Annotated in this window: 54 protein-coding genes and 7 tRNA genes (1 of these 61 only partly in view); 13 read left to right on the forward strand and 48 right to left on the reverse strand. The window is 70.9% G+C overall.

Annotation, left to right across the window (positions count from 1 at the left end):
- Positions 1–170: 170 nt before the first annotated feature.
- The 18 genes from nusB to ACFC09_RS08595 all read right to left on the reverse strand — a co-directional run bounded on the left by nusB (position 171) and on the right by ACFC09_RS08595 (position 19,370).
- The gene (gene nusB, locus ACFC09_RS08510) at positions 171–599 is read right to left on the reverse strand and encodes a transcription antitermination factor NusB (protein WP_376525050.1); all 429 of its coding nucleotides are present in this window, start codon (positions 597–599) and stop codon (positions 171–173) included.
- Positions 600–601: 2 nt separating this feature from the next.
- Entirely contained in the window at positions 602–1,168 is a 567-nt protein-coding gene (efp, locus tag ACFC09_RS08515; protein WP_376525052.1) for an elongation factor P, read from the reverse strand.
- Positions 1,169–1,256: 88 nt separating this feature from the next.
- Complete coding sequence (locus ACFC09_RS08520) at positions 1,257–2,363, reverse strand: aminopeptidase P family protein (protein WP_376525055.1); 1,107 nt, start codon at positions 2,361–2,363, stop codon at positions 1,257–1,259.
- Between the two features lie 413 nt (positions 2,364–2,776).
- Positions 2,777–3,640 carry a Pro-rich N-terminal domain-containing protein gene (locus ACFC09_RS08525; protein WP_376525057.1) on the reverse strand — a complete coding sequence of 288 codons (864 nt, stop codon included), beginning with the start codon at positions 3,638–3,640 and terminating at the stop codon, positions 2,777–2,779.
- A gap of 185 nt (positions 3,641–3,825) precedes the next feature.
- Positions 3,826–4,917, reverse strand: coding sequence for a 3-dehydroquinate synthase (gene aroB, locus ACFC09_RS08530; protein WP_376525059.1), 1,092 nt, complete (start codon positions 4,915–4,917; stop codon positions 3,826–3,828).
- A complete protein-coding gene (locus ACFC09_RS08535) occupies positions 4,914–5,396 on the reverse strand; it encodes a shikimate kinase (RefSeq protein WP_376525060.1) in 483 nt (160 codons plus the stop codon). Before ACFC09_RS08535 ends, aroB begins: the two co-directional genes overlap by 4 nt.
- A 32-nt stretch (positions 5,397–5,428) precedes the next feature.
- Positions 5,429–6,613 carry a chorismate synthase gene (aroC, locus tag ACFC09_RS08540; RefSeq protein WP_376525062.1) on the reverse strand — a complete coding sequence of 395 codons (1,185 nt, stop codon included), beginning with the start codon at positions 6,611–6,613 and terminating at the stop codon, positions 5,429–5,431.
- A gap of 166 nt (positions 6,614–6,779) precedes the next feature.
- Positions 6,780–7,613: a shikimate dehydrogenase gene (locus ACFC09_RS08545; protein WP_376525063.1), complete on the reverse strand. Its 834-nt coding sequence runs from the start codon at positions 7,611–7,613 to the stop codon at positions 6,780–6,782.
- Positions 7,614–7,703: 90 nt separating this feature from the next.
- Entirely contained in the window at positions 7,704–9,491 is a 1,788-nt protein-coding gene (gene mltG / locus ACFC09_RS08550) for an endolytic transglycosylase MltG (protein WP_376525065.1), read from the reverse strand.
- Between the two features lie 121 nt (positions 9,492–9,612).
- Positions 9,613–10,077, reverse strand: a complete 465-nt coding sequence (ruvX, locus tag ACFC09_RS08555; RefSeq protein WP_376525066.1) for a Holliday junction resolvase RuvX — start codon at positions 10,075–10,077, stop codon at positions 9,613–9,615.
- Positions 10,078–10,094: 17 nt separating this feature from the next.
- Positions 10,095–12,767, reverse strand: coding sequence for an alanine--tRNA ligase (gene alaS, locus ACFC09_RS08560; RefSeq protein WP_376525068.1), 2,673 nt, complete (start codon positions 12,765–12,767; stop codon positions 10,095–10,097).
- Positions 12,767–13,111, reverse strand: coding sequence for a hypothetical protein (locus tag ACFC09_RS08565; protein ID WP_376525069.1), 345 nt, complete (start codon positions 13,109–13,111; stop codon positions 12,767–12,769). Before ACFC09_RS08565 ends, alaS begins: the two co-directional genes overlap by 1 nt.
- A 7-nt stretch (positions 13,112–13,118) precedes the next feature.
- Positions 13,119–13,589: a DUF948 domain-containing protein gene (locus ACFC09_RS08570; protein WP_376525070.1), complete on the reverse strand. Its 471-nt coding sequence runs from the start codon at positions 13,587–13,589 to the stop codon at positions 13,119–13,121.
- 284 nt (positions 13,590–13,873) lie between these two features.
- A complete protein-coding gene (rpsD, locus tag ACFC09_RS08575) occupies positions 13,874–14,488 on the reverse strand; it encodes a 30S ribosomal protein S4 (protein ID WP_181803162.1) in 615 nt (204 codons plus the stop codon).
- Positions 14,489–14,835: 347 nt separating this feature from the next.
- Positions 14,836–16,191, reverse strand: coding sequence for a replication-associated recombination protein A (locus ACFC09_RS08580; protein ID WP_376525072.1), 1,356 nt, complete (start codon positions 16,189–16,191; stop codon positions 14,836–14,838).
- A gap of 79 nt (positions 16,192–16,270) precedes the next feature.
- Positions 16,271–16,930: a vitamin K epoxide reductase family protein gene (locus tag ACFC09_RS08585; protein WP_376525074.1), complete on the reverse strand. Its 660-nt coding sequence runs from the start codon at positions 16,928–16,930 to the stop codon at positions 16,271–16,273.
- Positions 16,931–17,384: 454 nt separating this feature from the next.
- Positions 17,385–18,647 (reverse strand): histidine--tRNA ligase, encoded by a 1,263-nt coding sequence (gene hisS / locus ACFC09_RS08590; RefSeq protein ID WP_376525076.1) that lies wholly within the window; start codon positions 18,645–18,647, stop codon positions 17,385–17,387.
- Between the two features lie 12 nt (positions 18,648–18,659).
- Positions 18,660–19,370: an MBL fold metallo-hydrolase gene (locus ACFC09_RS08595; RefSeq protein ID WP_376525078.1), complete on the reverse strand. Its 711-nt coding sequence runs from the start codon at positions 19,368–19,370 to the stop codon at positions 18,660–18,662.
- A 169-nt stretch (positions 19,371–19,539) separates the two neighbouring features.
- Between ACFC09_RS08595 and ACFC09_RS08600 the strand changes: the two genes are divergently transcribed.
- Both ACFC09_RS08600 and ACFC09_RS08605 read left to right on the forward strand, forming a co-directional pair.
- The gene (locus ACFC09_RS08600) at positions 19,540–20,361 is read left to right on the forward strand and encodes a peptidylprolyl isomerase (RefSeq protein ID WP_376525080.1); all 822 of its coding nucleotides are present in this window, start codon (positions 19,540–19,542) and stop codon (positions 20,359–20,361) included.
- A 144-nt stretch (positions 20,362–20,505) separates the two neighbouring features.
- The gene (locus tag ACFC09_RS08605; RefSeq protein WP_376525082.1) at positions 20,506–21,735 is read left to right on the forward strand and encodes a DUF349 domain-containing protein; all 1,230 of its coding nucleotides are present in this window, start codon (positions 20,506–20,508) and stop codon (positions 21,733–21,735) included.
- 171 nt (positions 21,736–21,906) lie between these two features.
- On the opposite strand, the gene ACFC09_RS08610 is transcribed toward ACFC09_RS08605, so the two are convergent.
- The 15 genes from ACFC09_RS08610 to pgsA form a co-directional block, all read right to left on the reverse strand.
- The gene (locus ACFC09_RS08610) at positions 21,907–24,438 is read right to left on the reverse strand and encodes a RelA/SpoT family protein (RefSeq protein ID WP_376525084.1); all 2,532 of its coding nucleotides are present in this window, start codon (positions 24,436–24,438) and stop codon (positions 21,907–21,909) included.
- Positions 24,439–24,633: 195 nt separating this feature from the next.
- Positions 24,634–25,173, reverse strand: coding sequence for an adenine phosphoribosyltransferase (locus tag ACFC09_RS08615; RefSeq protein ID WP_376525086.1), 540 nt, complete (start codon positions 25,171–25,173; stop codon positions 24,634–24,636).
- A complete protein-coding gene (secF, locus tag ACFC09_RS08620) occupies positions 25,170–26,276 on the reverse strand; it encodes a protein translocase subunit SecF (protein WP_376525088.1) in 1,107 nt (368 codons plus the stop codon). The genes ACFC09_RS08615 and secF overlap by 4 nt, the downstream gene beginning before the upstream one ends.
- A 3-nt stretch (positions 26,277–26,279) precedes the next feature.
- A complete protein-coding gene (gene secD / locus ACFC09_RS08625) occupies positions 26,280–28,058 on the reverse strand; it encodes a protein translocase subunit SecD (RefSeq protein ID WP_376525089.1) in 1,779 nt (592 codons plus the stop codon).
- A 130-nt stretch (positions 28,059–28,188) separates the two neighbouring features.
- On the reverse strand, positions 28,189–28,755 hold the full coding sequence (gene yajC / locus ACFC09_RS08630) for a preprotein translocase subunit YajC (protein WP_376525091.1): 567 nt from the start codon (positions 28,753–28,755) through the stop codon (positions 28,189–28,191).
- A 166-nt stretch (positions 28,756–28,921) separates the two neighbouring features.
- Positions 28,922–30,016 (reverse strand): Holliday junction branch migration DNA helicase RuvB, encoded by a 1,095-nt coding sequence (ruvB, locus tag ACFC09_RS08635; protein WP_376525093.1) that lies wholly within the window; start codon positions 30,014–30,016, stop codon positions 28,922–28,924.
- Positions 30,017–30,046: 30 nt separating this feature from the next.
- A complete protein-coding gene (ruvA, locus tag ACFC09_RS08640; protein ID WP_376525095.1) occupies positions 30,047–30,652 on the reverse strand; it encodes a Holliday junction branch migration protein RuvA in 606 nt (201 codons plus the stop codon).
- Positions 30,649–31,200: a crossover junction endodeoxyribonuclease RuvC gene (gene ruvC, locus ACFC09_RS08645; protein WP_376525096.1), complete on the reverse strand. Its 552-nt coding sequence runs from the start codon at positions 31,198–31,200 to the stop codon at positions 30,649–30,651. The genes ruvA and ruvC overlap by 4 nt, the downstream gene beginning before the upstream one ends.
- Positions 31,201–31,356: 156 nt before the next feature.
- Positions 31,357–32,109: a YebC/PmpR family DNA-binding transcriptional regulator gene (locus ACFC09_RS08650; protein WP_376525098.1), complete on the reverse strand. Its 753-nt coding sequence runs from the start codon at positions 32,107–32,109 to the stop codon at positions 31,357–31,359.
- 49 nt (positions 32,110–32,158) lie between these two features.
- Positions 32,159–32,764 carry a pyridoxal 5'-phosphate synthase glutaminase subunit PdxT gene (pdxT, locus tag ACFC09_RS08655; RefSeq protein WP_376525100.1) on the reverse strand — a complete coding sequence of 202 codons (606 nt, stop codon included), beginning with the start codon at positions 32,762–32,764 and terminating at the stop codon, positions 32,159–32,161.
- Positions 32,765–32,768: 4 nt separating this feature from the next.
- On the reverse strand, positions 32,769–33,617 hold the full coding sequence (gene pdxS / locus ACFC09_RS08660; protein ID WP_376525365.1) for a pyridoxal 5'-phosphate synthase lyase subunit PdxS: 849 nt from the start codon (positions 33,615–33,617) through the stop codon (positions 32,769–32,771).
- Between the two features lie 421 nt (positions 33,618–34,038).
- On the reverse strand, positions 34,039–34,581 hold the full coding sequence (locus tag ACFC09_RS08665; protein ID WP_376525102.1) for a hypothetical protein: 543 nt from the start codon (positions 34,579–34,581) through the stop codon (positions 34,039–34,041).
- A gap of 245 nt (positions 34,582–34,826) precedes the next feature.
- The gene (locus tag ACFC09_RS08670; RefSeq protein ID WP_376525103.1) at positions 34,827–35,996 is read right to left on the reverse strand and encodes a glycosyltransferase family 4 protein; all 1,170 of its coding nucleotides are present in this window, start codon (positions 35,994–35,996) and stop codon (positions 34,827–34,829) included.
- On the reverse strand, positions 35,993–36,901 hold the full coding sequence (locus ACFC09_RS08675) for a phosphatidylinositol mannoside acyltransferase (protein WP_376525105.1): 909 nt from the start codon (positions 36,899–36,901) through the stop codon (positions 35,993–35,995). The genes ACFC09_RS08670 and ACFC09_RS08675 overlap by 4 nt, the downstream gene beginning before the upstream one ends.
- Positions 36,898–37,632, reverse strand: a complete 735-nt coding sequence (gene pgsA / locus ACFC09_RS08680; RefSeq protein WP_376525367.1) for a phosphatidylinositol phosphate synthase — start codon at positions 37,630–37,632, stop codon at positions 36,898–36,900. Before pgsA ends, ACFC09_RS08675 begins: the two co-directional genes overlap by 4 nt.
- Positions 37,633–37,862: 230 nt before the next feature.
- Between pgsA and ACFC09_RS08685 the strand changes: the two genes are divergently transcribed.
- Positions 37,863–40,061, forward strand: a complete 2,199-nt coding sequence (locus tag ACFC09_RS08685; RefSeq protein ID WP_376525106.1) for an elongation factor G-like protein EF-G2 — start codon at positions 37,863–37,865, stop codon at positions 40,059–40,061.
- Positions 40,062–40,222: 161 nt separating this feature from the next.
- Positions 40,223–41,875, forward strand: a complete 1,653-nt coding sequence (locus tag ACFC09_RS08690) for a hypothetical protein (protein ID WP_376525108.1) — start codon at positions 40,223–40,225, stop codon at positions 41,873–41,875.
- Here ACFC09_RS08690 and ACFC09_RS08695 read toward each other — a convergent pair.
- The 5 genes from ACFC09_RS08695 to ACFC09_RS08715 form a co-directional block, all read right to left on the reverse strand.
- Positions 41,863–42,042, reverse strand: coding sequence for a hypothetical protein (locus ACFC09_RS08695; RefSeq protein WP_376525109.1), 180 nt, complete (start codon positions 42,040–42,042; stop codon positions 41,863–41,865). The genes ACFC09_RS08690 and ACFC09_RS08695 overlap by 13 nt on opposite strands.
- 59 nt (positions 42,043–42,101) lie before the next feature.
- Positions 42,102–42,662 (reverse strand): HIT domain-containing protein, encoded by a 561-nt coding sequence (locus ACFC09_RS08700; protein ID WP_376525111.1) that lies wholly within the window; start codon positions 42,660–42,662, stop codon positions 42,102–42,104.
- 291 nt (positions 42,663–42,953) lie between these two features.
- The gene (gene thrS, locus ACFC09_RS08705; RefSeq protein ID WP_376525113.1) at positions 42,954–44,930 is read right to left on the reverse strand and encodes a threonine--tRNA ligase; all 1,977 of its coding nucleotides are present in this window, start codon (positions 44,928–44,930) and stop codon (positions 42,954–42,956) included.
- A gap of 121 nt (positions 44,931–45,051) precedes the next feature.
- Positions 45,052–46,290, reverse strand: coding sequence for a hypothetical protein (locus tag ACFC09_RS08710; RefSeq protein ID WP_376525114.1), 1,239 nt, complete (start codon positions 46,288–46,290; stop codon positions 45,052–45,054).
- Complete coding sequence (locus ACFC09_RS08715; protein WP_376525116.1) at positions 46,287–46,853, reverse strand: DUF4365 domain-containing protein; 567 nt, start codon at positions 46,851–46,853, stop codon at positions 46,287–46,289. Before ACFC09_RS08715 ends, ACFC09_RS08710 begins: the two co-directional genes overlap by 4 nt.
- Positions 46,854–47,021: 168 nt before the next feature.
- Here ACFC09_RS08715 and ACFC09_RS08720 point away from each other — a divergent pair, with 168 nt between their 5' ends.
- Positions 47,022–47,747, forward strand: a complete 726-nt coding sequence (locus tag ACFC09_RS08720; RefSeq protein WP_376525117.1) for a 3'-5' exonuclease — start codon at positions 47,022–47,024, stop codon at positions 47,745–47,747.
- 309 nt (positions 47,748–48,056) lie between these two features.
- Here the strand turns inward: ACFC09_RS08720 and ACFC09_RS08725 are convergent.
- The 4 genes from ACFC09_RS08725 to ACFC09_RS08740 form a co-directional block, all read right to left on the reverse strand.
- Positions 48,057–48,128, reverse strand: a tRNA-Val gene (locus ACFC09_RS08725).
- Positions 48,129–48,167: 39 nt separating this feature from the next.
- On the reverse strand, positions 48,168–48,614 hold the full coding sequence (locus ACFC09_RS08730; protein WP_376525119.1) for an SRPBCC family protein: 447 nt from the start codon (positions 48,612–48,614) through the stop codon (positions 48,168–48,170).
- A gap of 638 nt (positions 48,615–49,252) precedes the next feature.
- Positions 49,253–49,324: transfer RNA gene (locus tag ACFC09_RS08735), tRNA-Val, on the reverse strand.
- 90 nt (positions 49,325–49,414) lie between these two features.
- Positions 49,415–49,879 carry a TIGR02611 family protein gene (locus tag ACFC09_RS08740; protein ID WP_376525120.1) on the reverse strand — a complete coding sequence of 155 codons (465 nt, stop codon included), beginning with the start codon at positions 49,877–49,879 and terminating at the stop codon, positions 49,415–49,417.
- Between the two features lie 190 nt (positions 49,880–50,069).
- On the opposite strand from ACFC09_RS08740, the gene ACFC09_RS08745 reads away from it, so the two are divergent.
- On the forward strand, positions 50,070–50,483 hold the full coding sequence (locus tag ACFC09_RS08745) for an SsgA family sporulation/cell division regulator (RefSeq protein ID WP_004002642.1): 414 nt from the start codon (positions 50,070–50,072) through the stop codon (positions 50,481–50,483).
- 258 nt (positions 50,484–50,741) lie between these two features.
- Positions 50,742–51,302: a CGNR zinc finger domain-containing protein gene (locus ACFC09_RS08750; protein WP_376525122.1), complete on the forward strand. Its 561-nt coding sequence runs from the start codon at positions 50,742–50,744 to the stop codon at positions 51,300–51,302.
- Positions 51,303–51,367: 65 nt separating this feature from the next.
- Here ACFC09_RS08750 and ACFC09_RS08755 read toward each other — a convergent pair whose 3' ends face one another.
- Together ACFC09_RS08755 and ACFC09_RS08760 are read right to left on the reverse strand one after the other, a co-directional pair.
- A complete protein-coding gene (locus ACFC09_RS08755; RefSeq protein ID WP_167414194.1) occupies positions 51,368–51,520 on the reverse strand; it encodes a hypothetical protein in 153 nt (50 codons plus the stop codon).
- A gap of 200 nt (positions 51,521–51,720) precedes the next feature.
- Positions 51,721–52,176 (reverse strand): hypothetical protein, encoded by a 456-nt coding sequence (locus ACFC09_RS08760; protein WP_376525369.1) that lies wholly within the window; start codon positions 52,174–52,176, stop codon positions 51,721–51,723.
- 201 nt (positions 52,177–52,377) lie between these two features.
- On the opposite strand from ACFC09_RS08760, the gene ACFC09_RS08765 reads away from it, so the two are divergent.
- Positions 52,378–52,905 (forward strand): DsbA family protein, encoded by a 528-nt coding sequence (locus ACFC09_RS08765; RefSeq protein WP_376525124.1) that lies wholly within the window; start codon positions 52,378–52,380, stop codon positions 52,903–52,905.
- Between the two features lie 64 nt (positions 52,906–52,969).
- Here ACFC09_RS08765 and ACFC09_RS08770 read toward each other — a convergent pair whose 3' ends face one another.
- From ACFC09_RS08770 to ACFC09_RS08780, 3 genes are all read right to left on the reverse strand, one after another.
- Complete coding sequence (locus tag ACFC09_RS08770; RefSeq protein WP_376525125.1) at positions 52,970–53,794, reverse strand: GNAT family N-acetyltransferase; 825 nt, start codon at positions 53,792–53,794, stop codon at positions 52,970–52,972.
- 106 nt (positions 53,795–53,900) lie between these two features.
- Entirely contained in the window at positions 53,901–54,722 is an 822-nt protein-coding gene (locus tag ACFC09_RS08775) for an aminotransferase class IV (protein WP_376525127.1), read from the reverse strand.
- Position 54,723: 1 nt separating this feature from the next.
- The gene (locus ACFC09_RS08780; RefSeq protein WP_376525128.1) at positions 54,724–55,773 is read right to left on the reverse strand and encodes a chorismate-binding protein; all 1,050 of its coding nucleotides are present in this window, start codon (positions 55,771–55,773) and stop codon (positions 54,724–54,726) included.
- A gap of 177 nt (positions 55,774–55,950) precedes the next feature.
- Here ACFC09_RS08780 and ACFC09_RS08785 point away from each other — a divergent pair.
- The 5 genes from ACFC09_RS08785 to ACFC09_RS08805 all read left to right on the forward strand — a co-directional run bounded on the left by ACFC09_RS08785 (position 55,951) and on the right by ACFC09_RS08805 (position 56,405).
- Positions 55,951–56,023 (forward strand) — tRNA-Gly (locus ACFC09_RS08785).
- A gap of 36 nt (positions 56,024–56,059) precedes the next feature.
- Positions 56,060–56,133, forward strand: a tRNA-Cys gene (locus ACFC09_RS08790).
- A gap of 1 nt (position 56,134) precedes the next feature.
- Positions 56,135–56,206, forward strand: a tRNA-Val gene (locus tag ACFC09_RS08795).
- Between the two features lie 21 nt (positions 56,207–56,227).
- Positions 56,228–56,299: transfer RNA gene (locus ACFC09_RS08800), tRNA-Val, on the forward strand.
- A 34-nt stretch (positions 56,300–56,333) separates the two neighbouring features.
- A tRNA-Val gene (locus tag ACFC09_RS08805) sits at positions 56,334–56,405 on the forward strand.
- A 59-nt stretch (positions 56,406–56,464) separates the two neighbouring features.
- Here ACFC09_RS08805 and ACFC09_RS08810 read toward each other — a convergent pair.
- A protein-coding gene (locus tag ACFC09_RS08810) for a zf-TFIIB domain-containing protein (RefSeq protein WP_376525130.1) crosses the window boundary here: on the reverse strand, positions 56,465–56,481 show its end. 277 nt of this gene lie beyond the right edge of the window; only the last 17 of its 294 coding nucleotides appear in the window; its start codon lies off the right edge, out of view — the gene reads right to left on this strand; the stop codon is at positions 56,465–56,467.

Raw genomic sequence — 56,481 nt, forward strand, 5'->3', positions numbered from 1 at the left:
GAACTTCACGGTTCCGGCCACCCCGGCGGTTTTTTCCTGCCGTGCGGCCTTCTCAGGGGCGCGGAGGAGCTGTGGGCAGGCGGGGGACGTCACGAAGGGCCGCTGACGGCCCGCAGACGCCCCTCTGCCGCCTTCCCACGGCTTCCCCGCGCCCTACAGCGCCGGCGGAGCTATTCACGGCGCAGCGACGGTTTCAGCTCCTTCAGCCGGCCGAGCAGGCCGTTGACGAACGCGGGCGACTCGTCCGTGGAGAACTCCTTCGCCAGCTGCACCATCTCGTCGAGGACGACGGCGTCCGGGGTCTCGTCGGCCCAGATCAGCTCGTGCGCCCCCAGCCGCAGGATGTTGCGGTCCACGACCGGCATCCGGTCGAGCGTCCAGCCCACCGAGTACTGGGCGATCAGCTCGTCGATCCGCCGTGCGTGCTCCGCATAGCCCTCGACCAGCAGCATCGTGTACTCGCTCACCGGCGGCTGCCGGGTGTCGGCCCGCGAGAGCCGGATCCAGTCCGCGAGGACCGTCAGGACATCGGCACCGCGCTGGTCCGCCTCGAAGAGGATCTGGAAGGCACGCTTGCGGGCCGTGTTGCGGGCAGCCACGGTTAGCTGTTCACCCGGCCGAGGTAGTCGCTCGTGCGGGTGTCGACCTTGATCTTCTCGCCGGTGGTGATGAACAGCGGAACCTGGATCTGGTGGCCGGTCTCCAGGGTGGCGGGCTTGGTGCCGCCCGTGGAGCGGTCGCCCTGGACACCCGGCTCGGTCTCGGCGACGGTCAGCTCGACCGCGGCCGACAGCTCGACGAAGAGCACCTCGCCCTCGTGCTGCGCGACGGTCGCCTCGAAGCCCTCGATGAGGAAGTTGGCGGCGTCACCGACGGCCTTGCGGTCGATGTGCAGCTGGTCGTAGGTCTCCATGTCCATGAAGACGAAGTAGTCGCCGTCCATGTACGAGAACTGCATGTCGCGCTTGTCGACAGTGGCCGTCTCGACCTTGACACCGGCGTTGAAGGTCTTGTCGACGACCTTGCCGGAGAGCACGTTCTTGAGCTTGGTGCGCACGAAGGCGGGGCCCTTGCCGGGCTTGACGTGCTGGAACTCGACGACGGACCACAGCTGGCCGCCGTCGAGCTTGAGCACCAGGCCGTTCTTGAGGTCGTTCGTGGAAGCCACGGTTGCGGAATCTCCTGGACTGACGTGGACGACCCCGGGGGCACGAACCGAGCGGCGCCGGGGACGTGCCTGCACTTCCCTGCGGTCGCTACAGCGCGAGCAGCTCCTTGGTCGTGATGGTGAGTAGCTCGGGTCCGCCGTCCGCCTCGGGGCGTACGACGAGCGTGTCATCGATCCGGACACCGCCCCGTCCCGGGAGGTGGACTCCTGGTTCGACGGTGACCGGCACGCAAGCGTCCAGTTTACCCATGACAGCGGGGGCCAACTGAGGGTCCTCGTCGATTTCGAGTCCGACGCCGTGCCCGGTGAGGGGCTGCAGGCTCTCGCCGTAGCCCGCCGAATCGAGCACCTGGCGGGCCGCGCGGTCCACGTCGCGGAACGCCACGCCGGGCACGAGGGCCTCCCGGCCGGCCCGCTGGGCGGCGAAGACCAGGTCGTACAGCTCGATCTGCCAGTCGGCGGGGGACGTGCCGATGACGAAGGTGCGGCCGATCTCGCAGCGGTAGCCGCGGTAGGCGGCGCCCAGGCAGACGGAGAGGAAGTCGCCCTCCTCGACCCGGCGGTCGGTCGGGCGGTGCCCGCGGTGGCCGGAGTGCGGTCCGGTGGCGACGGAGGTCGGGAACGCGGGGCCGTCCGCGCCGTGGTCGACCAGGCGCCGCTCCAGTTCCAGGGCGAGGTGCCGCTCGGTGCGGCCCACCAGGATGGACTCCAGCAGTTCACCGAGGGCCTGGTCGGCGATCTCCGCGCCGATTCGCAGGCAGGAGATCTCCTCCTCGTCCTTGACGACCCGCAGCTGTTCGACGGCGGCGCCGAGGTCGGCGAGCCGCAGCCGGGGGGCGACGGCGTCGACGGCTCGGTAGCGGGCCATGGTGAGGTGGTGTTCCTCGACCGCGAGGGCGTCGGCGCCCTGGCCGTCGGCGAGGCGGGCGGCGGCCACGGCGGGGTCGCCGCCGGACGCGGGCAGGACGTGCACACGCAGGTTCTCGTCCGGCCGTCCCTCGGTGGGGCGGTCGTCGGGCGGGAAGGCGCACACCAGCAGGTCCTCGCTGCTGCCGAGGAGCATGACCGCGTCCTGGGGTGCGGCACCCGCCAGGTAGCGCACGTTGGCGGGGCGGGAGACGAGCGCCGCCGCGGTGCCGGTCGCGTTGCAGCACTCCCTCAGCCGGGATCGGCGGGTCGCGTACACCTCTGACATGAGTCGAGCGTAGAAGCGGTGGCCGGATTGTGCCGGTCGGGGAGGTGCCGTTCGAGGGACCGACGGGGCACGGTCGGGGGTGCGGGGACCGGGGCGGACGGGGTGCGGGCGGTCGGACGGATACGGGCCGTACGGGGTACGGCCGACCGGGCGGAACCCGGCCGCACGAGGTGCGAATGACTTGACGGGACCAGATGGGGCCGGACGAGGCCGGGAGGGACCGGACGGGACCAGGTACGGACGACCGGGCGGAGGTCGGCCGCACGGGATGCCGGGCGTCCTGGTCTTCCCGTCGGGTCCGGTGGGTCCGGTGAGTGCAGGGGGTCCGGTGGATCCGGTGGACCCGGTGGACCCGGCAGGTGCTGGTCGTCGGTGCGGGCCGCGGCGCGCGGGCGGCGGTGGCCCGTCCGCGGTCACCAGTTCGGGGGGCTCGCTATCGCCCTGGTCAGGACGTCGTTCAGGACGCGGGCCGTGCCCGGCACGTCCAGATGGGAATTGTCGATGATCGGCAGGCCGGAGCCGTACCACCCGGCCATGCGGCCGTGGATGCGGGCGACCTCCTCGTCGGTCAGTCGGCGGTTGCCGCGGCGCTCGGCGTTGCGCTCCAGGACGATGTCGAGGCCGGGCAGCAGGACGACCGGGAGCAGCCCGGGGCCGACGTGGCGTTTCCAGCCGCCCAGGCCCACCACCGGGCGGTCCGGGAACACGGCGTCGTCGAGGATGCAGGAGATGCCGTTGGCCAGGAAGTTCCGGGCGGCGAAGCCGCAGGTGCGGCGGGCCAGGCGGTACTGCGCCTCGGAGTGCTCGTTCCAGCCGGTCTGGGGGTCGGCGAAGCCGGAGCGGACCCATTCGCGTACGTCGTCGAGGCTGATGTGCGCGGTGGGGACCCGGCGGTGGTCCGCCCAGTACTTGGCGACGCTCGTCTTGCCCGCGCCCGCCGGGCCGATCAGCAGCACGGCCAGGGTAGTGGTGGTCGGGTCGGGCGCGGCGGTGGCGGCGTGCGACGGGATGGGCATGGCGACGGGCCCGCCGGGCGGCAGCGGTACCTGGCCGGTGCCGTCCGGCACGAACGGGGCGGGGGTGTGCTGCGGGGGTGCGGGCGGCACCGGGCCGGTGGGGGTTCCGGCTCCGGGGAAGCCGGGCGCCGGTGGCGGCGGGGGCATGGGTGCGGGACCCTGGTGGGCTCCCGGTCCGTTCGCGGCCGACGGCCCTCCGGCGGTCGGTCCCTGCCCCGGCTGGTGGGGCGGCGGCAGCGGAGAACCCACTGCGTGCTGCATCCGGTGCCACTCCGTCTCGTTCTTCTCGGGCTCGTCCGCCGCTGGCCTTCGGCGCCGACAGCGGAGTGCGAGCCCCGCTCGCTACCGAACGGTACCGTCCCCGGCCGTCGTTTGGTGAAACGGCCGGGGACGGTCCGAAGTGCCCGGCCCGCCAGGCGAATCGGACGGATGCCGCGCTGGCGGACCTACTGGCCCACTTCGCCGTAGGCGGCGAGCAGCACGGCCGGGTCCGGGCCCTCCAGGACGGTCGGTTTGGCGAGCCCGTCCAGGACGATGAAGCGCAGCAGGTCCCCGCGGGACTTCTTGTCGACCCTCATCGTCTCCAGCAGCCGGGGCCACTGGTCGTGGCGGTAGTGCAGCGGCAGCCCCACCGACTCCAGCACCGTGCGATGGCGGTCGGCCGTCGCGTCGTCCAACCGGCCCGCCAGACGGCCGAGTTCAGCGGCGAAGTGCATACCGACCGAGACGGCGGCGCCATGCCGCCACTTGTAGCGTTCGTTCTGTTCGATGGCGTGGCCGAGGGTGTGACCGTAGTTCAGGATCTCCCGCAGGCCCGACTCCTTCAGGTCGGCGGAGACCACCTCGGCCTTCACCCGGATCGACCGCTCGATGAGTTCCGCGGTGTGCGGGCCCGCCGGTGTGCGCGCGCCTTCGGGGTCGGACTCGATGAGGTCCAGGATCACCGGGTCGGCGATGAAGCCGGCCTTGATGACCTCGGCGAGGCCGGAGACGTAGTCGTTGACCGGGAGCGACTCCAGCGCGGCGAGGTCGCACAGGACGCCGACGGGCGGGTGGAAGGCGCCGACCAGGTTCTTGCCCTCGGCCGTGTTGAGGCCGGTCTTGCCGCCGACGGCCGCGTCCACCATGCCCAGCACCGTCGTCGGGACGGCGACCCAGCGCACTCCGCGCAGCCAGGTCGCGGCCACGAACCCGGCCAGGTCCGTGGTCGCGCCGCCGCCCACGCCGACGATGGCGTCGGTCCGGGTGAAGCCGGACTGGCCGAGCGCCTTCCAGCAGTAGGCGGCGACCTCGGCGGTCTTGGCCTCCTCGGCGTTCGGCACCTGGATGGCGACCGTCTCGTAGCCCTGTTCGGCCAGGTCGGCGCGGACCGCCTCGCCGGTCTGGTCCAGCGCCTCGGGATGGATCACCGCAACCCGGTCGGCCCGCCGCCCCAGCAGTCCGGGCAGTTCGCCCAGAAGACGGCGGCCGACCAGGACCTCGTAGGGCTCGCTGCCCGCCGTGCCACCGACCTGGATCCGCGTCAGCGTCTCACTCATGCTTCCTTCAACTCCAGTGCGTCCAGGACCGCTTGGGTGACTTCTTCGGGTGTGCGACCGTCCGTCGCCACCACCGCGACGGCAACCTCCTCGTACAGGTGCCGCCGTGCCTCCATCAACTCCCGCCACTGCCGACGCGGATTGACCGCCAGCAGCGGCCGGGCCACGTTCAGACCCGTACGCCGCACCGCCTCCTCCACGTCCATCGACAGATAGACCACGCGGTGCCCCGACAACAGTGCCCGGGTCTCCCCGTCAAGGACCGCGCCACCACCCAACGCGAGTACGCCCCCGTGCCCGGCGAGCGCGGTGCGTACCGCACGCTTCTCCATCGCGCGGAAAGCGGCCTCGCCCTCGTCGACGAAGATCTCCGCGATGGTCCGCCGCTCCCCCGCCACGATGTCCTCGTCCGTGTCCCGATAGGCGACCTTCAGCCGTTCGGCCAGCAGCCCCCCGACCGTGGACTTGCCCACACCCATCGGACCCACGAGAACAATCACCGGCACGACACTCACCGGATCACCAGAGCATCGAGGTACGACCGCACATTACGACGGGTCTCGGGCACACTGTCCCCACCGAACTTCTCCGCGACCGCGTCCGCCAGCACCAACGCCACCATCGCCTCCGCGACGATCCCGGCCGCCGGCACCGCACACACATCAGAACGCTGATGATGCGCCCGCGCCACCTCACCCGTCACCACATCGACCGTACGCAACGCCCGCGGCACCGTCGCGATCGGCTTCATCGCCGCCCGAACCCGCAGCAGCTCACCCGTCGACAACCCACCCTCCGTACCACCCGAACGACCCGACGCCCGCCGGATCCCCTCCCCCGTCGCCACGATCTCGTCATGCGCCCTCGAACCCGGCACCCGCGCCAGACCGAACCCGTCACCGAGCTCCACACCCTTGATCGCCTGGATCCCCATCAACGCCGCAGCCAGCCGAGCGTCCAGCTTCCGGTCCCAGTGCACATGCGACCCCAGCCCCACCGGCACCCCGTACGCCAGCACCTCCACCACACCACCCAGCGTGTCCCCGTCCCTGTGCGCCTGGTCGATCTCCGCGACCATCGCCTTCGACGCATCCGCGTCCAGACAGCGCACCGGATCAGCGTCCAGCCGCTCCACATCGGCCGGCGTGGGGTAGACACCGTACGGCGCCTTCACCGACGCCAGCTCCACCACATGCGAGACGACCTCGATGCCGGCGGTCTCCTTCAGGTACGACCGGGCCACCGCACCCAGCGCCACCCGCGCCGCCGTCTCCCGCGCCGACGCCCGCTCCAGCACCGGACGCGCCTCACCGAAACCGTACTTCTGCATCCCCGCCAGATCCGCATGACCCGGCCGCGGCCGCGTCAACGGCTCATTACGCGCCAACCCCGCCAACACCTCAGGATCGACAGGATCGGCCGACATCACCTGCTCCCACTTCGGCCACTCCGTGTTCCCCACCATCACCGCGACCGGCGAACCCAACGTCAGCCCGTGCCGCACCCCACCCAGAAACGTCACCTCGTCCCGCTCGAACTTCATCCGCGCACCCCGGCCATACCCCAGCCGCCGCCGCGCCAGATGATCCGCCACCATCCCCGTGGTGACCGGCACACCAGCGGGAAGCCCCTCCAGCGTCGCGACGAGTGCGGGACCATGGGACTCCCCCGCGGTAAGCCAACGCAGCCTGCTCAACGGTGCTCCTCTGAAGATCGCGCCCTGGTCCTGCCCTGCGTACGCGGGTCTTCGCGTACGGCGACGGCGCCGCCCGGTTGCGCGGCCCGGTTCGTCACTCCCGATCCTCCCACGTCCGCGGTCCGGCCCCGGCCGCCGGTCCAGCAGGCGGGACGCGCGGGGACGCTCAGCGGTCGGCCAGGGCCTTCTCGCCGGCCCGGCGCATGGCGTCCAGCGGGGCGGGCGTGCGGCCGGTCATCTGCTCGACCTGGAGCACCGCCTGGTGGACGAGGAGGTCCAGGCCGCTGACCACGGCCCCGCCGGCCATGGACCAGCGGGCCGCGAGGTCGGTCGGCCAGGGGTCGTAGAGCACGTCGAAGAGGGTGGCGGGCCGTTCCGGTACGGCCGCGGCGAGGGCGTCGGTGGTGCCCGCGGGGGTGGTGGCGATGACCAGGGAGGCGTGCAGCGCCTCGGCCGCGTCCGCCCAGTCCGCCGTACGGACCTCGACGTCGAGCCGGCGGCCCCACTGCCGCATCTCCGCGGCGCGGGCCGCGCTGCGGACGTAGGCGACGACCTCGCCGGTGCAGATCCGGGCCAGGGCGGCGAGCGCGGAGGAGGCGGTGGCGCCGGCACCGAGGACGGCGGCGGAGCCGACCTGTTCGATTCCGTGCTCGCGCAGGGCCGCCACGATGCCCGGGATGTCGGTGTTGTCGCCGAGGCGACGGCCGTCCTCGGTGAACACGACCGTGTTGACCGCGTCCACCGCGGCGGCCGTGTCGCTGACCTCGTCGAGCAGCGGGATGACCGCCCGCTTCAGCGGCATGGTCAGCGAGAGCCCCGCCCACTCGGGGCCGACCTGCTCGAAGAAACCGGGCAGCCCGGCCTCGTCGACCTCGATGCGGTCGTACGTCCAGCCACTCAGTCCGAGTTCGGCGTACGCGGCCCGGTGCAGCACCGGCGAGAGCGAGTGCGCGATGGGGGAACCGAGCACGGCGGCCCGCTTGTGCTTGACGTTCTCCATCACCGCTCCGCCGTTCCTTGCCGCCTCGACCCGCGTCGGGCCGCAACGCTACCGGAACCGCCCGCCGCCGAGCACGGCGGGCGTCCGGTGTCAGCCGATCGAATTGGCGTTGAACTTGTCCCGGAGCTGCTGGAATTCCTCGTAGGTCTTGGCGAATTCCGTGTTGCTCTTTCCGTCGGTCGCCACGAAGTAGATCCAGCCGTCGTGGGTCGGATTCAGCGCGGCCTTCAGGGCGTCGTCGCCCGGGTTGCCGATCGGACCGGGCGGCAGGCCCTTGTTGGTGTACGTGTTGTACGGGTCCTTGTTGCCGTGCACCTCGGACTCGGTGATGTGGATGTTGCTGGTGCCCTTCAGATAGTTGTACGTCGAGTCGAATTGCAGCAGCCCGTTGGTCTCGGTGTTCGTGGGCTTGAGCCGGTTGTAGATCACTTCCGCCATCTTGCGGAAGTCGTCGTGCGTCTTGCCCTCGGCCTGGATCAGGCTCGCGACCGTGACGAGCTGGAACGCGTTGTCCAGGCCGAATTCCTTGGCCTTGGCTTCGAGGCCGGAGTCGGCGTACTTCTGCTTGGCCGTGCCGATCATCTGCTTGAGGACCGTGTCGGGCTTCATGCCCTTCGCGGCGGGATAGGTGCCGGGGTAGAGGAAGCCCTCCAGCGGGTCCCGGATCTGGCTGCCGTTCTGCGCCCAGCTCGGCAACCCGAGGGTCTTGTATTCCTTGTCCGCGGTCTTCTTCGTGGTTCCGGAGGAAAGACCGAGTTGCTTGTCGATCGCCTGGTACACCTCAGCGTTGCGCTCACCCGGCTTGACGAGCACATTGCTCTGACTCTTCGGGTCGAGCATCATTTTCACGGCGCTCGCGGCGGACATCTCCTTGTGCAGCACATAGGCGCCGGCCTGGATCGTGCCGCCCTGGGAGTTCTGCGACTGCGCGGAGACGAACGCGTCGACGCTCTTGACGACGCCGGAGTCCTTGAGCCGTCGCCCGATCTCGTAGCCGCCCGCTCCCTTGGGGATTTCCACGGTCACGGTCTCGCTGGTGCCGTTGCCCGTGTAGTCCGGGGCCGCACCGAAACGGTTCTGGTAGAACTTCAGGCCGAAGTATCCGACCCCGCCGAGGCCGCCGCCGAACACCAGGACGACCACCATGCAGGCGCAGCCGCTGCGCCGCTTCTTGGCTCCCTTGCCGCCCTTGGCGTTCTTGCCCCGTCGGTCACCGCGTCCGCCGCGCCCCTTCGGGTCGTCGTCGACGTCGTCGTCGGAGTCGTCGCCCGTGAAGAACGCGTGCTCGCCCTGGTCCGGGCCGGGGTCCCAGTCGGTCTCGGGATCCGGCTCGGGCCGTCTTCGCCCCGGCGGCTGCGGGGGCGGGTAGGCGTCGGGGGTGCCGTAGCGGTCGGGTTGCTCCGCTCCGTACGCCGCGGGCTGCTGGCCGTAGGGGTCGCCCGGGTCCGCGGCGTGCGGCACGTGCCCGTGGGAGCCGCTGGCGTCCCAGCCGCCCTGCTGGTACTGGCCCTGGGGCGGCCCCTGGTACGGCGGCTGCTGACCCTGCTGCGGGTACGGCGGCTGCTGACCCTGCCGCTGGTACGGCGGCTGCTGACCCGCATAGCCCTGCGGGTCGTGGTGCTGGTCGTGCTGGTCGCCCGGCTGCGCGTAGCGCTGCTGGCCGTGCTCGTCGTAGTACGGGTACTGCTGCTGGCCGTACCCGCCCTGCTGCTGGTCCCAGTCTCCGTACTGCGGCTGCTGGGGATGGTGCTGCGGCACGCCGCCGTAGGGGGACTGCTGACCCGCCTGGGCCTGCTGTCCCCCCCATCCTCCGTCCCCGTACAACGGGTCCTCGGGATGCCATGGTTCGGAGCCCGGGCCCCGGCCATACTCAGTCATCGATCCCCTAGAGCCACGAGGCGGCGGTCCCACGGCTGCCCACCGGGTTCCTGTTCCGCCTCTTGATGTGCGGCAGCTGTTCGAAAACCGCCGCATCGCGCGGAACGTTACCGTATCGCGATCAGATGACCACTTCGACGCCCTCGCCGGGCGCCTTACCTGACACCCGTTCGGATTCCAGGGCCTGCTGGAGGATGATGACGGCGGCCGCCTGGTCGATGACGGAGCGGCCCTTCCTGGCCGTGACCCCGGACGCGCGCAGGCCCTGGCCTGCCGTCACGGTCGTCATCCGCTCGTCGACGAGACGCACGCCGACCGGTGCGATGCCCTTGGCCAGCTCCTGCGCGAAACCGCGCACCTTGACCGCGGCCGGGCCCTCGCCCCCTTTGAGGGAACGGGGCAGGCCGACGACGACCTCGATCGGCTCGTACTCCTCGACGAGCTGCCTGAGCCGGCGGTGGGCCGCCGGAACGTCCCGTCCGGGGACGGTCTCCACCGGGGTCGCGAGGATCCCGTCGGGGTCGCACGAGGCGACCCCGATACGGGCGTCCCCGACGTCGATCGCGAGCCGACGTCCTCTGCGCATGATTCCTTGACCGTTTCTTACTTGGCGGTCTCGCCGACCAGGCGCTCGACGGCGTCCACGGCGTCACCGATGGCGGCCGGGTGCTGGCCGCCGCCCTGGGCGACGTCCGGCTTGCCGCCGCCACCGCCGCCGAGGGTCTTGGCGGCGGTACGGACCAGGTCGCCGGCCTTCAGGCCGCGCTCGCGTGCGGCCTCGTTGGTGGCGATGACCGTGAGCGGCTTGCCGTTGTTCACCGTGAACAGGGCGACCACGGCGGCCCGCCCGCCCTGGATGCGTCCGCGCACGTCGAGAACCAGCTTGCGCAGGTCGTCCGGGGTGGTGTTGTCCGGGACCCGGCCGGTGACGACGGCGGTCCCGCGGACGTCCTTGGCGGACTCGGCGAGCCCGGCGGCGGCCTGGAGCACCTTCTCGGCGCGGAACTTCTCGATCTCCTTCTCGGCGTCCTTCAACCTGCCGAGCATGCCGGAGACCTTCTCGGGCAGGTCCTCCGGGCGGCCCTTGAGCAGTTCGGTCAGCTGATTGACGACGGTGTGCTCGCGGGCGAGGAAGGTGTAGGCGTCGACGCCCACCAGGGCCTCGATACGGCGCACACCGGAGCCGATGGACGACTCGCCGAGCAGTTTCACGAGCCCCAGCTGGGCGGTGTTGTGCACGTGCGTGCCGCCGCACAGCTCCTTGGAGAAGTCGCCGATGGTGACCACGCGGACCCGCTCGCCGTACTTCTCGCCGAACTCGGCGATGGCGCCCTGCTTCTTGGCCTCGTCGATGCCCATGATCTCGGCGTTGACGTCCAGGTCGCGGGCGAGCACCTCGTTGATCTTCTGCTCGACGTCGGTCATCACGGCCGTGGGAACGGCTGACGGCGAGCCGAAGTCGAAGCGGAAGCGGCCGGGCTGGTTCTCCGAACCGGCCTGGGCGGCGGTCGGGCCGAGGGCGTCGCGCAGGGCCTGGTGGGTGAGGTGGGTGGCCGAGTGGGCGCGGGCGATGGCCTTGCGGCGGCGGGCGTCGACCGTGGCGTGCGTCTTGGCGCCGAGCGTCACCTCGCCGACCTGCACGACGCCCTTGTGGACGTACACACCGGGGACGGGCTTCTGGGTGTCGCGGACCTCGATGACGGCACCGGAGTCCGCTTTGATGCGGCCGGTGTCGCCGATCTGGCCCCCGCCCTCGGCGTAGAACGGGGTGCGGTCGAGGACGATCTCGACCTCGTCGCCCTCGGTGGCGGCGGGCGAGGGGACGCCGTCGACCAGGATGCCGACGACCGTGGACTCGCCCTCGGTGTCGCCGTAGCCGATGAAGTCGGTCTCGCCGGCGGTGTCGGCGATCGCCCGGTAGGCGCCGAGGTCGGCGTGGCCGGTCTTCTTGGCCTGCGCGTCGGCCTTGGCGCGCTCCCGCTGCTCCTTCATCAGGCGGCGGAAGCCGTCCTCGTCCACGGTGAGGCCCTGCTCGGCGGCCATCTCCAGGGTGAGGTCGATCGGGAAGCCCCAGGTGTCGTGGAGCAGGAACGCCTTGTCGCCGGCGAGGACGGTGGAACCCGTGGCCTTGGTCTCGGTGACGGCGGTGTCGAGGATGTTGGTGCCGGACTTCAGGGTCTTGAGGAAGGCGTTCTCCTCGGCGAGGGCGACCTTCTCGATGCGCTCGCGGTCGGTGACCAGCTCCGGGTACTGCTGTCCCATCACACGGATGACGACGTCGATGAGGTCCGCCACGACCGGACCGGTGGCGCCGAGCAGGCGCATGTTGCGGATGGCCCGGCGCATGATGCGGCGCAGGACGTAGCCGCGGCCCTCGTTGCCGGGGGTCACGCCGTCACCGATGAGCATGGTGGCGGTGCGCATGTGGTCCGTCACCACGCGCAGGGACACGTCCGAGGCGTGGGCGTCGCCGTAGCGCACGCCGGTCAGCTCGGTGGCCTTGTCGATCACGGCCATGGAGGTGTCGATCTCGTACATGTTCTGCACGCCCTGCAGAATCATGGCGAGCCGCTCCAGGCCGAGGCCCGTGTCGATGTTCTTGCTCGGCAGGTCGCCGAGGATCTCGAAGTTGTCCTTGCCGGTGCCCTCACCGCGCTCGTACTGCATGAAGACGAGGTTCCAGATCTCCACGTACCGCTCGTCGTTGACGGCGGGGCCGCCCTCGGGGCCGAACTCGGGGCCGCGGTCGTAGTTGATCTCGGAGCAGGGGCCGCACGGGCCCGGTACGCCCATGGACCAGAAGTTGTCCTTCATGCCCAGGCGCTGGATGCGCTCCTTGGGCACGCCGACCACCTCGTGCCAGATGCGCTCGGCCTCGTCGTCGTCCTTGTAGACGGTGATCCAGAGCTTCGCCGGCTCCAGGCCGTAACCGCCCTTGTCCTGGGGAGCGGTGAGCAGTTCCCAGGCGAGCTTGATGGCGCCTTCCTTGAAGTAGTCGCCGAAGGAGAAGTTGCCGCACATCTGGAAGAACGTGCCGTGCCGGGTGGTCTTGCCGACCTCTTCGATGTCCGGCGTGCGCACGCACTTCTGCACGCTGGTGGCGCGCGGGAAGGGCGGCTTGACCTCACCCAGGAAGTAGGGCTTGAACGGCACCATGCCGGCCGGGACGAGGAGCAGAGTCGGGTCGTCCGCGATGAGCGACGCCGAAGGGACGACGGTGTGACCGCGCTCCTCGAAGAAGCTCAACCAGCGGCGACGAATCTCGGCCGACTCCATCAGTGGTCCTCATTCCGGTTGTACGAGTACGTCGTCGGATCGGCGTACTTCGGGTTGCTGCGGTTCTCGATGGCGGCGTAGCGAGGAGGGACGGGGAGTTCCGGGGTCTCGTGGATGCCGAGCGCGTCTTCGAGTTCGGCTTCCCGCTGGGCCATGTTGTCCCGCACGTCGAGCGCGAAGCCCACCGCGCGGTCCTTGACGCGCCGTCCTGTCACGAGTGCCTTGTCCGCCGCGGTGGCGGCCAGACTCTCGGGGGTCAGCTGCTTCAGCTTGCGGTTGACCTTGGCGGTGGCCCACACACCGGCGGCGACACCTGTGGTGAACCAGAACGTACGGCGGAACATCGCTCGGTCAGTCTCTCTTTTCCCGGGTGTTCCGCTTCCCCCGTCGCGCGGACGGGATGGTGCGGCCCACGATCACGGTACGCCGGGGCGCCTTGCCGGGCACGTCCTCGCGGCCGCCGTCGGCGGGCTCCGCGCGGCGGCCGGTGATCGCCCGGCGCACGCCGTAGCCGAAGGCCGCGACCTTGACGAGGGGGCCGCCGAAGGTGGACGCGACGGTCGTCGACAGCGCCGACGCGTTCGACGTGACTTCCTGGACGTCCGAGGCGATGGCATCGACCCGGTCGATCTGGGTCTGCGCCGAGCGCACGGCAGCGGAGGCGTCGGCGAGCAGCGGGACGGCCTGGTCGGTCACGTCCGCCACGAGCTTGGTGGTCGCCTTGAGCGTCTGGGCCAGCCTCGCCAGGGCGACGGCGAGGAAGGACACCAGGATCGCCCAGAAGACGGCCACCAGGATCCCGGCAACCTCTCCACCGGACACGCTGCACCGCTTCCTGTTGTCACTGGAGTGCCCTGCCCACGGGCTCTCGGCGGGCACTTGCCGACAGGCACTCTGAAAGTCGCCATCCGACCCTATCGCGCCCGTGGTGGCCAGCCGTACCGGATTTCGGCGTCCGGCGCCGCGTCGATTCTACGCAGCGCGGCCGTGCGCTCACGCATCGCGGGGCCGGGTCGGCGCGGACGACGACGCCCGCCGCTTCCCACCGGTGCGGTGGGAAGCGGCGGGCGCGGGCGCGAGGCCGGTGGTACCGCCGCCGAGGGTGATCAGCGGGCGTAGTACTCGACGACGAGCTGCTCGTCGCAGATCACCGGGACTTCCTTGCGGTTCGGCTCACGGTCCAGACGGAACGCCAGGGCCCTGAGGTTCACCTGGAGGTAGCGCGGGGTCTCGCCGTCGGGGGCGAAACCGCCCTCACGGGCGATCTGGAAGAGCGTCTTGTCCTTGCTGCGGTCGCGGACCTGGATGACGTCGTCGGGACGCACCCGGTAGGACGGCTTGTCGACCTTCTGACCGTTGACCTGGATGTGGCCGTGGACGACCATCTGACGGGCCTGGTAGATCGTGCGGGCGATGCCCGAACGCAGGACCAGCGCGTCGAGACGGCGCTCCAGCTCGACGATCAGGGCCTCACCGGTCTTGCCCTGGACCTTGGACGCACGCTCGTAGGCGCGCACCAGCTGACGCTCGGAGATGTCGTACTGAGCGCGCAGCCGCTGCTTCTCCAGCAGACGGACCTTGTAGTCCGAGTTCTGCTTGCGGCCACGTCCGTGCTCACCCGGCGGGTAGGGACGGGCCTCGAAGTACTTGACGGCCTTCGGGGTCAGCGCGATACCGAGGGCACGCGACTTCTTGACCTTGGGGCGGGACTGGTTCGCCATGGAACCGAACACCTCATGTTCTCTGTGCGAATACGGCTTCACCAGGGTTAAGGGAGGTCGCATCCGCAGCCGGGGAATCCCGCCGGGTCCGCAGGACGGACCGGGTGGGCAGCCGCTCCCCTGGTCTGGGCACATACGTGCAGCACGCGAGTGGCCCACCGACCGGTCCCGGAGCCCCGGGTGGTGGTGGGCTGCCCGCGACACCGTTCGACGGTGCGCGACGCTCCTGGATCCCCCGGCCCTCGCGGACCTGGGGTTCCGGCTGGTTGTCCCGTTCTGGTGGTGCCGGTTCCCCTTGCGGAGGCACGGACACGGGACGCAGCACTTGGCGGGAGTCTACAGGGCGCTCACGACCGCTTGCGACCCAGGTGTTTCCTGGTCCAGTCGACCGCGTCCGCGTACCGGGCCTCGGCGCCGTGCCGGGTCGGGGTGTAGTACTCGCGGTCCTGGAGGGCGTCCGGCGCGTACTGCTGGGTGGCGATGCCCTCGGGCAGGTCGTGCGGGTACACATAGCCCTGTGCGTGGCCGAGCTTGGCAGCGCCCTTGTAGTGCCCGTCGCGCAGGTGCCGCGGGACCGGGCCCGCCAGGCCCTTGCGGACGTCGTCCAGGGCGGCGCCGATCGCCGTGGTCGCGGCATTGGACTTGGGGGCGAGGGCCAGGGCGATGGTGGCGTGGCTGAGGGTGAGGGCCGCCTCCGGGAAACCGATCATGGCGACGGCCTGGGCGGCGGCCACCGCGAGCGGCAGGGCGTTCGGATCGGCGAGGCCGATGTCCTCGCTGGCGGAGATCATCAGCCGGCGGGCGATGAAGCGGGGGTCCTCGCCGGCCTCGATCATCCGCGCCAGGTAGTGCAGCGCCGCGTCCACGTCGGAGCCGCGGATGGACTTGATGAGGGCGCTGGCCACGTCGTAGTGCTGGTCGCCGTCGCGGTCGTACTTCACCGCGGCCCGGTCGACCGTCTCCTCCAGGGTGGCGAGGGCGATCTCCGACTCGCCCTTGTCGAGCGCCGCACCGGCCGCCGCCTCCAGGGCCGTCAGCGCACGGCGGGCGTCGCCGCCCGCGATCCGCAGCAGGTGCCCCTCGGTCTCCTCGGGAAGGGTGACGGCGGCGGCGAGGCCCCGCTCGTCGGCCAGGGCGCGACGGAGCAGGCCACGCAGGTCGTCGTCGGTGAGGGGTTCGAGGGTGAGCAGGAGGGAGCGGGACAGCAAGGGGGAGATCACGGAGAAGTACGGGTTCTCGGTGGTGGCCGCGATCAGGGTCACCCAGCGGTTCTCGACGGCCGGGAGCAGGGAGTCCTGCTGGGCCTTGCTGAAGCGGTGGATCTCGTCGAGGAAGAGGACGGTCTCCTTGCCGAAGCCCCCGGTGGCACGCCGGGCGCCGTCGATGACCGCCCGGACCTCCTTGACGCCCGCGGTGATCGCGGACAGTTCCACGAAGCGCTTGTCGGTGGCCTTGGAGACGACGTACGCCAAGGTCGTCTTGCCGGTGCCGGGCGGGCCCCAGAGGATCACCGAGGAGGGTCCGGCCGGGCCGCCCGCGCCCTCGCCGACCAGCCGGCGCAGCGGCGAGCCGGGCTTCAGCAGGTGCTGCTGGCCCACCACCTCGTCCAGGGTGCGCGGGCGCATCCGCACCGCCAGGGGGCTGCCTGCCGGGTCCTTCTCCTGGCGTTCTTCCGCCGCGGCGGTGAACAGGTCGGGTTCCACGGTGAAACCCTAAATCACGGTACTGACAACGCGACCGGGCCCTCTGCCGGGCCGGCCGGCGACGGGACTCGTACCGGGCTCAGGCGGTCCAGAAGTCCCACCAGCGGGTCAGGATCAGCATGCCGATGATGCCGACGTGCAGCACCGGCACCACCCAGGTGAACTCCCTGAAGAACCCCTTCAACCAGCCCGGGGCGGGCAGGAAGCCCTTGCGGACGTTGAACGACGTCACGTACCAGAACATGGTGATCGTGGCGACCCAGGCCAGGCAGCACCACAGGCACAGCGCGTTGATCCGGTACAGGGACTGGAACTGCAGCCAGGTGCAGAAGCCGACGCCGAAGAGGGTGCCGAAGTTGAAGGTCAGCCAGTACCAGCGGGGGAACCGGGCCCGGGAAAGCAGGCTCATGCCGACGCAGATGACGATGCCGTAGCAGACCAGGCCGAGCATGGGGTTCGGGAAGCCGAAGGCGGCGGCCTGCTTGCTCTCCATGACGCTGCCGCAGGAGACGACCGGGTTGAGGCTGCATCCGGGGGTGAAGGTCTTCCCCTCGACCTTCGCCTCCAGCAGTTTGAACTTGTCGATCGTGATGACCCAGGCGGCGAGCAGGCCGGCCGCGCCGGTGATCACCAGCAGCAGGGCGAAGGCGCGGCTGCCGCCCTCCGTGCGCGTGCCGGGGGCACGCCCGGAGTCGGGCTCGGGCTCCGTGGAGGCGTCCTTGACTGTCGTCTTGCTCATCCCGCCGATTCCGTCTGCTTGAGAGTGGGACCTTCTTCGGGCAGGGGCCATTGTGCCGCACCGGGGATCCGGACATCCTCCGGTGACCGTAAGTGGCCGACCCGAGGAGGTACGCACGATCGTCCCGGAGCGTTCGATCCTGGCCGACCCGCACTGCCATGACAGCACAGTCGGGCGAATTCCCGGTGGACGGACGGGGAGGGACGGACGGGTGGACGGACGGGCCGCGCGTACGGTCCGGGAATCGCCTGGCCGGACGAACCGACGCCGCCGGGTTGACGATGCGGCGGCGGCCCGCAGGGACGGTGTCAGGGGCAACGCCCGACCCGTGTCAGGGGCAACGCCGGGAGGGGGTCAGGGGCCGGCCGTTCTTCGGCGGCCCGCGTCGCGGTGGGCCGGCCGGGCGGTTCCCCGTACCTGCGGGCGCCGCCGCAGCCGCGGCGGCGCCCCACCGCTAGCCGAGGCGCGACTCCAGTTCGGCCACGATCTCGTTCACGCCGATCGAGGTCTGCTCGCCGGAGTCCATGTCCTTGAGCTGGACGACGCCGTCGGCGAGGTCCCGCTCGCCGGCCACGATCGTGTAGCGGGCGCCGCTGCGGTTGGCGTTCTTCATGGCGCCCTTCAGGCCCCGGTCCCCGTAGGAGAAGTCCGCCGCGATGCCCACCTTGCGCAACTCGGTGACCTTGGCGAACAGCACACGCCTGGCGTCCGCCCCGAGCGGGACCGCGAACACACTGACCGGCGACGGCAGGTCGAGGTCGACGCCCTCCGCCTCCAGCGCCAGCACCGTACGGTCGACGCCGAGGGCCCAGCCGACCGACGGGAGCGCCGGGCCGCCGATCATCTCCGACAGGCCGTCGTAGCGTCCGCCGCCGCCGACCGCGGACTGCGAGCCGAGGCCGTCGTGCACGAACTCGAAGGTCGTCCGCGTGTAGTAGTCCAGGCCGCGCACCAGCTTCGGGTCGTCCTCGAAGGCCACGCCCGCCGCGGTGATCAGCTCACGGACCTCCTCGTGGTACGCCTTGCAGGCGTCGCACAGGTAGTCACGCAGCAGCGGCACGCCAGTCAACTGCTTCTGCACGGACTCGCGCTTGTCGTCGAGCACCCGCAGCGGGTTGATCTCGATACGGCGGCGGGTGTCCTCGTCCAGGTCGAGGCCGCGCAGGAACTCCTGGAGCGCCGCCCGGTAGACCGGCCGGCACTCCTTGTCGCCGAGGCTGTTCAGCAGGACCCGGAAGGTGCGCAGCCCCAGCGAGCGGTACGCCTGGTCCGCCAGGATGATCAGCTCGGCGTCCAGCGCCGGGTCCTCGGCGCCGATCGCCTCGGCGCCGACCTGGGAGAAGTGGCGGTAACGCCCCTTCTGCGGACGCTCGTAGCGGTAGTACGAGCCGGAGTACCAGAGCTTGACGGGAAGGTTGCCCGTCTTGTGCAGGTTGGCCTCCAAAGCCGCGCGCAGCACGGAGGCGGTGCCCTCGGGGCGCAGGGCCAGCTTGTCGCCGCCCTTGGTCTCGAAGGCGTACATCTCCTTCGTCACGATGTCGGTGGACTCGCCGACTCCGCGCGCGAAGAGTTCCACGTTCTCGAAGCCGGGCGTCTCGACGTAGCCGTAACCGGAATTGCGCAGGGGCGCGGCGATCGCCTCACGGACGGCCAGGTACTTGGCGCTCTCCGGGGGGATCAGGTCGTACGTGCCCTTGGGGGCGTTGAAGGTGCTCACGGAAGTCTCTCGTCACAATCCTCGTCGGGGAGCGCCCTCGTCCGCTCCCAGGCCGGCGGCCACCTGCCGCAGATAGGGGTTGGTGGCGCGTTCACGGCCGATGGTCGTGTGCTCCTGGTGGCCCGGGAGCACGACGGTGGAGTCGTCGAGCGGCAGGACCACACGGGCCAGCGATTCGAGCATGTCCGCCATGGAGCCACCGGGCATGTCGGTGCGTCCGATGGAGCCGGCGAACAGCAGGTCGCCCGAGAACAGGACCGGCGGGATCTCCGCCGACTCGGGCAGACCGAACGTCACCGACCCCTTGGTATGGCCCGGCGCGTGTGTCACGGTCAGCTCCAGACCGGCCAGTTCCAGCCTGGCCCCGTCCGTCAGTTCCCTGACGTCGCCCGGCTCCCCCACCGTCAGCTCGCCCATGAGCGGCATCCCGATGGCACGGCCAAGGGCCCTCTCCGGGTCGCTCATCATGTACCGGTCCTCGGGGTGGATCCAGGCGGGCACGTCGTGCGCGCCGCACACCGGGACGACCGAGGCGACATGGTCGATGTGGCCGTGCGTCAGGACGACGGCGACGGGCTTGAGCCGATGCTTTCCGAGCGCTTCCTCGACTCCTGCGGCGGCCTGATGGCCCGGGTCGATGATCACGCACTCCTCACCGGCGGCGGGGGCGACGAGATAACAGTTCGTCCCCCAGGCCCCGGCGGGGAACCCGGCAATGAGCACGATCGTCCTTCGTTGTGTTGATTACGGGGCGGCTTCAGCTGTGGTCAGAGCCTACCGGCGCTGCCGATTCCTCAGCCAACCCATATACGGTACGGGGCTACACGCGGCGGTCGGCTCACAGAACCCACGCGTACCGGTCTGCACACGACACGCATGAGGAGAGAACCCGGTGGTCAGCCAGGAGCAGCGGCGGCGTCAGCTCGCCCGGGAGAAGTTCTTGCGGCAGCAGCAGCGGCGTACGTCCGCACGGCGCAAATCACGCATGCGCAACTCCGTGATCGCGTCGGTACTCGGCGTGATCGTCATCGGCAGCGTCGCGCTGTACACGACCGGAGTGCTGAAGAACGACGACGACAAGTCGAACGCGAGTGCCGAGGTGACGCCCAGCGCCTCGGCCACCAGCAAGGCCCACGATCCGTGCGAGAAGCCCGCCAAGGGGTCGGTGGAGAAACTCAGCTGGAAGAAGGAGCCGGCCATGACGATCGACAAGTCGGCCGACTACACCATGAAGCTGGACACGACCTGCGGGGCGATCGACATCGCGCTGAAGACGGCGGCGGCTCCGCACACCGTGAACTCGTTCGACTTCCTCGCCGGCAAGGGCTACTTCGACCACACCAAGTGCCACCGGCTCACCACGAACGGGATCTACGTCTTGCAGTGCGGCGACCCGACGGGCACCGGCAGCGGCGGTCCCGGCTACACCATCCCGGACGAGAATCTGAAGGACAAGAGCCTGAAGAACAGCGTCTATCCGGCGGGCACGGTCGCGATGGCGAACACCGGCCAGGCGCACACCGGCGGCAGCCAGTTCTTCCTCGTGTACCAGGACAGTCAGTTGCCGCCCAGCTACACACCGTTCGGAACGATCGACGAGGCAGGCATGAAGGTGCTCAAGAAGATCGCCGACGCGGGCGAGAACACGGGGGCCGGTGACGGTGCCCCGAACGCGACGGTCGTGATCAACAAGGCGACGGTCACCAAGTCCTGACGACCATGACGGCCGGGCGTGGAATTTCGGTCGCGCGGGATGCGGACAGGCAACCCGCCGGTCGCCTATGTTGGCCGTGACGAAACTGTGGACGATGCCCGGGGGTGTACGAGCCCTGCGCAGGCATCATGTGGAGGAGGCGCTGTGAGCAGCGACCCGTGGGGCCGCGTCGACGAGACGGGGACCGTGTACGTGCGTACGGCCGACGGCGAGCAGGTCGTCGGTTCCTGGCAGGCCGGCTCCCCCGAGGAGGCGCTGGCCTACTTCGAGCGCAAGTACGAGGGCCTGGTCGTCGAAATCGGCCTCCTCGAAAAGCGAGTGCAGACCACCGACCTGTCGGCGAAGGACGCCCAGGCCGCGATCGGCCACCTCCGCGAGCAGGTGGACGCGCACCACGCGGTGGGTGACCTGGAAACGCTGCGCGGTCGGCTGGACAAGCTCGTGGCGACCGTCGAGGCCCGCCGCGAGGAGCGCAAGGTGCAGCGGGCCAAGCAGTCCGACGAGGCCCGCAAGGCCAAGGAGGACCTGGTGGTCGAGGCCGAGCAACTGGCGCAGTCCGACCAGTGGCGGGCCGCCGGCGAGCGGCTGCGGGCCCTGGTGGACACCTGGAAGGGTCTGCCGCGGCTCGACCGCAAGTCGGACGACGAGCTGTGGCACCGCTTCTCGCACGCCCGGTCGGCGTTCTCCAAGCGCCGCAAGGCGCACTTCGCGCAGCTGGACGCGCAGCGCGAGGACGCCCGCAAGGCCAAGGAGCGGCTGGTCGCCGAGGCCGAGGCGCTGTCCGACTCGACGGACTGGGGTCCGACGGCGGCCCGCTACCGCGAGCTGATGACGGAGTGGAAGTCCGCGGGCCGCGCCCAGCGCGAGCACGAGGACGACCTGTGGAACCGCTTCCGCGGTGCGCAGGACGTCTTCTTCGCCGCCCGCAGTTCGGTGTTCGCCGAGCGGGACGCCGAGCAGACGGAGAACCTGAAGCTCAAGGAGGAGCTGGCCGAGGAGGCCGAGAAGCTCCTGCCGGTCAGCGACCTCAAGGCCGCCCGTGCCGCCTTCCGTTCGATCAACGAGCGCTGGGAGGCCATCGGCCATGTGCCGCGCGACGCGCGTCCCAGGGTCGAGGGCCGGATGCACACGGTCGACCGGGCGATCCAGGACGCCGAGGAGTCCGAGTGGCGCCGGACCAACCCGGAGGCACGCGCGCGTGCCGAGGGGCTGACCGGTCAGCTCCAGGCCGCCGTGGACAAGCTGCGGGGCCAGATCGAGCAGGCTCGGGCCCAGGGCAACGCGTCCAGGGCCGAGAAGCTGGAACGGGAGCTGGAGGGCCGTCAGGCACTCCTGGACCAGGCGTTGAAGGGGTTGCAGGAGTTCGGCGGCTGATTGCCGGCCGGGCCACTCCACCCGTCTCCCCCGAGAGGGCCCCGTACGCGACGTACGGGGCCCTCTCGGTGTCGCGGACCTCCTGCTTGGCGTTCTTGTGCCACCCAGGCCGCCCAGGCGCCGTACGGGCCGCTGGGCGGCTTCCCGGGTCTCACCGGCTGCGGGAGCGTGTCAGCGGCTGCGGGCCGAGGTCACCCGGTACACGTCGTACACGCCCTCCACGCCCCGAACCGCCTTCAGGACGTGTCCCAGGTGCTTCGGGTCGCCCATCTCGAAGGTGAAGCGGGAGGTGGCGACGCGGTCGCGGGAGGTCTGGACGGCCGCCGAGAGGATGTTGACGTGCTGGTCGGACAGGACGCGGGTGACGTCGGACAGGAGCCGGGAGCGGTCCAGCGCCTCGACCTGGATGGCGACGAGGAAGACCGAGGACTGGGTGGGCGCCCACTCGACCTCCAGGATCCGCTCCGGCTCCCGGGACAGGGACTCCACGTTGACGCAGTCGCTGCGGTGCACCGAGACGCCGTTACCGCGCGTGACGAAGCCGATGATCGGGTCACCGGGCACCGGCGTACAGCAGCGGGCCAGCTTGACCCACACGTCCTCGACGCCCTTGACGACCACGCCCGGGTCGGCGCTGGAGCGGCGCCCCCGGCCCCGGCCGTGCGAGGGCGGCACGCTCTCGTCGATCTCCTCGGTGGCCGCTTCCTCGCCGCCGAGTGCCTGCACCAGTTTCTGCACGACGTTCTGCGCGGAGACGTGTGCCTCGCCGATCGCTGCGTACAGCGCGGAGATGTCCGGGTAGCGCATCTCGTGCGCGAGCGTGACGAGCGAGTCGCCGGTGAGGATCCGCTGGATCGGCAGGTTCTGCTTGCGCATCGCGCGGACGATGGCGTCCTTGCCCTGCTCGATCGCCTCGTCGCGGCGCTCCTTGGAGAACCAGGCCCGGATCTTGTTGCGGGCGCGCGGTGACTTGACGAAGCCGAGCCAGTCCCGGGAGGGTCCTGCGCCGGGTGCCTTGGAGGTGAAGACCTCCACCAGGTCGCCGTTGTCCAGGGTGGATTCGAGCGGTACGAGGCGGCCGTTGACCCGCGCTCCTATGGTGCGGTGGCCGACCTCGGTGTGGACCGCGTACGCGAAGTCGACCGGGGTGGCACCGGCGGGCAGCGCGATGACATCGCCCTTGGGGGTGAAGACGAAGACCTCGTTGCGGGACAGGTCGAAGCGCAGCGACTCCAGGAACTCCCCGGGGTCCTCGGTCTCCTTCTGCCAGTCCAGCAACTGCCGCAGCCACGCCATGTCGTTGATGGCGGCGGCTTCCTTGCCGGCCTTGCCGGTCGGCTTGGGCACGTCGGTACGGACCTTGGAGGCACCGGCGACGGCCTCCTGCTTGTACTTCCAGTGCGCGGCGATGCCGTACTCGGCACGGCGGTGCATGTCGAAGGTGCGGATCTGGAGTTCGACGGGTTTGCCGTTGGGACCGATCACCGTCGTGTGCAGCGACTGGTACATGTTGAACTTGGGCATCGCGATGTAGTCCTTGAAGCGCCCCGGAACCGGGTTCCAGCGCGCGTGCACGGTGCCCAGCGCCGCATAGCAGTCGCGGACGGTGTCCACCAGGACGCGGATGCCCACCAGGTCGTAGATCTCCGCGAAGTCCCGGCCGCGGACGATCATCTTCTGGTAGACGCTGTAGTAGTGCTTCGGCCGGCCGGTGACGGTCGCCTTGATGCGCGCGGCCCGCAGGTCGGCCTGGACCTCGTCGGTCACTATGGCCAGGTACTCGTCACGTTTCGGTGCCCTCTCGGCCACCAGCCGGACGATCTCGTCGTACATCTTCGGGTAGAGGATCGCGAAGGCGAGGTCCTCCAGCTCCCACTTGATGGTGTTCATGCCCAGCCGGTGGGCGAGCGGCGCGTAGATCTCCAGGGTCTCGCGCGCCTTCTTCTCCTGCTTCTCCCGCTTGAGGTAGCGCATCGTGCGCATGTTGTGCAGGCGGTCGGCGAGCTTGATGACCAGGACGCGCGGGTCCTTGGCCATGGCGACGACCATCTTGCGCACGGTCTCCGCCTGCGCGGCCTCGCCGAACTTGACCTTGTCCAGCTTGGTGACGCCGTCGACGAGCAGCGCGACGACGTCGCCGAAGTCGCGGCGCAGGTCGTCGAGGCCGTACTCGGTGTCCTCGACGGTGTCGTGCAGCAGCCCGGCCATCAGGGTGGCCGGGTCCATGCCCAGCTCGGCGAGGATGGTGGTGACGGCGAGCGGGTGGGTGATGTACGGGTCGCCGCTCTTGCGCTTCTGGCCGCGGTGCCAGCGCTCGGCGACCTGGTAGGCGCGCTCGATCTGGCGCAGGGTGGCGTTCTCGATCTTGGGGTCGTTGCTGCGCACTATCCGCAGCAGCGGCTCCAGGACCGGGTTGTACGGGTTCGCGCGCTGCACGCCGAGGCGGGCGAGCCGGGCCCGGACGCGGTTGGAGGAGCCGGTGCGCGCGGGCTGGCCGCTGTTGGGGCGGGTCACCGGGCGCTCGGCGGGTGCCGGTTTGGGGCGCGAGGTCTCGGCCGACTTCTCGGCGGGCGCGGACTGGGCGTGCTCGACCGACCCACGGGTGTCGTTCTTCGTCTGCGACACGTTCGGCGCGGGCTTGGCCGCGGGCGCCGAGGCGGGCTCGGGCTTGGCGGCGGTCAGTGGCTGGGCCTCGTCTGGCAAGAGGGCTCCTCGTGCGCGATCCGGGTGCCCCGGTCAGGCTCCGGAGGATCCATCGTAGCGATCCTGGGCTCCGGCATCGCCTCCAGGACGGTGTGAGAGCCTTGCATCCGAGAAACGTGAGGGGCGGGCCCCGGATTCCTCCGGGGCCCGCCCCTTCGATGCGGCAAGCCACCGTGACGTGCCGTAGGAACCGGATCAGACCACGATCAGCGCTTCCAGCGGGGCACCCATCAGCGCGGGTTCGAGCCGGGCGCGACCCCGCAGGAACCCCAGCTCCATCAGGACCGCGACGCCCGCGACCTCCGCGCCCGCGCGGTGGACGAGACGGACCGACGCCTCCGCGGTGCCGCCGGTGGCGAGCACGTCGTCGACGATCAGGATCCGGTCGTCCTTGCCGAGGTCCTCGGCATGCACCTCGATCTCGGCGGAGCCGTACTCCAGCTCGTACACCTGGCTGAGGGTCGCTCCGGGGAGCTTGCCCGCCTTGCGGACCGGGATGAAGCCGAGGCCGGCCCGGAGGGCGACCGGGGCGCCCAGGATGAAGCCCCGGGCCTCCAGGCCGACGACCTTGGTGGCGCCGGTGCGCCCGGCGATCTCGGCGAGGGCGTCGGTGAGCGCGGTGAACGCGGCCGGGTCCGCCAGAAGCGGGGTGATGTCCTTGAACATCACGCCCGGCTCCGGGTAGTCCGCGATGTCCCGGATGCGGCTGAGCAGCAGCTCCTTGATATCCGTCATCGGCGCTTCCCGGACGGTCGGTTACGGCCCCGGGCGCGGGAGGCGGGCTGGTTGCGCGGACCGACGGCGGCCGGGGCGGCGTCCTTCGGTTCCTCGGAGCCGCCGAGCCGGGCCTCGGCCATCTCCTCCTCGGCTGCGGCCTGGGACCGCTTGGCGAGGACGCGCTTCTTCAGGGCCTTCATCTGCGGCTCGGCCTCCTTGAGGTCGGCGACGAGCGGCGTGGCGATGAAGATCGACGAGTAGGCACCGGCGGCGAGACCGACGAACAGCGACAGCGAGATGTCGTTGAGCGTGCCCGCGCCGAGGACACCGCCGCCGATGAACAGCAGGCCCGCGACCGGCAGCAGCGCGACGACCGTGGTGTTGATCGAACGGACCAGGGTGCCGTTGATCGACTGGTTGGCGATGTCGCTGTAGGTGAAGCGGGTCTGTTTGGTGATGTCCTTCGTCTGCTCCTTGAGGCTGTCGAAGACGACGACCGTGTCATAGAGCGAGTAACCGAGGATCGTCAGCAGACCGATGATCGTACCGGGTGTGACCTCGAAGCCGACCAGGGCGTAGATGCCGGTGGTGATGGTGATGTCGTGGATCAGCGCGACCAGGGCCGCGACCGCCATCCGCCACTCGAAGGCGATCGCCAGGTAGATCACCACCAGGACCATGAAGATCGCCAGACCCTCCCAGGCCTTGTTGGCGATCTGGTCACCCCAGCTGGGGCCGACCAGGTCGGCGGCGATGGACTCGGGGTCCATCTTCATGTCCTTGGCCAGCTCGGCCTTGGTGGCGTCGGACTTCTCGGTGTCCATGCCCGCGATCTGGATGCGCAGGCCACCCGCGCCGAGCTTCTGGACGACCGCGTCGTGCCCGGTGGCCGCCTTCGCGTAGTCCTCCGCCTGGGACACCGAGACGCTGGTCTTCGGGGTGGTGAAGACGGCACCGCCCTGGAAGTCGATGCCCATGTTCAGGCCGCGCACCGCCAGACCGACGATGGCCGTGATGGTGATCAGGATGGAGACGCCGTACCAGATCTTGCGCTTGCCGACGAAGTCGTAGCTGATCTCGCCGCGGTGGAGTCGGGCGCCGAGGTTGCCGAGTTTCGACATCGCTCACGCTTCCTTCGGGTCGACAGGGCCGGCGGCAGGTCCGGCGGGACGGCGGGTGCGGCGCAGCGGCGGTTGGGCGCCCAGACTCTTCGGGTCGAGTCCGGACCACTTGTGGCCCTGTGCGAAGAACTTCCTGCGGGCGAGGATCGTCATCAGCGGCTTGGTGAAGAAGTAGACGACGACCACGTCGAGCACGGTGGTCAGGCCGAGCGTGAACGCGAAGCCCTGGACCTTGCCGACGGTCACGATGAACAGCACGGCGGCGGCGAGGAACGACACGAAGTCGGAGACCAGGATGGTGCGTCGGGCACGCGGCCAGGCCCGCTCGACGGCCGGGCGCAGCGTGCGGCCCTCACGGATCTCGTCCCGGATGCGTTCGAAGAACACGATGAACGAGTCCGCTGTGATACCGATCGCGACGATCGCACCACAGACGGCCGGCAGGTTCAGCGCGAAACCGATGGCCGGGCCGAGCAGCGACATGATCACGTAGGTCAGGATCGCGGAGACCAGCAGCGAGGCCATCGCGACCAGCGACAGGCCCCGGTAGTAGACGACCAGGTAGATCACGACCAGGGCGAGACCGATGGCGCCGGCCAGCAGACCGGCGTGCAGCTGCTCGCCACCGAGGGCGGCGGTCACGGTGGTCATGCTCGCCACCTTGAAGGACAGCGGGAGCGCGCCGTACGACAGCATGTTGGCGAGGCTCTGGGCCTCCTCCTGGGTGAAGCTGCCCGAGATCTGCGCCTGGCCGCCGGTGATGGACTGGCTGACGTACGGGCTGGAGACGACCTCGCCGTCGAGGACGATGCCGAACTCGTTCTGCGGGGTCTGGTTCTGGGCGAGCTTGCCGGTGACGTCGGCGAACTTCTTGGAGCCGCTGGAGGTGAAGTCCATCTGGACCTGCCAGCCGGCCGCGGTCTGCGTGTCGAAGACCGCCTGCGCCTTCTTGACCTCGGTGCCGTCGACGGCGGCCGGGCCGAGCAGGTACTTGTACCAGACCTTGTTGATCTCGCCGCAGGCCACGGTCGTGTCGCCGGGCTTCGCCGTCTTGCCGGCGGTGGCCCGGTCCGCTGCCTTGGAGCAGTCCAGCTTGGCGTACTCGGCCTCCTCCTTGCTGGAGGCGGCGTCGGTACCGCTGTTCGCGGCGGAACCGGCGGAGTCCGTGGCGCTCGGGCTCGGGGAGTCCGAGGCGCCCGCCGACGAGGACGGTGTGGCGTCGGCCTTCAGGGCGTCGGTCACGGCCCGGCCCTGGGAGGTCGCGGAGGCCGTGGGCGACGAGGAGGAGGATGCCTTCTCGCCGGTCGACGCGCTGCTCGACGGCGACGGCGAGGTGCTGCCGCTGGGCGACGTGCTCGGCGACGCGCTCGGCGTGGCGGAGCTGGGCTCGCTCTGCAGGACCGGGCGGAAGTACAGCTTTGCGGTGGTGCCGACCTGCTGGCGGGCCTCTTCGGAGTTGGTGCCCTTGGGGATGTTGACGATGATGTTGCTCGTCCCCTGGGTCTGCACCTCCGCCTCGGAGACACCCAGGCCGTTGACACGGCGGTTCATGATCTCGACCGCGGTGTCCATGTTGGCCTTGTTGATCGCGGACCCCTGGTCGGCCTTCGCCTGGAGCGTGATGCTCGTACCACCGGCGAGGTCGATGCCGAGACGCGGGGTGGTGTGCCCGGAGGCGAACATTCCACCGGTGAGCGCCACGATGGCGATCAGGATGAGGACCAGCGAGCGCCCCGGCTTGCTCTGGGCGCTCGCGCTCCGGCCCTTCTTAGGTGCTGCCACCTTCTTGTACTCCCTCTCGGGCCGTCCCGCGCCGGGTCAGCGCGGCTGCGGCCATGACGTGGTTCGGGACCCCTGCGAGAAGCACACGCCGAGGGGTGCCCGAGCCGGAACCGCGCACCCCTGGACGTTACTACTTCGCGTCGGAGCCGCCGTCTGTCTTCTTCGACTCGTCGTCCGCCTTCGGGGCGTCGTCCGCCGCCGCACTGTCGGCGGGCTCCTCAGCAGCGGCCTCCTTGCCGGAGCCGACGGTCTTGTCGGCGGCGGGGGCGGCGTCGGCGGGCTCCTCGGCGGCGTCCTTCTTGCCGAGGTCGATGGCCTTGTCGGCGGCCGGGGCGGCATCGGCGGGCTCGTCGGTCTCGGTGAGGGAGGAGGCATCGTCCGGGACGATGTCGAGGTCCGACTTCAGGTCGTGCTCGATGCCGTGCACGATGCGGTTGTACTCGTCGTCGGTCAGGACGGCACCGATGGCGTTCTTCGCGAAGAGGAGGTCGACGCCCGGGCCCGCGTCAAGGAGGACGGTCTCCTCGTTGACCTCCTTGACCGTCGCGTAGATGCCCCCGATCGTGCGGACACCGGAACCGGGCTGCATCTGGTTCCGCATGTCACTGGCCTGCTGCTGCTTCTTCTTGGCCGAGCGTGTCATCAGGAACATGGCCGCGATGAGCACGATGAACGGGAGAAGGGTCAAGGTATTCACGGGTCGGGATTTCCTTCGCACGACCGCGACGGGCTGCGGCCTGGTGGCTGGGGGTGTGGACGGTGCCGCTTGTTGGGCGGCATCGGCGGAGTCTAAGCGAGTCCGCGCGCATGGAACAACGCTCAGCATGGCACCTGGGTTCCTGTCCCGGCCACCGTGCCCGCGGTCACGTCCCGAACAAGTCCTGTTGTCCGTTTCCCGCAGCCGCCGCGTGGGGCGGGGTGAGGCCGAGGTGCGCCCAGGCCGCGGGCGTCGCGATCCGTCCGCGCGGTGTACGGGCCAGCAGGCCCTCCCGGACGAGGAAGGGCTCGGCGACCTCCTCGACCGTCTCGCGCTCCTCCCCCACCGCGACAGCGAGGGTCGACAGACCGACCGGACCGCCGCCGAACAGCTTGAGCAGTGCCTGGAGGACGGCGCGGTCGAGCCGGTCGAGGCCGCGCTCGTCCACCTCGTACACGGCGAGGGCCGCACCGGCGATCTCGCGCGTGATGAGCCCGTCCGCCTTGACCTGCGCATAGTCCCGAACGCGGCGCAGCAGGCGGTTGGCGATCCGGGGGGTGCCGCGGGAGCGGCCGGCGATCTCGGCGGCGCCCTCGGGCTCGATCCCGACGTCGAGCAGATGGGCCGAACGGTGCACGACGCGCTCCAGTTCGGCGGGCTCGTAGAACTCCATGTGGGCGGTGAAGCCGAAGCGGTCGCGCAGCGGGGGCGGCAGCAGGCCCGCCCGGGTGGTGGCGCCGACCAGGGTGAACGGGGGCAGTTCGAGCGGGATGGCGGTGGCACCGGGGCCCTTGCCGACGATGACGTCGACCCGGAAGTCCTCCATGGCCATGTAGAGCATCTCCTCGGCGGGCCGGGACATCCGGTGGATCTCGTCGAGGAAGAGGACCTCGCCCTCCTGGAGCGAGGAGAGGATCGCCGCGAGGTCGCCCGCGTGCTGGATGGCGGGACCGCTGGTGATGCGGATCGGGGCGCCCATCTCGGCCGCGATGATCATCGAAAGGGTGGTCTTGCCCAGGCCGGGGGCGCCGGAGAGCAGCACGTGGTCGGCGGTGGCGCCTCGCGCGCGTGCGGCCCGCAGGACCAGGTCGAGTTGTTCGCGGACCTTCTCCTGGCCGATGAACTCGCCGAGGTCCTTGGGGCGCAGGGCGGCCTCGACGGCCTGGTCCTCACCGTCGGCGGCGGAGCCCACCAGCCGGTCCACGGAGGGGGCGACGGGCCGCTCGGGTGCGGCGCCGCCGGTCGTGTCGTCCCAGTTCACTGAGGTCTCCTAGCTGGGTGGCCCAGGTGGTCAGCGGGCACGGTTGAGGGTCTGGAGGGCGGCCTTCAGCAGCTGTCCGACCTGCGGGGCGCCGCCGGCCGCCTCGGCCTGCGGGGTCACCGCGGCGACCGCCTCGTCGGCCTCGCGGGTCGCGTACCCGAGGCCGATCAGGGCGGCGTGCAGTTGGTCGCGCCAGCCCTGGGTGACCGGCGCGCCGACGGCGGGGGCGCCGATCGGCTCGCCGAGCCGGTCCTTCAGCTCCAGCAGCAGTTTCTGGGCGCCCTTCTTGCCGATGCCGGGGACGGCGACGAGCGCCTTCTCGTCCCCCGTGGAGACCGCGCGGCGCAGCGCGTCGGGGGCGTGCACGGCCAGCATGGCCTGGGCGAGGCGCGGGCCGACGCCGCTCGCGGTCTGCAGCAGCTCGAAGACCTGGCGTTCGTCGTCGTCCACGAAGCCGTACAGGGTCAGTGAGTCCTCGCGGACCACCAGGGAGGTGGCGAGCTTCGCGGGCCGGCCCACACGGAGCGTGGAGAGCGTGTTCGGCGTGCACTGGACGGCCATGCCGACACCGCCCACCTCGACCACCGCGGTGTCGGGAGCGAGTGCGGCGACCGTGCCGCTCACGAAGGCGATCATGGCGTACGGCCTCTCGGTGCTACGGGCGGTTTTCTGGCTGCGTGCAGGGCCACGGCCTGCTGGAGGCGGTTCTGCGCGGGGGCGCGCCAGATGTGGCAGATGGCCAGGGCCAGGGCGTCGGCGGCGTCCGCGGGTTTCGGCGGCGCGTCCAGCCGCAACAGCCGGGTGACCATGGCACCGACCTGGGCCTTGTCGGCGCGGCCTGTGCCGGTGACGGCCGCCTTGACCTCGCTGGGTGTGTGCAGGGCGACCGGGATGCCCCGGCGGGCCGCACAGAGCATGGCGACGGCGCTGGCCTGGGCGGTGCCCATCACCGTGCGCACGTTGTGCTGGCTGAAGACGCGCTCCACGGCCACGTACTCGGGGCGGTGTTCGTCGAGCCAGGTCTCGATGCCCTGTTCCACGGCGACCAGCCGGTGGGCCGGCTCGGCGTCCGCGGGGGTACGGACGACACCCACGCCGAGCATCGTGAGCGGGCGCCCGGCGACGCCCTCGACCACCCCGACGCCGCAGCGGGTCAGCCCCGGGTCCACCCCCAGCACACGCACGCGCCCCATCCCTTCGCTCTCCCCCGGCTGGGCCGGGCGGTTCCCCCAGTTCGTGCAGGCTATCGGGTGCCACCGACAACGCCGGGCAAAGGGACGGGCCGACGGGTGTGTCCCGTCGGCCCGTACGCCCGTGCAGCCCCGCGGATGGTCGCGGCGTTACGCGTCGACCTTCTCCATGACCTCGTCGCTGACGTCGAAGTTGGCGAAGACGTTCTGCACGTCGTCGCTGTCCTCCAGCGCGTCGATCAGCTTGAAGATCTTCTTGGCGCCCTCCTCGTCCAGCTCGACCTGCATGGTCGGGACGAAGTTGGCCTCGGCGGAGTCGTAGTCGATCCCGGCGTCCTGGAGGGCGCTGCGGACCCCGACCAGGTCGGTGGCCTCGCTGAGCACCTCGAAGGACTCACCGAGGTCGTTGACCTCCTCGGCACCCGCGTCCAGGACGGCACCGAGGACGTCGTCCTCGGTCAGCTCGCCCTTGGGGACGAGCACGACGCCCTTGCGGTTGAAGAGGTACGACACCGAGCCCGGGTCGGCCATGGAGCCGCCGTTGCGGGTCATGGCGACACGGACGTCGGAGGCGGCGCGGTTGCGGTTGTCGGTGAGGCACTCGATGAGCACCGCGACACCGTTGGGGCCGTAGCCCTCGTACATGATCGTCTCGTAGTCGGCGCCGCCGGCCTCCAGGCCCGCGCCGCGCTTGACGGCGGAGTCGATGTTCTTGTTCGGGACCGACTGCTTCTTCGCCTTCTGGATGGCGTCGTAGAGCGTCGGATTGCCCTCCGGGTCGGCGCCGCCCATCCGCGCCGCTACCTCGATGTTCTTGATGAGCTTCGCGAAGAGCTTGCCGCGCTTGGCGTCGATCACGGCCTTCTTGTGCTTCGTCGTGGCCCATTTAGAGTGGCCGGACATCTGCCTGTCTCCTTCGCGTAACCCGTCTCTGCAGCGAACGCCAGAGATCCTACAAGGACTCCGCCGTGCGGTTCGCGCGCACCATGTCGACGAACAGGGCGTGGACCCGGTGGTCGCCGGTCAGTTCCGGGTGGAACGAGGTGGCGAGCGCGTTGCCCTGGCGGACCGCGACGATGTGGCCGTCGTGCTCGGCGAGCACCTCGGCCGCCGCTCCGACCGACTCGACCCAGGGGGCGCGGATGAAGACGCCCTCTACAGGATCGCCCGCGATCCCGGTGACGTCGACCGCCGCCTCGAAGGACTCGTTCTGCCGGCCGAAGGCGTTGCGGCGCACGATCATGTCGATCCCGCCGACGGTCTCCTGGCCGGAGCGCGGGTCGAGGATCTTGTCGGCCAGCATGATCATGCCCGCGCAGGTCCCGTACACGGGCAGGCCGTCCCGTACGCGCGCGCGGAGCGGGTCCATGAGGCCGAAGAGGACGGCCAGTTTGGAGATGGTGGTGGACTCGCCGCCGGGGATGACGAGTCCGGCCACCTCGGCGAGTTCGTCGGGGCGCCGCACCGGCCTGGCCACGGCGTCGGCCGCGGCCAGGGCGACGAGGTGCTCCCGTACGTCGCCCTGGAGGGCCAGGACGCCGATCACAGGGGTGCTCATGGGGTTACCAGCCGCGGTTGGCGTAGCGCTCGGTCTCGGGGAGGACGTCGACGTTGATGCCGACCATGGCCTCGCCGAGGTTGCGGGACGCGTCCGCGATGATCTTCGGGTCGTCGTAGAAGGTGGTGGCCTTCACGATGGCGGCGGCGCGCTTGGCCGGGTCGCCCGACTTGAAGATGCCGGAGCCGACGAAGACGCCCTCGGCACCGAGCTGGCGCATCAGGGCGGCGTCGGCGGGGGTGGCGACACCGCCGGCGGAGAACAGCACGACCGGGAGCTTGCCGAGTTCGGCGACCTCCTTGACCAGCTCGTACGGGGCGCGCAGCTCCTTGGCCGCGGCGTACAGCTCGTGGCTGTCGAAGCCGCGCAGCCGGGCGATCTCGTTCTTGATCTGGCGCAGGTGGCGTACGGCCTCGACGACGTTGCCGGTGCCGGCCTCGCCCTTGGAGCGGATCATCGCGGCGCCCTCGGCGATGCGGCGCAGGGCCTCGCCCAGATTGGTGGCGCCGCACACGAACGGGGTGGTGAAGGCCCACTTGTCGGAGTGGTTGACCTCGTCGGCCGGGGTGAGGACCTCGGACTCGTCGATGTAGTCCACGCCGAGGGACTGCAGGACCTGGGCCTCGACGAAGTGGCCGATGCGGGACTTGGCCATGACCGGGATCGACACGGCCGCGATGATGCCCTCGATCATGTCCGGGTCGGACATGCGGGCCACGCCGCCGTCCTTGCGGATGTCGGCCGGGACCCGCTCCAGGGCCATGACGGCGACGGCGCCCGCGTCCTCGGCGATCTTCGCCTGCTCCGGTGTGACGACGTCCATGATCACGCCGCCCTTGAGCTGCTCGGCCATGCCGCGCTTCACGCGCGCGGTGCCGGTCTCGGGGGCCTGGTTCTCCGGAAGCGTGCTGGACACGGGGTGACCTCACTCGGTGGAAGAGGGATTCTGCTGCACCGAGAAAACGTGATTGGGCCATTCCACAGCAAGGGCCAATGGTGAGTCGGTGGATCCTTTTGAGCGGGGACCGGGGTGGGGCGGGGGTGCCTGGGCCTTCGGGTACGGGCCCAGGGGCGTGGACCGTCAGGGCGGGCAGCGGGACCGTCAGGCCGAGGAGCAGGGGCCGCCCGGCCGGACGGCGGGGGCATCGGGGCACAGGGGCGCGGAGGTGACAGGGGGCGTGCGGAGGCGGTCTCCGTCGTGCGGAGTGCGCGGAGTGCGGGGAGTGCGGGGAGTGCGGGGAGTGCGGAGTGCGGGGAGTGCGGGGAGTGCGGTCTCAGGCGGCCCGGTCCACGAGGGCGGTGGGTGGCTCGTCGTCCATCTCGAAGGCCAGGGGGAAGGGCGCGTGGCCGGCCAGCCGGAACCAACGGACCTTCCGGTGCTCGCGCAGCCTGCGTGCCGCGCCGACCGCGTCGTTGTGGAAGCGGCGGGCCATCGGCACCCTGCGTACCGCCTCGGTCAGCTCGCGGGCCGCCGCCTCTCCGCCGGGTGCCCGGCGGACCTCCTCGACCTGCTGGACCTCCGCGAAGACGGCGCGCAGTGCCTGGCTCAGCTCGCTCTCGGCGACCTCACGCTGCTCCTCCTCGGACTGTCTGGCGGCATGCGCGGCTTCGTACAGCACCATCGAGGCGGCCGGGTCCAGCACGCCCGAGGTCGCCAGTTCCTGGGCGACGGAGGCCCTGCGCAGCAGCTGGGCGTCGAGGGCGGCGCGGGCCGCGTCGATCCGGGAGTGCAGGCGGTCGAGCCGGCCGGCCGTCCAGCTGAGGTACAGGGCGACGGCGACCAGGACGACGAGGATCCAGATGAGGGTTGCGCTCACGGCGGGAAAGGCTACCGGTGTGCTCCGCCGGGGTGGGTCGCATCGGCTGCCTCAGCCAGGATCACCGGAGGCACCGGGGTTCAGGTGGGCGCCGCGGGGGCCGCCGCCCCCGGGACGCCCGCTATGGCCTGGACGGCCTCGTCCTCAAGCGCCGGACAGGCTGTTCGGGCTGCCGGCCACCAGACCCGCGCCGCCGTCGGCCCCGAACACCGGACGGGCCCTTCCGGCCACCGCCCGACTCGGTCTCAGTCCCGGTCCCGGGCGAGGCCGAAGCGGGCGCGCAGGCCCGTGGTGCGTTCGTCCGTCGCGACCGCCGCCGTGCCCGTCGTCACCGTCTCGTAGACCGACAGGATGTCCGCGCCGACCGTGGACCAGTCGAACCGCCGTACATGGGCGCTGCCGCGTTCGCGCAGTTCGGTGCGGCGGGACGGGTCGGCGAGCAGGCGGATCGCCGCGTCGGCGAGGGCGTCGGCGTTCTCGTTGGCGAACAGTTCCCCGGCCGCGCCCTGGTCGAGGACCTGGGCGAACGCGTCGAGGTCGGAGGCGAGGACCGGGGCACCCGCCGACATCGCCTCGACCAGGACGATGCCGAAGCTCTCGCCGCCGGTGTTGGGCGCCACGTACACATCGATGCTGCGCAGGAGCCGCGCCTTGTCCGCGTCGCTGACCATGCCGAGGAACTCGACCCGGCTGCGCAGGTCGGCGGGAAGGGTCTCGACGGCCTCCTCCTCGTCGCCGCGGCCGGCCACCAGCAGCCGGGTCCCCGGACGGGCGGCGAGGATCTTCGGCAGGGCCTTCATCAGCACCGGCAGGCCCTTGCGGGGCTCGTCGATGCGGCCGATGAAGCCGATGGTGTCCCCCTGCCACTCGGGCTTCGGTTCGGCGCGCGCGAAGAAGTCGACGTCGACGCCGTTGGGGATCACCACCGCGTCCCCGCCCAGGTGCTCGACCAGCGTGCGCCGGGCGTACTCGCTCACCGCGATGCGCGCGCTGATCTTCTCCAGCGCGGCCTGGAGGATCGAGTACGCGGCGATCATCGCGCGCGAGCGGGGGTTGGAGGTGTGGAAGGTCGCCACGATCGGGCCCTGCGCCGCCCAGCAGGTCAGCAGGCCGAGCGACGGCGACGTCGGCTCGTGGATGTGGACCACGTCGAACGCGCCGTCGTGCAGCCAGCGCCGCACCCGTGCGGCGGAGAGGAAACCGAAGTTCAGGCGGGCCACCGAGCCGTTGTAGGGCACGGGCACCGCACGGCCGGCCGAGACGACGTACGGCGGCAGCGGGGTGTCGTCGTCGGCGGGCGCGAGGACGGAGACCTGGTGGCCGAGGCGGATGAAGTACTCGGCGAGGTCCCGGACGTGGAACTGGACGCCGCCCGGCACGTCCCAGGAGTACGGGCAGACGATGCCGATCCTCACGAGGTTCCCTTCGGCGGGTCCAGATCAGCGAGCCACAGCCGCTGGAGCATGTGCCAGTCCTCCGGATGGTCGGCGATCCCTGAGGCGTAGGCATCGGCCAGCGCCTGTGTCATCACAGACGTCTTTTCGGTCCGCGTACCTGTCTCGGGTACCTCGATCGGGGGATGGACCCGGCCGCGCATCACCGGGGAGTCGTCGTACCAGAGCGTGACGGGCAGCAGCAGCGCGCCCGTCTGCTGGGCGAGGAGGGCCGGGCCCGCGGGCATCCGGGCCGGCTCGCCGAAGAACGTGACCGGGACACCGCCGGCGGACAGGTCGCGGTCCGCGACCAGGCAGACCAGGCCGCCGTCGCGCAGCCGGCGGGCCAGGGTGCCGAACGCGGAGCCGCCGCTGTGCGGCAGCACCTCCATGCCCAGCCCCTGGCGATAGGCGACGAAGCGGTCGTACAAAGTCTCCGGCTTCAGGCGCTCGGCGACCGTGGTGAAGGGGGTGCGCAGCGCGGTGGTGACCCAGGCGCCCGCGAGGTCCCAGTTGGCCAGGTGCGGCAGGGCCAGGACGACGCCCCGGCCGGAGGCCAGGCCATCGGTGAGGTGGTGTATGTCCTTGGGGTCGAAACCGGTGCTGATCCGCTCGGGGCTCCAGGCGGGCAGCCGGAAGGACTCCATCCAGTAGCGCAGGTACGACCGCATGCCCGCGCGCGAGAGTTCGGCCAGCCGCTCCGGGGTGGCGTCCGGCACCACGCGCGCGTAGTTGCTCTCCAGGCGCCTGACGCCCTTGCCCCGCCGTTTCCAGGCGAGGTCGGCGACGGTACGGCCGAGCCGCACGGCGGCAGGCTCGGGAAGCGTCCTGACGGCGCTCCAGCCGACTCCGTACAAGGCATCGGTCAGGCGCTCCTTGGCGCTCACTTCGCCGCCTCGCTCCCCTGGGACGCGTTCGGATGGCCCGCCTCCGCCTCCGCCTGGGCGGACTCCCGGCGGACCGTGACGACGCGCTGGACGAGGGTGATCAGGCTGCCGACGGCGACGATCCACAGGGCGATCGGGAGCAGCCACTGGATGCCCGGCACACCGAACTTGTGGAAGCCGGCCAGTCCCGCCGCGACCAGCGAGATCACCAGTCGTTCGGCGCGCTCCACGAGGCCGTTGACGGCCACCGGCAGCCCGATCGACTCGCCGCGGGCCTTGGTGTACGACACCACCTGGCCGCTGGCCAGGCAGAAGATGGACACGGCACACAGGACATTGTTGTCCCCGTCGCCCGCGTACCACAGGGCGAAGCCGCCGAAGACGGCGCTGTCGGCCACCCGGTCCAGAGTGGAGTCCAGGAAGGCGCCCCAGCGGCTGGAGCGGCCGAGCTGGCGGGCCATGTTGCCGTCGACCAGGTCGGAGAAGACGAACAGCGTGATCACGACCGTGCCCCAGAAGAACTCGCCCCGGGGGTAGAAGACCAGCGCACCCGCGACCACACCGGCCGTGCCGATGAGCGTCACCGTGTCCGGGCTGACTCCCCTGCGGATGAGATACGCGGCGAACGGTGTGAGGACACGCGTGAAGAATGCACGCGCGTACTTGTTCAGCATGGCCTTCCCGACGGTCGGTGTCGCCGCGCGGCCCCTGCTGGCCACCGGCTGGCCCATCGTAGCCACGCGCGCGCGTACGCGACGGCGGGGCACCCGGACCGCCCCCGGAGACCGGCGGAAGGGTACGGCAACCCACTCCGGGCGGCGGGATCGCGTCGCTTGTATGGACGCGCCGTGACGGGAGTGGAAAGCTCGAATGACCGCGGGCGTCGCCTACGCCGCCACCACACGCGGCCTGCGCGCGTCCCGCGCCCACAGTGACCTCACCGTGCACGGGAGGCTAGGCCATGGGCGACAAGACGAACACACACCCTGGGGCCGCCGGCAGGGCTACGGCGGCCGACCACCCCGCGTCCGTACGGAATGTGGTGCTGGTCGGCCACTCCGGATCGGGCAAGACCACCTTGGTGGAGGCTCTCGCGCTGGCCGCGGGAGCGGTGAACCGGGCGGGCCGCGTGGAGGACGGCGGCACCGTCTCCGACTACGACGAGATCGAGCACCGGCAGCAGCGGTCCGTACAGCTCTCGCTGGTGCCCGTCGACTGGGACGGCTTCAAGATCAACCTTCTGGACACCCCCGGGTACGCCGACTTCGTCGGGGAGCTGCGGGCCGGTCTGCGCGCCGCGGACGCGGCCCTTTTCGTGGTCTCGGCCTCGGACGGGGTGGACGGCTCGACCCGGGCGGTGTGGGAGGAGTGCGCGGCCGTCGGCATGCCGCGGGCCATCGTCATCACCCATTTGGAGGCAGCCCGCGCGGATTTCGAGGAGATGACCCGGGTGTGCGCCGCGGCGTTCGGCGCGCACGACCCGGACGCCGTGCTCCCGCTCCACCTGCCGCTGCACGGCCCGCGGACCGCCGACGGGCACGCGCCCGTGACCGGGCTGATCGGCCTGCTGACGCAGCAGTTGTCCGACTACTCGGCCGGGCGGCGCGAGGAGTCCGAGCCGGGTCCCGACCTGCTCCCGCGGATCGAGGACGCCCGCAACCGCCTCATCGAGGGGATCATCTCCGAGAGCGAGGACGAGACGCTGATGGACCGCTATCTCGGCGGTGAGCCGATCGACGTCAAGACGCTGATCGAGGATCTGGAGCGGGCCGTGGCGCGCGGCGCGTTCTTCCCGGTGCTGGCCGCCGCGCCCGCCGCCGAGAACGCCCGCCAGGGGCTCGGCACGGTCGAGCTGCTGGAGCTGATCACCCGCGGCTTCCCGACCCCGGCGGAGCACACGGCGCCGGACGTCACCACGATCGACGGCAGGATGCGCGAGCTGCGGCCGTGCGATCCGGGCGGACCGCTGGTCGCCGAGGTCGTGAAGACCTCCTCGGACCCGTATGTCGGCCGGGTCTCGCTGGTCCGGGTCTTCTCCGGCACCCTGCGGTGCGACGAGACGGTGCACGTCTCCGGGCACGGGCTGGCCGACCGCGGCCACGAGGACCACGACGTCGACGAGCGGGTCGGCGCCCTGTCCACCCCGTTCGGCAAGCAGCAGCGGCCGGTGACGCACGCGGTCGCCGGCGATCTGGCGTGCGTGGCGAAGCTGGGCCGGGCGGAGACCGGGGACACCCTCTCCGCGAAGGACGACCCGCTGCTGATGGCGCCGTGGGAGATGCCCGACCCGCTGCTGCCGCTGGCCATCCAGGCGCACAGCAAGGCGGACGAGGACAAGCTCTCGCAGGGCCTCGGCAGACTGGTCGCGGAGGACCCGACGATGCGCCTGGAACAGAACCAGGACACCCACCAGGTGGTGCTGTGGTGCCTGGGCGAGGCGCACGCGGACGTCGCCCTGGAGCGGCTGCGCAGCCGGTACGGCGTCCAGGTCGACGTGGTGCCGCACCGGGTGTCCCTGCGGGAGACGTTCGCGCACCGGGCGTCGGGGCGCGGGCGGCACGTCAAGCAGTCCGGCGGGCACGGGCAGTACGCCATCTGCGAGATCGAGGTCGAGCCGCTGCCGGGCGGTTCGGGCATCGAGTTCGTGGACAAGGTGGTCGGCGGAGCCGTGCCGAGGCAGTTCATCCCGTCGGTGGAGAAGGGCGTACGGGCCCAGGCCGCCAAGGGTGTCGCCGCCGGTTATCCGCTCGTCGACGTGCGGATCACGCTGCTGGACGGCAAGGCGCACTCGGTGGACTCCTCCGACGCCGCTTTCCAGACGGCGGGCGCGCTCGCGCTGCGGGAGGCCGCGGCGGACGCGACGATCCATCTGCTGGAGCCGGTGGCCGAGGTGAGCGTCCTGGTGGGCGACGACTACGTGGGCGCCGTGATGAGCGACCTGTCGGGCCGGCGCGGGCGGGTGCTGGGCACCGAACAGGTGGGCCAGGGACGGACCCTCGTGCGGGCCGAGGTGCCCGAGTTCGAGATCGGCCGGTACGCCGTCGACCTGCGGTCCCTCTCGCACGGCACCGCGCGCTTCAGCCGTGCCTACGCCCGGCACGAGCCGATGCCGGCGCAGATCGCGGTAAGGATCCGCGAACAGGCGAAGGAGGCTTCGTAGTTGGATCTCTGACCACCGGCACGGGCGTTCGGCGGGCGGCTTCGGCCGTCCGCCGACGGTTGTCGGCGGCGGCGGATACGCTGATGACCTGATCAACAGGTGTGCGGTGGGCGGAAGTCGGGAAAGCCGCAGAAGCGGGACGGCGGGAAGTGGGGGCGGGAATGAGCTTTGAGGACTTCTTCGGGCCACAGGTGCCCAGGCCCGGCAGCGATGCGCAGGCTCCGACCTTCGCCCTGGCCTCGGCGGCCTACCGGGACACCCCGATGGAGGAGATCAAGAAGGCCGACAACGAGTGGCACCAGTCGTCGGTCAACGAGGGCCGCAAGTGGGCGAAGATCTTCCGGCCCAACTTCGGTGAGGCGTACTCGCAGGCGGTCATCGACCGGATGCTGGGCGTCGGCCGGAAGCCGCTCATCCAGTCCTTCGGCTTCGAGCCCCAGGTGGTGGTGGAGCACTGCCTCGCGGCCAACCGCGTCCGGCGGGAACGCGACAAGAAGCTGACCGCCCTCATGCTGCTGTGCGGCGTGCTGTTCCTGCCCGGCCTGGTGGTCTGGCTGCTCGTCTTCCAGCTCCGGGCCACCATGCTGAAGAACGGCAACAAGCGGGTCTCCGGGCTCGGCACCGGCCTGCTCGTGGTCGTCGGTGTCGCGGCGGTGATCCTGCTGATCCGGATGCCGTTCACCGGCCTGCTGGGGTGGTACGTGCGCGGCTGCATCGTGCTCCCCGTCGCCGGCTGGTACCTGGCCAAGCGGATCTGTGAGAACACCGCGAAGGACCTGCGGGAGAACTGGGGCGGTCTGCTCTCGGGCGGCAGCGTCGGCGCGAAGATCCCCGAGGCGGTGCCGACCAGCCCCGACCAGGCCGCGGCCGAGCAGCTGCGCCAGTCGCTGGCCCGGCTCAGCGCCGAGCAGCAGTCCAACTCGGTGTTCTACGCCGGTCCCAGGGGCATACTCGGCATGGGCACCCGCTGGGGCGCCTGGCACCTCGCCGAGGAACTGGTCCCGCTCGACCCGGTCAAGGGCATCCACGAGTTCCGCAGCTGGACGGTCGTCCGCGCGATCCACGACGAGCTGAGCGTGCTGCACCGGCAGCATCTGAAGACCGGCGGCTTCCCCGAACCGCAGGTGCGGCACTGGATCGTCACCCATGTCGGCGAGGGCGCCAAGTCGGTGTCCCGTCCCGAGGGGACCGACGTCGAGGCGTACCAGGTCAAGCCCAGGGCCGTCGAGGACATCTGCAACAACCAGCAGTTCAACAGCGGTGAGCGGCACTACCTGGGCGTGCAGTGGCCGAACCTGTGGAACGGCGATCTGGTCCTCACCATGATGATCACGGTGACGGTGCTGAAGGAGACCCTGCGCATCGAGGTCACCGGACACGCCCTCGGCCCGGTCAACGGCCTGTTCGGCGGCAAGCCCGAGGCCCCCACCAGGAAGGTCGCCAAGACCGTCCGGTTCTGGGAGACCCGGACCATCAAGCTGCCGCTGGTCACGCCCGACGAGGTGGTCCGGCTCGCCGCCCGGGCCGCCATCGGCTGGTACCCGCCGCTGCTGAAGTGGCTCGGCGGCTCGATCGGCCTGCCCGAGCCCTTCGGCCTGCGGCACGCCTGGGCCGACCAGCCCTGGAAGCACCGCTTCATGGCCGACGACGCGCTGCGCGCGGCCACGCCGATACTCCGCGCGGTGCACCGGGCCGCGCTCAGGGTGCTCAAGGAGCACGACGTCGACATCGAGAAGTTCAGCTCCCGCGCGTCGGCCCTCAGCGGATCCGTGCAGGACATCTCACCGAAGAAGGCGGACTCCTACGACGCCTGAGCGATCCGCCGGTCGGGCCGTGACCTGACGTCGTTCTCGCCCTGGTTCTCGCCCTGGTTCTCGCCCTGGTTCTCGCCCTGGTTCTCGCCCTGGTTCTCGCCGTGGTTCTCGGCCTCCCCCGGGTTCTCGGCTCCGCTGGGACCGGGGGCGCCACCGCGCCGCGACATCGTCGCGGTTCGCCCGCGCCCGTGGGGGCGCGGACGGACCGCAGCGGGCCCGACGGGACTCACGCGTTCGGCCAAGCCTCCGCGAGCATCTGCCGGGTGTCGGCCAGCAACTGCGGCAGCACCCTGGTGTGGCCCACCACCGGCATGAAGTTCGTGTCGCCGCCCCAGCGGGGCACGATGTGCTGGTGCAGGTGGGCGGCGATGCCGGCGCCCGCGACGGCACCCTGGTTCATGCCGATGTTGAAGCCGTGGGCGCCGGAGGCGGTGCGCAGCGCCGTCATCGCCTGCTTGGTCAGCTCGGCCAGCTCCGTGGTCTCCGGCCCGGTCAGCTCGGTGTAGTCGGCGACGTGCCGGTAGGGCACGGTCATCAAGTGACCGCCGTTGTACGGATACAGGTTGAGCACCGCGTACACGTGCTCACCGCGCCGGACGATCAGCCCGTCCTCGTCGGACTTGGCCGGGATCGCGCAGAAGGGACAGCCGTCGCCGGCCCCCGGACCGGTCGGCTTGTTCTCGCCCTGGATGTAGGCCATCCGATGAGGCGTCCACAGGCGCTGGAACGCATCCTGCGTCCCCACTCCGATCTGCTGTTCCGGCTCACTCGTCATGCTAGGCAGCATATGGCTTCGCCCGTTCGCGACGTGTCGTCGGGGCGGCCGCAACCGGGCCGCCGGGGGCACCGCGCGGAACCGCGACGCGGACCGCCTCGTGCGGGGCACCCCGCCGCCGTGTACGAGGTGCCGCCCGGTTTCCCGCGCGTGATGGACCGCGGCGGTCCGTCCCGCCAGGTCCACCGGGCCGTCCACCGGGCCCGTGATCCTGCCGCCGTGGCCCCGGGCGCCCTCGTCGCGTGGGACGACGAGCGGCCCCCGGGGAGCCGAGCCTCCCGGGGGCCGCCGCGTGGGCCGGGGTCAGACCTGGGCCCGCTCCTCCACGATCTTCACGATCTTCGCGATGGCGTCGTCGAACGGGATGCCGTTCTCCTGGGAGCCGTCGCGGTAGCGGAACGACACCGTGCCCGCGTTCATGTCCTCGTCGCCGACGATGACCATGAACGGGACCTTCTGCTTCTGCGCCGTCCTGATCTTCTTCTGCATCCGGTCCGAGGACGAGTCCACCTCGACGCGCAGACCCTTCTTCTTCGCCGCCACGGCGAATTTCTCCAGGTACTCGACGTGCGCGTCCCCGACCGGGATGCCGACCGCCTGCACCGGCGCCAGCCAGGCCGGGAAGGCGCCCGCGTAGTGTTCGAGGAGCACCGCGAAGAAACGCTCGATGGAGCCGAAGAGCGCGCGGTGGATCATGACCGGCCGCTGCTTGGAGCCGTCGGCGGCCGTGTACTCCAGGTCGAAGCGCTCCGGCAGGTTGAAGTCGAGCTGGATCGTCGACATCTGCCAGGTACGGCCGATCGCGTCCTTGGTCTGGACGGAGATCTTCGGACCGTAGAACGCGGCACCGCCCGGGTCGGGCACGAGCGGAAGGCCCTGCTTCTCGGCGACCTGGCGCAGCGTCTCGGTCGCCTCCTCCCATGCGTCGTCGGAGCCGACGAACTTCTCCGGGTCCTTGGTGGACAGCTCCAGGTAGAAGTCGGTCAGGCCGTAGTCGCGCAGCAGGCCCAGTACGAAGGTGAGCGTCTTGTCGAGTTCGTGCGACATCTGCTCGCGGGTGCAGTAGATGTGCGCGTCGTCCTGGGTGAAGCCGCGCGCGCGTGTGAGCCCGTGCACGACGCCCGACTTCTCGTACCGGTACACGGTCCCGAACTCGAACAGCCGCAGCGGCAGTTCACGGTAGGAACGCCCGCGCGCGTCGAAGATCAGGTTGTGCATCGGGCAGTTCATGGGCTTCAGGTAGTAGTCCACGCCCTCGTCGAGCTGCATGGGCGGGTACATGCCGTCGGCGTACCAGTCCAGGTGGCCGGACGTCTCGAAGAGTTTCCCCTTGGTCGCGTGCGGGGTGTAGACGAACTCGTAGCCCTCCTCCTCGTGGCGGCGGCGCGAGTAGTCCTCCATGACCCGGCGCACGATGCCGCCCTTGGGGTGGAAGACCGCGAGGCCGGAGCCGATCTGCTCGGGGATGGAGAACAGGTCGAGTTCGCTGCCCAGCTTGCGGTGGTCGCGCTTCTCGGCCTCGACGAGGAAGTCGAGGTACGCCTTCAGCTCGTCCTTGGACGGCCAGGCGGTGCCGTAGATGCGCTGGAGCATGGGGTTCTTCTCGCTGCCGCGCCAGTAGGCGGCCGCGTTGCGCATCAGCTTGAACGCCGGGATGTTCCGGGTGGAGGGCAGGTGGGGACCGCGGCAGAGGTCCTTCCAGCACAGTTCGCCGGTCTTGGCGTCCAGGTTGTCGTAGATCGTCAGCTCGCCGGCGCCGACCTCGACGTCCGCGCCGTCGTCGGCGGACGCCGACCCCTTGAGGCCGATCAGCTCCAGCTTGTACGGCTCGGCGGCCAGCTCCTCGCGGGCGGCCTCGTCGGTCACGGCACGGCGGGCGAACTTCTGCCCCCGCTTCTGGATCTCCTGCATCTTCTTCTCGATGGCCTTGAGATCCTCGGGGGTGAACGGCTTCTCGACGTCGAAGTCGTAGTAGAAGCCGTCCTTGACCGGCGGCCCGATGCCCAGCTTGGCGTCCGGGAACAGCTCCTGCACGGCCTGCGCCATCACGTGCGCGGTGGAGTGGCGCAGGATGTTCAGGCCGTCCTCGGAGGAGATCTCGACGCCCTCGACGGTCTCGCCGTCCTCGACCTCGTAGGCGAGGTCCTTCAGCTCACCGGCCACCCGGGCGGCGATGACGGAGCGCTCGCCGGCGAAGATCTCGGCGGCCGTAGTGCCCGTCGTCACCGTGCGCTCTTCCCGCCCGGAATCGCGTTGGATGATCACACGGACGTCTGACACCGGTCTCTCCTGACTGCAGGTGGATGCGGGCGCCGTACCAGGAGCGCGCGCAATAGGGGATCGTACCGACCCGGGCCCGCCGACGGCCAAACGGTGGCCCTCCGTGAGGGCCCGCCCGCGGTCAGTCGCAGTCGTCCCCGCTGCACGCCTCCTCGAAGAAGTCGAGGTTGTCCTGGAGGGACTTCAGCAGCCGGTCCCGCTCGGCATCGTCGACCTGCACCGGTACGACCCCGAAGGCGCCGGACAGGCGGCGGAATCCGCCCCGGCTCTCCAGTCGGCCGTGCACCCGCACGGGCAGCCCGACGAGATGCGCGTGCCCGGCGATGCGGTAGTCCTCCTCGTCCAGGGTGACCCGGACCTGCGGCACCTCGGCACCGGCGATCACCCGCAGCCGTACGGTACCCGGGCCGCGCGTGCCCGAGCGGCGCATCCGGATCACGGTGCCGGTGACGCGGACCGGGACGGAGGGTTCCGCGCGCAGGTAGCGGGCGCCGGCCTCGCGCAGCACGGGCAGGTCGCCGGGCGAGAACTCGACGGGTTCGCCGGTCACCGCGCAGTCCTCGGGGACACCGGCGGCGGGCGCCCACGCGACGGCGACGCGGGCTCCTTCGGTGCCGCGCACGAGGGTGATCAGCGCCTCGGTCAGTTCGCGGCTGACGCCGGCTTCGACGGCCGCGTCGAAGGCGTCCATGCCGTCGGTGGCCCGCTGGTAGTCGATCGCCTCACGGGCGGCGTGCAGGGCCTGGTGGAGGCGTACGGCGAGGGGGCGTGCGGTGTCCACCGGGACGAAGGCGGTGAGGCCGCCGTCGGCGGCCGGTCCGACGAGGACGTTCTCCAGCATGGCGGCGGCGGACCGGCGGTGCCGGGCGCCGTGGTAGCCCGCGCGGCCACGGTCGGCGAGCGCGCCCGCGAGCAGCATCTGCCGGGCGGCGGTGCGCAGTTGTTCCTCGGACGTCCAGGTCGCGGCGGGCGCCGGGCCGCTCGGCACGCCCCGCCACCAGTGGATCTCGTCGCTGGGCACGGCGAGTCCGACCAGCACCTCGCGCGCGGCGGGCGTGCCGCTGCGGGAGAGCGCGTCGAGGGCTTCGCCGAGCAGGTCGTCGCTGTCGGGGAAGGCGCGGTTCTCGGGCACGAGCAGGCTGGTGCCGCCGCCGCTGGGGCCGGGCGGGGTCCAGCGCCCGTACCGGCCGGGGGCGCCGCCGCGGCGCTGCCAGCCGTGCCGGTGCAGCAGGGCGCTGAGCACCGCGGGGTCGACCGCGGCGGGGTCGAGCCCGGCGGGCTCGGGTGCGGGGTTCCCGTACGCGTCGACGGGGTGCGGTCCGACCTCCCGCAGGGGCTCGTCGGGCGGACGACGCCTCATGGTCTGCCTCCCGTCCCGACCCGCGTCATGATCTCGCACAGCGCCCGGTCGTCGAAGATCCGCGTGGTCGGTATGCGCACGGTGGTCCGGTGGCGGCCGGTGACGGGCTGCCCGGCCAGGTTCACCCAGTAACAGCAGTGCCTGAGGTCGAGCCGGTCGTGGCTGGCGCGCAGCCAGTCGCCCTGGGATCGCGGGACGAGCATCACGACCAGGATCTTGTGCACCGAGACCGGCGTCCGGGCGAGCTTTCTCAGATGGTCGTTGTCGAGGGTGAAGGAGAAGAAGCGGCCCGGTGGGTTGGGCGCGATCTGGTAGGTGCATTTGAGCTGCACCTTGATGGTCACTTCGTCGTCGACGGTGTGTCCGGGCGCGCTGTGGCTGACGTGCCAGTCGATGCCGTTGTCCGGGAACGGCTGGGACAGTGAGCAGCCCGCGGCGGCGGCGACCGCGTGCAGATAGCCGACCTGCAGTGTCTCCATGCAGGCGGTGGTGGCGAGTGTGCCGCGATGGGGGCCCGTGCGTTCGGGGAGCAGCCCGCCCCGCTCGGGCTGCGCTATCGCCATGACCAACAGCCTTCCAAGCCGGATGTTTTCCCTCGACGGGCCGCTGAACTGCAAAGACCCGTACTCCTGTTGTGTCCTTCCGGCGTACGGCGCAAACAGCCCGGGTATCACCAAACGGGCAGAAGACGGATCGTCATCTGCCGTGGGTGAACGAGGAGTTGTGTAGGTATGACGTGCTGGTACGAGGGACCCCTGGCCGCCTTCGACACGGAGACCACGGGCGTGGACGTGGAGACCGACCGGATCGTGTCGGCCTCCGTCGTCGTCCAGGACGCGCCGGGCACCCGCCCCCGGGTGACCCGCTGGCTGGTGAATCCGGGCGTACCGGTGCCCCAGGCGGCGACGGCGGTGCACGGGCTGACGGAGGAGCACCTGCACCGCAACGGCCGCTGGCCGGCGCCGGTGATGTTCGAGATAGCCGAGGAGCTGGCGGGGCACGCGGCGATGCGCCGGCCCCTGGTGGTGATGAACGCGCCGTTCGATCTGACCCTGCTGGACCGGGAGTTGCGCCGCCATCGGGCGTCGTCGCTGGACCGCTGGTTCGAGTCGGCGCCGCTGCTGGTCCTGGATCCGCGGGTACTGGACAAGCATCTGGACCGCTATCGCAAGGGCCGCCGGACGCTGACGGACCTGTGTGCGCACTACGACGTGACGCTGGAGGGTGCGCACGACGCCGCCGCGGACGCGCTGGCCGCGCTGAACGTCGTACGGGCGGTGGGCCGGCGCTTCGCGACCCGTCTCGAACGCCTCTCCCCCGCCGAGCTGCACACCTTGCAGACGACGTGGCACGCGGCACAGGCGCGGGGTCTGCAGGCGTGGTTCGCACGCAGCGGCTCCGACGAGGCGGTGAGCACGGACTGGCCGCTGCGTCCGGAACTGCCCACGGCCGCGTGAGAGCGTGGGGCCGCCGCGACCGGCGCCCCGTAGGACACCCGGACCCGCCGTCTCCCCCATGGACGCCGCCGAGCCCCAGCAGGTGGCGCCGCCACCGCAACCGCCGCCGGGGCCCGCGGAACCGACGACCGGCACCCGGATCCGGCGCCGTCCAGCACCCGGACCCGCGCCGTCGCGCGGAGGCCGCCTCCCCGCCTTCGCTTTCGCCTGCCTCCCGCACCGCTCATGAGGTGCCGAGCCGCACCGAGCACGATGACCGGCCGCGAACGCGAAAAAGCCGGTCCGCGTGTGCGGACCGGCATCTCCCGGTGGGCGATACTGGGTTCGAACCAGTGACCTCTTCGGTGTGAACGAAGCGCTCTTCCACTGAGCTAATCGCCCGGGAACGCACTGAACAATACAGGTCCCGGCGGGTTCCGTTCAAACCGCTCTCAGGTGTGCGAGCAGTCCCCGCCGTCCCGCCCGCATCATCAGCCGGTGGTTGGCACGGAAGAACGGCCGCCCGGGGACCGCCAGTCGGCGCAGCAGCGGCTTGGTGACGTCGACGGCCTGGTCGTAGCGGGCCAGGGTGCCGGTCCCGGCGGCGGTGACCGTCCAGCGGGCCCAGCCCTCGATGTCGCCGGTCATCGCGATCTCCAGCACACCGGCCGCCGGATCGCGCCGCGCCGCGTGCACCGTGAACGTCATGTCGTACGGCAGGACCGAGCGGATGGTGATGACGCCGGTGGTGTCGTTCAGCCGGCTCACCGTGCGCACCTGGGGCCACCAGCGGGGGTAGTCCTCGGCCCGCTCCAGCGCGGCGTAGACGACGGCGGGCGGCGCGGGCAGGGGCCACAGGCTGCGGAAGCGGTAGTGGGTCCAGTCCATGGGCGGAGTCTGCCCAGGGGGTTCGTCCGAGTACCCGTACTCATGCCGCGTGGAGTGATCTGGACCACACTCGTGGGTACGAGCGCCGCCGCTCGTGCGACGGCGCTCCCCTCTCCTCCGTCTCCCGCGCCCGGCCCTCCCGGGTTCCCGGCGGCCGTCGCAGGTGACCCGGACTCAGTTCACCTGTCCGCTCTCACCACTTGGAGAGACGAGGGAAAATCTCTCTTGTCGTACTTCCGGAGAACTCGGACGGTATTCCAGAAATCATCCGGAGGATTTCCGTCCATGGCGGATGCGCGAGACTCCTCCCGGAATCTTTGGAACGTCCGGAAGTCGGCCTTGACCGGATCTTCGGGTGTTTCTCCGCGAAGCGCGCGATGCTCCGGCCGGTCTTACCGGCCGCTCCCCGCCGACCGTCCGGGAGTAACGGAACGTGACCGCTCCGTTCCGGTCCCGCTCGGCCCGCTTTCTGGCGGCGTCCTCGCCGATCGCCCGGGGCGGATCCAGCAAGCCCTTGCCGGAACGGGCGCCGGCGGACACCCGGCAAGCGGTCTCGGGGGGGGCGCCGCAAGCGGGTCGTCCGAGTGCGGACACGGCAGTGGCCCGCCTGCACGCTACAGACGGGCCACTGATCCGGGTGGGCGATACTGGGTTCGAACCAGTGGCCTCTTCGGTGTGAACGAAGCGCTCTCCCACTGAGCTAATCGCCCGGATGCAGGAAGAACATTACCCCATGTCAGGGAGTGCTTCCGCGCAGGACGGAGCAGCGCCGCCACCGGTCCGGGCGAGCGCCCCGCCGATCACTGGTCCTTGATCTTCCAGGGCATGACGACGCCGAACTTCCAGAGGTAGATCCCGAGCAGTACCGCCACGATCACCAGGCCGATCACCGTCAACGCGATGTTGCGGCGACGTACCCGGGGATCCAGCGCGCGCTGTGCCGCCTCGGTCACCTTGCGCTTGGTCCAGCGGAGCACGAGCTGGGCCCAGACGAACTCGGTCGCCCAGATCGCCATGCCGCCGAAGATCACCACCCAGCCGGGCCCGGGCAGCGGCAGCATGATGACGCCCGCGACCACGACCGCGAGGCCGACGACGAAGACGCCGACCTGCCAGCTCACATGCAGGGCGCGGCGCGCCTTGATGAACTGCGGCGCCCGGGACCCGAGCCCCCGCTGCTCCGGCGTCTCCGCCGACTCCGTCTCCGCCTCGTCCGGGCCGGAGACCGTGGCGGCCTCGCGCGATCCGTCACTCCCCGTATTCATACGACCAAACCCTACCCGAGTGAAACCGGTCACCGGAATGGTGGTCGCACCCTGATGATTCTCGGCCGGAAGAGGTACCTAAAGACACGCAAAACACTCAGAGGGGTTTACAACGGCATCGTAGGTGGCATGTCGATTTCGCCGACGTGCGAATCCCCGAGCGCACACTGAGCGAAAGGCCCTGGCGCTTATGAACACCACGGTCAGCTGCGAGCTGCACCTGCGCCTCGTTGTGTCGAGCGAGTCCTCCCTGCCTGTCCCCGCAGGCCTGCGGTACGACACGGCCGACCCCTACGCCGTGCACGCCACCTTCCACACCGGAGCCGAGGAAACCGTCGAGTGGGTGTTCGCCCGCGACCTCCTCGCCGAAGGGCTGCACCGGCCCACCGGCACCGGCGACGTCCGCGTCTGGCCGTCCCGCAGCCACGGCCAGGGCGTCGTGTGCATCGCCCTCAGCTCCCCGGAGGGAGAGGCACTGCTGGAGGCACCGGCGCGAGCCCTGGAGTCCTTCCTGAAGCGAACCGACGCCGCCGTGCCGCCCGGCACGGAACACCGGCACTTCGACCTGGATCAGGAGCTCTCGCACATCCTGGCGGAGAGCTAGGCCGCCCTCGAAGCAGCCCGGCGCCGTCCACTCGGGGAGACGGCTCGGGCCAAGACAACCGCATACGGCGTGGCCGTAGCCGCCACCGCGAGCTGTCGCGGAGGCGGCTTCGGTGTGCCCGCGGCCCGTCCGGCCGGGGCAGGGCCCGTACCACGGCGGGAACCGCGCCACGCGGGGAGCCGTTCTTCCGGCTGTCGGCCATTACCATCGGCCAGCATCGGCGGGCACCCGCCCGACCCTCACGCCAGGGAGCGAAACGTGCTGATCACCCACGACACCCGGTGCGCGCTCGACACCGTGGTGGATCTGGTGAACACCGTGCCGGAGGACGATGCGGCGCCGGACGGACTGCCGGACGTCGCGACGCTCACAGATTTCGTACGAAAACACAAAATCAGCGACGTCGGGGCGCTCTCCGAGTTCGATCTTTCGGCCGTGCGCAAGGTGCGCGGCCGGTTCGCGGCGATCTTCACCGCCCCCGACGCCCGGATCGCCGCCGGGATGATCAACGAACTGGTCGCGGCGGCCGGCACGACCCCGCGGCTCACGGACCACGACGACTACGACTGGCACGTGCACTACTTCGCGCCCGGCGCCTCGATGGCGGACCATCTCGCCGCCGACTGCGGGATGGCGCTGGCGTTCTTCGTGGTCGCCGGGGAGCAGGAGCGGCTGCGGCGCTGCGAGGCCCCCGACTGCCGGCACGCCTTCGTCGACCTCTCCCGCAACCGCTCACGTCGCTACTGCGACAGCCGCACCTGTGGAAACCGCTTGCACGTGGCCGCGTACCGGGCCCGGCGCAAAGAGGCGGCGGGCTGATCACCCGCGGGGTCCCGATGCCGACGCCCGCCCCGGCGGGTGGCGCCGGGACTGGCGTGTACGACTCACAGCAACAGCAGATCGTGCAGCGCAGCCATGAGGAGCAGACACCCGATCACCGCCAGGAAGATCATCAGCGGTGGCTGGGAAAGGGCGAAGAGGCACCCGCGAGGCTCGTCCTCCGGCGGCGCGGCCTCGCTCTGTGTCGTGTCCAGCATCTCGGGGCGATGATGACCCAGCTGACCTCACGTTCGCGATCAACACGCCCGAAATGTACGGGAGTTCGCTGAAATCCGCGATGTCCGGTTCGATTGGTTTCGGCGCATGATCGTTTCCGGGCGCGGTCCCGACGGACTGTGTCGTTTCCCCCGCGCGTGCCGGGATCAGGCGCCGAGGCGTGTACGCCGTGCTGCCCGGCTCATATGCCGTGCTTCTTGAGGATGGCCTCGATGTCGCTGAAGTCGTCCGAGGAGCCGGTGGCGCGCGGGGCGGTCGCGGGCGGGGCCGCGGGGCGGGTGGCCGGACCCAGCGCGGGCGCCGAGGAAGAAGAGGGAGCGGCAGTTGCCACCGGGTCGCGCTGTGCGTCCCGGGCCGCTCTCCGCTGCGCGCGGGTGCCACCGCGACGCCGCTCGACCGCGCGTGTGGTCGCGAACAGGGCCCAGGCGGCACCCAGCACGCCGAAGCCCGCCCACGCCACGGGACTGAACGCGGTGTGGGCCAGCCAGCCGACGACGCCCGTCATCACCAGCCCGACGGGGACCAGCGAATAGGCCGCGATACGGGCGGCCGCGACGAAACGCTTGCGGTAGGCCGTGACCACGGCGATACCCAGGCCGGCCGCGGAGGCGGCGGAACAGACGGTCTCGGCAATCATCCGGTCCTCCTGGCGGGCTCGGTCGGGCAGGTCGAGGCGCCGGTGCGCTTCGTCCCTTCCATCCTGCACCGTCCACTCCCCGCGATGCCATGGCCCGGCCCGAGATCAGGGACATCTCCGGGTCGCATCCTCCGCAGGTCCCGGTCGGACGCGTACCGCGCGGATTCGGCCGGGGGAGCCTCGCCTGGAAGACTGGTGCCCATGAGTGACTCCTCCCCCTCCCCCAGCGGCGCCCCCGTCCCCGTGCTCGACGTGTGGTGCGAACTCCAGTGCCCGGACTGCCGTACCGCCCTGGCCGACCTCCGTGCCCTGCGCGCCCGCTACGGCGACCGGCTGGAACTGCGGCTGCGGCACTTCCCGCTGGACAAGCACCAGCACGCCTTCGCCGCGGCGCAGGCCGCCGAGGAGGCGTTCGAGCAGGGGCAGGGCTGGGCCTATGTCGAGGCGGTCCTGGGCCGCGTCGCGGAGCTGGACCGCGAGGGAGAGCCCTTCCTGGTCCGGGTGGCCCGCGAACTCGGTCTGGACGCCGAGGAGTTCGACACCGCGCTGATCGACGGGCGGCACATCCTCGTGGTCGACGCCGACCAGGCCGAGGGCAAGGCGATCGGGGTGACCGGCACCCCGACCTACGTCATCGACGGGGAACGCCTCGACGGCGGCAAGAGCCAGGAGGGCCTGCGCGGGCGGATCGAGGAGATCGCCGACCGGCTGCTGTCGGCGCAAGCCTGACAGGAAGCCGTCCGCACGGGTCCGACCGGACGTGCGCGCCCGCGCTTCGGAGGCACCGGGCGCCTCAGAGCAGGTCCTTGTACAGCGCGTACTCCACCGGCGTGTACCCCAGCGACTCGTAGAGCCGCTCGGCGGGTGTGTTGCCCGCGAAGACGTTGAGGCCGAGGAAACGGTGGCCGGCGGCTGTCGTCTCCGCCTCGGCCAGCAGCATCAGGGCGCGGCCGTGGCCGCGGCCACGGAAGCGTTCGTCGGCCTCCACCCGGTAGACGTAGGCCCGGTCGGCGGCGACCGACAGCCACAGGGCGCCGACCCTGGTGCCTTCGTGCTCCAGGACGCTCAGCACGGTGTCCGCGGTCGCCGGGCCGTCCGGCAGCAGCCTGGCGTGGTCCCGCTCCGCCCTGGCCCGCGCCGCGTCCGCGGGCACGCCCCGGTCGATCCAGGACTGCGCGTAGCCCTTCATCGCCTGCTCGTTCCAGGGAACGAACTCGGCCTCGGTCATCGCTCTGCCCCGGCTGCCCGCGGGCAGGGCGGGCGGTACGTCGCCGAGCGGCTTGCGCATACGGCGACTGCGCTGGACGTAGCCGAGCGCCGTGGCCAGCCGCAACGCGGCTCCGGCCGCCGCGGGCACCGCGATCTCCACGCGCGCGCAGCCCCAGCCGCGGGCGATCTCCTCTGCGGCGAGGGCGGCCACCGCGCCCCGGCCCCGGCCGCGGTCCGGTACGTCGATGCCGAGGTCCGTGATCCGCGCGACGGCCGGCCCGAAGTCCTGGTCCGTGGCGAGGTGCACCGCACCGACCGGGCGGCCGTTGACATATACGCGGAAATGCCGGGACAGTGCCCCGCCCGCGGCGCGCTGAAGCGGCTCGGTCGGCCGCAAGGTCGTGGTCATCACCGCTTTCTACCCCGTGCGGAGATCCATGACAGCCCATTTTCCGCAGCGCTCGCTGATCGGGCAGCTCCCACGGACCGGGACCCGCTCACGGACCGGGCCGCGCTCACGGGTCGAGGTCGGCCGCGGACCGCTCGGCGAAGATCCGCATGGCCTTCGCGGTCACCGGGCCCGGCGCGCCGGGCAGTTCACGGCCGTCGACCCGGTGCACGGCCTGGACGTCGCGCAGGGTGGAGGTGAGGAAGACCTCGTCGGCGCGCTCCAGCACGTCCAGCGGCAGATCCGTCTCACGGGCTCCGGTCCATTCGACGGTCAGCGCGCGGGTGACGCCGGCCAGGCAGCCGGAGGCGAGCGGCGGGGTGTGGATCTCGCCGTCGAGCACGACGAAGACGTTCGAACCCGTGCCCTCGCAGAGCCGGCCGGCCGTGTTGCCGAACAGCGCCTCCGAGGCACCCTGTGCGCGGGCACGGGCGAGGGCGACGACGTTCTCCGCGTACGAGGTGGTCTTCAGACCGGTGAGGGCGCTTCGCTCGTTGCGGGTCCAGGGGACGGTGACGGCCGCGGTGGAGTCGGGGCGCGGGGTGGTCTCGCCCAGCGCGACCACGAGGGTCGGGCCCTGCTCGCCGCGGTCGGAGCCGAGCGGTCCCTGGCCGCCGGTGTAGGTGATGCGCAGCCGGCCGAGCGGCATCGGGTCGGCCGCCAGCACGGCCGCGCAGGCCCGCCGTACCTCGTCGAGGTCGGGTTCGGGCAGGCCGAGGCCGCGCGCGGAGCGGGCCAGCCGGTCCAGGTGGCGGGTGAGCGCGAACGGCCGGCCGGTCGCGGCCCGCACCGTCTCGAAGACACCGTCGCCCACGGTCAGCCCGTGGTCCAGGACGGAGACCCGTGCGGACTCGATGTCCCGCAGGCCGCCGTCGAGCCAGATCCTCACCTCAGGATTCCTCCCTGCTCGCGTCGTACGTCCCCGACGCTATCGCGAGCAGCCGGGCCGCCTTCAGCTCGGTCTCCCGCCACTCCCGCTCCGGGTCGGAGCCCCAGGTGATGCCGGCGCCGGTGCCGAAGCGGAGCGTCGCCCCGGCCGCGGCGGACCGGTCGAGCCAGAAGGTGCGGATGCCCACGGCCAGCTCGCCGGTGCCCCGGTCCGCGTCGACCCAGCCGATGGCGCCGCAGTACGGTCCCCGGGGTGCCGTCTCCAGCGCCTCGATGATCCGCAGGGCGCTCGGCTTGGGGGCGCCGGTGACCGAGCCGGGCGGGAACGCGGCGGCCAGCAGCCGCGGCCAGCCGGCACCGGCGCGCAGTTCGCCGCGGACCGTGGACACCAGGTGGACGAGGCCGGGGTGCTTCTCCACGGTGCACAGTTCGGGGACGGTCACGCTGCCGGTGGCACAGACCCGCCCGAGGTCGTTGCGGACCAGGTCCACGATCATCACGTTCTCGGCGCGGTCCTTGTCCAGGAGGTCGGCCTCGGTGCGCCCGGTCCCCTTGATCGGACCGGACTCGACGACCGTGCCGTCGCGGCGCAGGAACAGCTCGGGCGAGGCGGTGGCGATCTCGACGCCGTGACCGGGCAGGCGAATCGTTCCGGCGTACGGCGCCGGGTTGCCGCGGGCGAGCAGCGCGGTCAGGGCGTCGACGTCGGCGCCCGGGGCGACGGGCGCGGACAGCACCCGGCAGAGGTTGGCCTGGTAGACCTCGCCGGCCGCGATGTGCTCACGGATCCGGACGACGGCCGCCGTGTACGCGGCGCGGTCCAGGGACGACGTCCAGTCCTGCGGCCCCGGTCCCCGCCACCGGCCCGGCACCGGGGCCGGTACGGGCTCCGTGTGGACATCCGCGAAGCGGGCACAGGTCAGGCGGCCCTCGTAGTCCGCGCAGACGGCCCAGAAACCCGTGGAGTCCAGGGCCGCCGGGTCGTCGGTGACGTCGAGGAGGCCGCTTGCGACGCGGCCGCCGAACCGGGCCAGAGGAGGCAGATGGGACACGCCGCCGAGTCTAGGGCGCGTGTCCTCGGGGTGACCCGGGCCTGTCCCGCGGGTGCCCTGACCATGCCGTTCGCCGGGCACAGGGCAGCACGCTGCGCAAACGCGTTTTTGTGCTGGCCCCGGAATCCGCTAGAGTTCAACACGTCGCCGGGACGCTGATGCCGACCGAAACGACAAGCGGACGTAGCTCAGTTGGTAGAGCGCAACCTTGCCAAGGTTGAGGTCGCGAGTTCGAGCCTCGTCGTCCGCTCGAAGGAGCAGGGGACTTCGGGCCCTCTGCGCTCCTGGTGGAGTGGCCGAGAGGCGAGGCAACGGCCTGCAAAGCCGTCTACACGGGTTCAAATCCCGTCTCCACCTCCATGGACGATTAGCTCAGCGGGAGAGCGCTTCCCTGACACGGAAGAGGTCACTGGTTCAATCCCAGTATCGTCCACTGGATCCGCGAGGATCCCCCGCGCGATTAGCTCAGCGGGAGAGCGCTTCCCTGACACGGAAGAGGTCACTGGTTCAATCCCAGTATCGCGCACGCACCGTCCGTGATCCCCGGGTCACGGCCTTGAGGACGATTAGCTCAGCGGGAGAGCGCTTCCCTGACACGGAAGAGGTCACTGGTTCAATCCCAGTATCGTCCACACACCAAAGCCCCCGGCCGTCTCGTACGGCCGGGGGCTTCTTCGTGGTCCCGGCCGCCTCAGCTGGAGAACAGCA

This window comes from Streptomyces sp. NPDC056161 (genome assembly GCF_042268025.1).
Lineage (GTDB): Bacteria > Actinomycetota > Actinomycetes > Streptomycetales > Streptomycetaceae > Streptomyces.

Bases quoted from the DNA above. Each gene is read 5' to 3' on its own strand.
- ACFC09_RS08520 (WP_376525055.1), bottom strand. From the start codon at position 2,363: ATGTCAGAGGTGTACGCGACCCGCCGATCCCGGCTGAGGGAGTGCTGC.
- ACFC09_RS08525 (WP_376525057.1), bottom strand. From the start codon at position 3,640: ATGCAGCACGCAGTGGGTTCTCCGCTGCCGCCGCCCCACCAGCCGGGG.
- aroB (WP_376525059.1), bottom strand. From the start codon at position 4,917: ATGAGTGAGACGCTGACGCGGATCCAGGTCGGTGGCACGGCGGGCAGC.
- ACFC09_RS08535 (WP_376525060.1), bottom strand. From the start codon at position 5,396: ATGGGTGTGGGCAAGTCCACGGTCGGGGGGCTGCTGGCCGAACGGCTG.
- ACFC09_RS08545 (WP_376525063.1), bottom strand. From the start codon at position 7,613: ATGGAGAACGTCAAGCACAAGCGGGCCGCCGTGCTCGGTTCCCCCATC.
- mltG (WP_376525065.1), bottom strand. From the start codon at position 9,491: ATGACTGAGTATGGCCGGGGCCCGGGCTCCGAACCATGGCATCCCGAG.
- ruvX (WP_376525066.1), bottom strand. From the start codon at position 10,077: ATGCGCAGAGGACGTCGGCTCGCGATCGACGTCGGGGACGCCCGTATC.
- alaS (WP_376525068.1), bottom strand. From the start codon at position 12,767: ATGGAGTCGGCCGAGATTCGTCGCCGCTGGTTGAGCTTCTTCGAGGAG.
- ACFC09_RS08565 (WP_376525069.1), bottom strand. From the start codon at position 13,111: ATGTTCCGCCGTACGTTCTGGTTCACCACAGGTGTCGCCGCCGGTGTG.
- rpsD (WP_181803162.1), bottom strand. From the start codon at position 14,488: ATGGCGAACCAGTCCCGCCCCAAGGTCAAGAAGTCGCGTGCCCTCGGT.
- ACFC09_RS08585 (WP_376525074.1), bottom strand. From the start codon at position 16,930: ATGAGCAAGACGACAGTCAAGGACGCCTCCACGGAGCCCGAGCCCGAC.
- ACFC09_RS08615 (WP_376525086.1), bottom strand. From the start codon at position 25,173: ATGACGGATATCAAGGAGCTGCTGCTCAGCCGCATCCGGGACATCGCG.
- secF (WP_376525088.1), bottom strand. From the start codon at position 26,276: ATGTCGAAACTCGGCAACCTCGGCGCCCGACTCCACCGCGGCGAGATC.
- ruvA (WP_376525095.1), bottom strand. From the start codon at position 30,652: ATGATCGCCTTCGTGAGCGGCACGGTCGCCGCACTCGCTCCCGACACC.
- ACFC09_RS08650 (WP_376525098.1), bottom strand. From the start codon at position 32,109: ATGTCCGGCCACTCTAAATGGGCCACGACGAAGCACAAGAAGGCCGTG.
- pdxT (WP_376525100.1), bottom strand. From the start codon at position 32,764: ATGAGCACCCCTGTGATCGGCGTCCTGGCCCTCCAGGGCGACGTACGG.
- pdxS (WP_376525365.1), bottom strand. From the start codon at position 33,617: ATGGCCGAGCAGCTCAAGGGCGGCGTGATCATGGACGTCGTCACACCG.
- pgsA (WP_376525367.1), bottom strand. From the start codon at position 37,632: ATGGGCCAGCCGGTGGCCAGCAGGGGCCGCGCGGCGACACCGACCGTC.
- ACFC09_RS08685 (WP_376525106.1), top strand. From the start codon at position 37,863: ATGGGCGACAAGACGAACACACACCCTGGGGCCGCCGGCAGGGCTACG.
- ACFC09_RS08690 (WP_376525108.1), top strand. From the start codon at position 40,223: ATGAGCTTTGAGGACTTCTTCGGGCCACAGGTGCCCAGGCCCGGCAGC.
- ACFC09_RS08695 (WP_376525109.1), bottom strand. From the start codon at position 42,042: ATGTCGCGGCGCGGTGGCGCCCCCGGTCCCAGCGGAGCCGAGAACCCG.
- ACFC09_RS08700 (WP_376525111.1), bottom strand. From the start codon at position 42,662: ATGCTGCCTAGCATGACGAGTGAGCCGGAACAGCAGATCGGAGTGGGG.
- ACFC09_RS08710 (WP_376525114.1), bottom strand. From the start codon at position 46,290: ATGAGGCGTCGTCCGCCCGACGAGCCCCTGCGGGAGGTCGGACCGCAC.
- ACFC09_RS08715 (WP_376525116.1), bottom strand. From the start codon at position 46,853: ATGGCGATAGCGCAGCCCGAGCGGGGCGGGCTGCTCCCCGAACGCACG.
- ACFC09_RS08720 (WP_376525117.1), top strand. From the start codon at position 47,022: ATGACGTGCTGGTACGAGGGACCCCTGGCCGCCTTCGACACGGAGACC.
- ACFC09_RS08730 (WP_376525119.1), bottom strand. From the start codon at position 48,614: ATGGACTGGACCCACTACCGCTTCCGCAGCCTGTGGCCCCTGCCCGCG.
- ACFC09_RS08740 (WP_376525120.1), bottom strand. From the start codon at position 49,879: ATGAATACGGGGAGTGACGGATCGCGCGAGGCCGCCACGGTCTCCGGC.
- ACFC09_RS08745 (WP_004002642.1), top strand. From the start codon at position 50,070: ATGAACACCACGGTCAGCTGCGAGCTGCACCTGCGCCTCGTTGTGTCG.
- ACFC09_RS08755 (WP_167414194.1), bottom strand. From the start codon at position 51,520: ATGCTGGACACGACACAGAGCGAGGCCGCGCCGCCGGAGGACGAGCCT.
- ACFC09_RS08760 (WP_376525369.1), bottom strand. From the start codon at position 52,176: ATGATTGCCGAGACCGTCTGTTCCGCCGCCTCCGCGGCCGGCCTGGGT.
- ACFC09_RS08765 (WP_376525124.1), top strand. From the start codon at position 52,378: ATGAGTGACTCCTCCCCCTCCCCCAGCGGCGCCCCCGTCCCCGTGCTC.
- ACFC09_RS08770 (WP_376525125.1), bottom strand. From the start codon at position 53,794: ATGACCACGACCTTGCGGCCGACCGAGCCGCTTCAGCGCGCCGCGGGC.